The 57264-nt window shown below is 70.0% G+C and carries 46 protein-coding genes and 8 pseudogenes (2 of these 54 running past the window's edge); 22 read left to right on the top strand and 32 right to left on the bottom strand.

The genetic code is table 11. From position 1 onward, the window contains the following. The 9 genes and pseudogenes from ACSHXC_RS35705 to ACSHXC_RS35745 all read right to left on the bottom strand — a co-directional run. On the bottom strand, positions 1 to 433 hold the 5' portion of the coding sequence (locus ACSHXC_RS35705; protein ID WP_438295485.1) for a response regulator. Its footprint begins 260 nt before the window's first position; 433 of the gene's 693 nt are visible here — the first part of the coding sequence; it begins with the start codon at positions 431 to 433; its stop codon lies off the left edge, out of view. A 276-nt stretch (positions 434 to 709) separates the two neighbouring features. Then, a pseudogene (locus ACSHXC_RS35710) lies at positions 710 to 1064 on the bottom strand (hydrogenase formation protein HypD); the annotation flags it as partial. Next, positions 1063 to 1483: pseudogene (locus tag ACSHXC_RS35715) on the bottom strand (CBS domain-containing protein); the annotation flags it as partial. The pseudogenes ACSHXC_RS35710 and ACSHXC_RS35715, both read right to left, overlap by 2 nt. A gap of 19 nt (positions 1484 to 1502) precedes the next feature. Continuing rightward, positions 1503 to 3119 (bottom strand): nickel-dependent hydrogenase large subunit, encoded by a 1617-nt coding sequence (locus tag ACSHXC_RS35720; RefSeq protein WP_438295486.1) that lies wholly within the window; start codon positions 3117 to 3119, stop codon positions 1503 to 1505. A 103-nt stretch (positions 3120 to 3222) separates the two neighbouring features. Beyond that, on the bottom strand, positions 3223 to 3825 hold the full coding sequence (locus ACSHXC_RS35725; protein ID WP_438295487.1) for an Rv1733c family protein: 603 nt from the start codon (positions 3823 to 3825) through the stop codon (positions 3223 to 3225). Beyond that, complete coding sequence (locus ACSHXC_RS35730; protein ID WP_438295488.1) at positions 3809 to 4315, bottom strand: flavodoxin domain-containing protein; 507 nt, start codon at positions 4313 to 4315, stop codon at positions 3809 to 3811. The genes ACSHXC_RS35725 and ACSHXC_RS35730 overlap by 17 nt, the downstream gene beginning before the upstream one ends. A gap of 397 nt (positions 4316 to 4712) precedes the next feature. Further along, positions 4713 to 5247, bottom strand: a pseudogene (locus ACSHXC_RS35735) (hypothetical protein); the annotation flags it as partial. Beyond that, positions 5210 to 6034 (bottom strand): annotated as a pseudogene (locus tag ACSHXC_RS35740) (acylphosphatase); the annotation flags it as partial. The pseudogenes ACSHXC_RS35735 and ACSHXC_RS35740, both read right to left, overlap by 38 nt. A gap of 1 nt (position 6035) precedes the next feature. Then, entirely contained in the window at positions 6036 to 6533 is a 498-nt protein-coding gene (locus ACSHXC_RS35745) for a hydrogenase maturation protease (RefSeq protein ID WP_438295489.1), read from the bottom strand. A 117-nt stretch (positions 6534 to 6650) separates the two neighbouring features. Between ACSHXC_RS35745 and ACSHXC_RS35750 the strand changes: the two genes are divergently transcribed. The 5 genes and pseudogenes from ACSHXC_RS35750 to ACSHXC_RS35770 form a co-directional block, all read left to right on the top strand. After that, a complete protein-coding gene (locus ACSHXC_RS35750) occupies positions 6651 to 7019 on the top strand; it encodes a universal stress protein (RefSeq protein ID WP_438297022.1) in 369 nt (122 codons plus the stop codon). A gap of 263 nt (positions 7020 to 7282) precedes the next feature. Beyond that, positions 7283 to 7513: a hypothetical protein gene (locus ACSHXC_RS35755; RefSeq protein WP_438295490.1), complete on the top strand. Its 231-nt coding sequence runs from the start codon at positions 7283 to 7285 to the stop codon at positions 7511 to 7513. Beyond that, a complete protein-coding gene (locus ACSHXC_RS35760) occupies positions 7510 to 9339 on the top strand; it encodes a caspase family protein (RefSeq protein WP_438295491.1) in 1830 nt (609 codons plus the stop codon). The genes ACSHXC_RS35755 and ACSHXC_RS35760 overlap by 4 nt, the downstream gene beginning before the upstream one ends. 703 nt (positions 9340 to 10042) lie before the next feature. Beyond that, positions 10043 to 11545: a beta strand repeat-containing protein gene (locus tag ACSHXC_RS35765; protein ID WP_438295492.1), complete on the top strand. Its 1503-nt coding sequence runs from the start codon at positions 10043 to 10045 to the stop codon at positions 11543 to 11545. Between the two features lie 233 nt (positions 11546 to 11778). Beyond that, positions 11779 to 12359, top strand: a pseudogene (locus ACSHXC_RS35770) (transposase); the annotation flags it as partial. A 132-nt stretch (positions 12360 to 12491) separates the two neighbouring features. Here ACSHXC_RS35770 and ACSHXC_RS35775 read toward each other — a convergent pair. After that, the gene (locus ACSHXC_RS35775) at positions 12492 to 13142 is read right to left on the bottom strand and encodes a CBS domain-containing protein (protein WP_438295493.1); all 651 of its coding nucleotides are present in this window, start codon (positions 13140 to 13142) and stop codon (positions 12492 to 12494) included. A 114-nt stretch (positions 13143 to 13256) separates the two neighbouring features. Next, positions 13257 to 14690, bottom strand: a complete 1434-nt coding sequence (locus ACSHXC_RS35780; protein ID WP_438295494.1) for an MBL fold metallo-hydrolase RNA specificity domain-containing protein — start codon at positions 14688 to 14690, stop codon at positions 13257 to 13259. Between the two features lie 177 nt (positions 14691 to 14867). Here ACSHXC_RS35780 and ACSHXC_RS35785 point away from each other — a divergent pair. Together ACSHXC_RS35785 and ACSHXC_RS35790 are read left to right on the top strand one after the other, a co-directional pair. Next, positions 14868 to 15008: pseudogene (locus ACSHXC_RS35785) on the top strand (alcohol dehydrogenase); the annotation flags it as partial. Positions 15009 to 15019: 11 nt separating this feature from the next. Further along, positions 15020 to 15445: a pyridoxamine 5'-phosphate oxidase family protein gene (locus ACSHXC_RS35790; protein ID WP_438295495.1), complete on the top strand. Its 426-nt coding sequence runs from the start codon at positions 15020 to 15022 to the stop codon at positions 15443 to 15445. Positions 15446 to 15517: 72 nt separating this feature from the next. On the opposite strand, the gene ACSHXC_RS35795 is transcribed toward ACSHXC_RS35790, so the two are convergent. Further along, positions 15518 to 16507 (bottom strand): Acg family FMN-binding oxidoreductase, encoded by a 990-nt coding sequence (locus ACSHXC_RS35795; protein WP_438295496.1) that lies wholly within the window; start codon positions 16505 to 16507, stop codon positions 15518 to 15520. Positions 16508 to 16868: 361 nt separating this feature from the next. Between ACSHXC_RS35795 and ACSHXC_RS35800 the strand changes: the two genes are divergently transcribed. The 4 genes and pseudogenes from ACSHXC_RS35800 to ACSHXC_RS35815 all read left to right on the top strand — a co-directional run. Then, positions 16869 to 17774, top strand: a complete 906-nt coding sequence (locus ACSHXC_RS35800) for a universal stress protein (RefSeq protein ID WP_438295497.1) — start codon at positions 16869 to 16871, stop codon at positions 17772 to 17774. Continuing rightward, a complete protein-coding gene (locus tag ACSHXC_RS35805; protein ID WP_438295498.1) occupies positions 17771 to 18631 on the top strand; it encodes a universal stress protein in 861 nt (286 codons plus the stop codon). The genes ACSHXC_RS35800 and ACSHXC_RS35805 overlap by 4 nt, the downstream gene beginning before the upstream one ends. A gap of 92 nt (positions 18632 to 18723) precedes the next feature. After that, positions 18724 to 18993, top strand: coding sequence for a hypothetical protein (locus ACSHXC_RS35810; protein ID WP_438295499.1), 270 nt, complete (start codon positions 18724 to 18726; stop codon positions 18991 to 18993). After that, positions 18972 to 19535, top strand: a pseudogene (locus tag ACSHXC_RS35815) (sensor histidine kinase); the annotation flags it as partial. The gene ACSHXC_RS35810 and the pseudogene ACSHXC_RS35815, both read left to right, overlap by 22 nt. A 10-nt stretch (positions 19536 to 19545) precedes the next feature. Here the strand turns inward: ACSHXC_RS35815 and ACSHXC_RS35820 are convergent. From ACSHXC_RS35820 to ACSHXC_RS35830, 3 genes are all read right to left on the bottom strand, one after another. Beyond that, positions 19546 to 20196, bottom strand: coding sequence for a response regulator (locus tag ACSHXC_RS35820; RefSeq protein WP_438295500.1), 651 nt, complete (start codon positions 20194 to 20196; stop codon positions 19546 to 19548). A 146-nt stretch (positions 20197 to 20342) separates the two neighbouring features. Continuing rightward, entirely contained in the window at positions 20343 to 20993 is a 651-nt protein-coding gene (locus ACSHXC_RS35825; RefSeq protein WP_438295501.1) for a CBS domain-containing protein, read from the bottom strand. A 37-nt stretch (positions 20994 to 21030) separates the two neighbouring features. After that, positions 21031 to 21495 carry a cyclic nucleotide-binding domain-containing protein gene (locus ACSHXC_RS35830; RefSeq protein WP_438295502.1) on the bottom strand — a complete coding sequence of 155 codons (465 nt, stop codon included), beginning with the start codon at positions 21493 to 21495 and terminating at the stop codon, positions 21031 to 21033. Between the two features lie 179 nt (positions 21496 to 21674). Here ACSHXC_RS35830 and ACSHXC_RS35835 point away from each other — a divergent pair, with 179 nt between their 5' ends. Both ACSHXC_RS35835 and ACSHXC_RS35840 read left to right on the top strand, forming a co-directional pair. Further along, positions 21675 to 23381 carry a SulP family inorganic anion transporter gene (locus ACSHXC_RS35835; protein WP_438295503.1) on the top strand — a complete coding sequence of 569 codons (1707 nt, stop codon included), beginning with the start codon at positions 21675 to 21677 and terminating at the stop codon, positions 23379 to 23381. A gap of 256 nt (positions 23382 to 23637) precedes the next feature. Beyond that, positions 23638 to 24620 (top strand): annotated as a pseudogene (locus tag ACSHXC_RS35840) (APC family permease). Positions 24621 to 25305: 685 nt separating this feature from the next. Here the strand turns inward: ACSHXC_RS35840 and ACSHXC_RS35845 are convergent. The 12 genes from ACSHXC_RS35845 to ACSHXC_RS35900 form a co-directional block, all read right to left on the bottom strand. Then, positions 25306 to 27645 (bottom strand): heavy metal translocating P-type ATPase, encoded by a 2340-nt coding sequence (locus tag ACSHXC_RS35845; protein ID WP_438295504.1) that lies wholly within the window; start codon positions 27643 to 27645, stop codon positions 25306 to 25308. A gap of 595 nt (positions 27646 to 28240) precedes the next feature. Next, positions 28241 to 28456, bottom strand: coding sequence for a hypothetical protein (locus ACSHXC_RS35850; protein ID WP_438295505.1), 216 nt, complete (start codon positions 28454 to 28456; stop codon positions 28241 to 28243). Between the two features lie 233 nt (positions 28457 to 28689). Beyond that, positions 28690 to 29178: a hypothetical protein gene (locus tag ACSHXC_RS35855; protein WP_438295506.1), complete on the bottom strand. Its 489-nt coding sequence runs from the start codon at positions 29176 to 29178 to the stop codon at positions 28690 to 28692. A gap of 127 nt (positions 29179 to 29305) precedes the next feature. Beyond that, a complete protein-coding gene (locus tag ACSHXC_RS35860; RefSeq protein WP_438295507.1) occupies positions 29306 to 29548 on the bottom strand; it encodes an acyl carrier protein in 243 nt (80 codons plus the stop codon). Beyond that, on the bottom strand, positions 29545 to 31038 hold the full coding sequence (locus tag ACSHXC_RS35865) for a dihydrolipoamide acetyltransferase family protein (protein WP_438295508.1): 1494 nt from the start codon (positions 31036 to 31038) through the stop codon (positions 29545 to 29547). Before ACSHXC_RS35865 ends, ACSHXC_RS35860 begins: the two co-directional genes overlap by 4 nt. After that, positions 31031 to 32029, bottom strand: coding sequence for an alpha-ketoacid dehydrogenase subunit beta (locus ACSHXC_RS35870; RefSeq protein ID WP_438295509.1), 999 nt, complete (start codon positions 32027 to 32029; stop codon positions 31031 to 31033). Before ACSHXC_RS35870 ends, ACSHXC_RS35865 begins: the two co-directional genes overlap by 8 nt. Next, positions 32026 to 33057 carry a pyruvate dehydrogenase (acetyl-transferring) E1 component subunit alpha gene (gene pdhA / locus ACSHXC_RS35875; protein WP_438295510.1) on the bottom strand — a complete coding sequence of 344 codons (1032 nt, stop codon included), beginning with the start codon at positions 33055 to 33057 and terminating at the stop codon, positions 32026 to 32028. Before pdhA ends, ACSHXC_RS35870 begins: the two co-directional genes overlap by 4 nt. Next, positions 33054 to 34865, bottom strand: a complete 1812-nt coding sequence (gene acsA, locus ACSHXC_RS35880) for an acetate--CoA ligase (protein ID WP_438295511.1) — start codon at positions 34863 to 34865, stop codon at positions 33054 to 33056. The genes pdhA and acsA overlap by 4 nt, the downstream gene beginning before the upstream one ends. A gap of 120 nt (positions 34866 to 34985) precedes the next feature. Beyond that, positions 34986 to 35495: a universal stress protein gene (locus ACSHXC_RS35885; protein ID WP_438295512.1), complete on the bottom strand. Its 510-nt coding sequence runs from the start codon at positions 35493 to 35495 to the stop codon at positions 34986 to 34988. A gap of 97 nt (positions 35496 to 35592) precedes the next feature. Continuing rightward, entirely contained in the window at positions 35593 to 35928 is a 336-nt protein-coding gene (locus ACSHXC_RS35890; protein ID WP_438295513.1) for a hypothetical protein, read from the bottom strand. Positions 35929 to 36058: 130 nt separating this feature from the next. Continuing rightward, positions 36059 to 36514, bottom strand: a complete 456-nt coding sequence (locus tag ACSHXC_RS35895; RefSeq protein WP_438295514.1) for an OsmC family protein — start codon at positions 36512 to 36514, stop codon at positions 36059 to 36061. Positions 36515 to 36753: 239 nt separating this feature from the next. After that, on the bottom strand, positions 36754 to 38892 hold the full coding sequence (locus tag ACSHXC_RS35900) for a universal stress protein (protein WP_438295515.1): 2139 nt from the start codon (positions 38890 to 38892) through the stop codon (positions 36754 to 36756). A 304-nt stretch (positions 38893 to 39196) separates the two neighbouring features. On the opposite strand from ACSHXC_RS35900, the gene ACSHXC_RS35905 reads away from it, so the two are divergent. Beyond that, positions 39197 to 39616, top strand: coding sequence for a CBS domain-containing protein (locus ACSHXC_RS35905; protein ID WP_438295516.1), 420 nt, complete (start codon positions 39197 to 39199; stop codon positions 39614 to 39616). Positions 39617 to 39994: 378 nt separating this feature from the next. Here ACSHXC_RS35905 and ACSHXC_RS35910 read toward each other — a convergent pair whose 3' ends face one another. Next, a complete protein-coding gene (locus tag ACSHXC_RS35910) occupies positions 39995 to 40330 on the bottom strand; it encodes a hypothetical protein (RefSeq protein ID WP_438295517.1) in 336 nt (111 codons plus the stop codon). Between the two features lie 310 nt (positions 40331 to 40640). On the opposite strand from ACSHXC_RS35910, the gene ACSHXC_RS35915 reads away from it, so the two are divergent. The 3 genes from ACSHXC_RS35915 to ACSHXC_RS35925 all read left to right on the top strand — a co-directional run bounded on the left by ACSHXC_RS35915 (position 40641) and on the right by ACSHXC_RS35925 (position 42320). Next, positions 40641 to 40877, top strand: a complete 237-nt coding sequence (locus tag ACSHXC_RS35915; RefSeq protein ID WP_438295518.1) for a DUF6328 family protein — start codon at positions 40641 to 40643, stop codon at positions 40875 to 40877. A gap of 146 nt (positions 40878 to 41023) precedes the next feature. Beyond that, positions 41024 to 41743 carry a response regulator gene (locus tag ACSHXC_RS35920; RefSeq protein ID WP_438295519.1) on the top strand — a complete coding sequence of 240 codons (720 nt, stop codon included), beginning with the start codon at positions 41024 to 41026 and terminating at the stop codon, positions 41741 to 41743. A gap of 103 nt (positions 41744 to 41846) precedes the next feature. Beyond that, positions 41847 to 42320 (top strand): pyridoxamine 5'-phosphate oxidase family protein, encoded by a 474-nt coding sequence (locus ACSHXC_RS35925; RefSeq protein WP_438295520.1) that lies wholly within the window; start codon positions 41847 to 41849, stop codon positions 42318 to 42320. A 1254-nt stretch (positions 42321 to 43574) separates the two neighbouring features. Here the strand turns inward: ACSHXC_RS35925 and ACSHXC_RS35930 are convergent. The 3 genes from ACSHXC_RS35930 to ACSHXC_RS35940 all read right to left on the bottom strand — a co-directional run bounded on the left by ACSHXC_RS35930 (position 43575) and on the right by ACSHXC_RS35940 (position 47419). Beyond that, positions 43575 to 45290 carry a GAF domain-containing protein gene (locus tag ACSHXC_RS35930; RefSeq protein WP_438295521.1) on the bottom strand — a complete coding sequence of 572 codons (1716 nt, stop codon included), beginning with the start codon at positions 45288 to 45290 and terminating at the stop codon, positions 43575 to 43577. A 146-nt stretch (positions 45291 to 45436) separates the two neighbouring features. Further along, on the bottom strand, positions 45437 to 46141 hold the full coding sequence (locus ACSHXC_RS35935; RefSeq protein ID WP_438295522.1) for a universal stress protein: 705 nt from the start codon (positions 46139 to 46141) through the stop codon (positions 45437 to 45439). Positions 46142 to 46567: 426 nt separating this feature from the next. Further along, a complete protein-coding gene (locus ACSHXC_RS35940) occupies positions 46568 to 47419 on the bottom strand; it encodes a universal stress protein (protein ID WP_438295523.1) in 852 nt (283 codons plus the stop codon). A 330-nt stretch (positions 47420 to 47749) separates the two neighbouring features. On the opposite strand from ACSHXC_RS35940, the gene adhE reads away from it, so the two are divergent. The 3 genes from adhE (at position 47750) to pflA (ending at position 53684) form a co-directional block, all read left to right on the top strand. Continuing rightward, positions 47750 to 50410, top strand: coding sequence for a bifunctional acetaldehyde-CoA/alcohol dehydrogenase (gene adhE, locus ACSHXC_RS35945; protein ID WP_438295524.1), 2661 nt, complete (start codon positions 47750 to 47752; stop codon positions 50408 to 50410). Between the two features lie 86 nt (positions 50411 to 50496). Then, positions 50497 to 52749 (top strand): formate C-acetyltransferase, encoded by a 2253-nt coding sequence (gene pflB, locus ACSHXC_RS35950; protein WP_438295525.1) that lies wholly within the window; start codon positions 50497 to 50499, stop codon positions 52747 to 52749. A gap of 194 nt (positions 52750 to 52943) precedes the next feature. After that, complete coding sequence (gene pflA, locus ACSHXC_RS35955) at positions 52944 to 53684, top strand: pyruvate formate-lyase-activating protein (protein WP_438297024.1); 741 nt, start codon at positions 52944 to 52946, stop codon at positions 53682 to 53684. Positions 53685 to 53773: 89 nt separating this feature from the next. On the opposite strand, the gene ACSHXC_RS35960 is transcribed toward pflA, so the two are convergent. Then, positions 53774 to 54562: a ribosome hibernation promotion factor gene (locus ACSHXC_RS35960; protein ID WP_438295526.1), complete on the bottom strand. Its 789-nt coding sequence runs from the start codon at positions 54560 to 54562 to the stop codon at positions 53774 to 53776. A gap of 463 nt (positions 54563 to 55025) precedes the next feature. Here ACSHXC_RS35960 and ACSHXC_RS35965 point away from each other — a divergent pair, with 463 nt between their 5' ends. Next, the gene (locus ACSHXC_RS35965; protein WP_438295527.1) at positions 55026 to 56249 is read left to right on the top strand and encodes an arginine deiminase; all 1224 of its coding nucleotides are present in this window, start codon (positions 55026 to 55028) and stop codon (positions 56247 to 56249) included. 65 nt (positions 56250 to 56314) lie between these two features. Continuing rightward, positions 56315 to 57264, top strand: the 5' portion of a protein-coding gene (gene argF / locus ACSHXC_RS35970) for an ornithine carbamoyltransferase (protein WP_438295528.1). The gene runs 52 nt beyond the window's last position; only the first 950 of its 1002 coding nucleotides appear in the window; it begins with the start codon at positions 56315 to 56317; its stop codon lies beyond the right edge, outside the window.

The raw sequence follows: 57264 nt of genomic DNA on the forward strand, positions 1-57264 counted from the left end.
TCAGGCGGGCGGTGGTGGCCGGGTCGAGCATGGACTGGCCGGACGCCACTGTCCGTACGGCCTCGATCAGGTCCGAGCCTTTGATCAGTTTGAGGACGTAGCCGGCTGCCCCCGCCATGATGGCGTCGAGCAGGGCGTCGTCGTCATCGAACGACGTCAGCATCAGACAGGCCAGTTCCGGCACCCTGGAGCGCAGCTCGCGGCAGACGGTGATGCCGTCGCCGTCGGGCAGGCGGATGTCGAGGATGGCGACGTCCGGGCGTAGCGCGGGGCCGCGGACCAGTGCCTGTTCGCTCGTGCCGGCCTCGCCGACCACTTCGATGTCGGGCTCGGCGTCGAGCAGGTCGTGCACTCCGCGGCGCACGACCTCGTGGTCGTCGAGCAGGAAGACCCGGATCGGGTGCTGCGGAGAGAAGGCCCGTGCGTCGCTCACGTCGATGTCCCCTGACTGTCGGTAGCCCCGGCTTGAGAGTGCCCGTTGTACGGGCCGGCGCGACAGGGGCCGAACGGCCCCATTGATCGCCCCTCAGCAGATGCGTGGCAGTTGCTCACCCTGCGGCATGTCCACCACTGGCCGGGCCCCGACCAGCGTGCGCAGGACGACCCGGCCCGCCGGGCTGTCGAGGGCGGTTCCGATCCGTAGGGCCCCCGAGCCCTCGGGCAGCGAGCGCATCGCAATGAGCGCCCCCTCGGATGACCAGCATCTGGAGTTCGCGAGACCCAGGTGCGCGGCGTGCCGTGCCGCCAGGGCGTTGGCGGGGGCGGTGGTCTCGAACCCCACGGCGAGGAACACCACTTCGTGATCGGGGTGCGCCTCGGTGATGCGAAGCGCGTCCATGGGGGAGTAGACGACCCGCGCGTCGCAGCCCCGGGCCCGCAGCGCGAGGAGGTCGGTCTCGGTTGCCGGGGACGTGGAGCAGGTCGCCGAAGCTGGTCGGGATCACACCGGGACGCGCAGCGGTGGCCATGGCCCGGTTGCGGGTCTCCAGCGGGGTGATGCACACGGGGCAGCCGGGGCCGTGGATCATGCGGATTCCGGCGGGCAGGAGTTCGTCGATGCCCCTTGAGCAGGTCGCTGCGGCTCACCACGCCCTCAAGGATGCCGACCCGGTCGACGACGGGCAGCCGCTTCACCTTGCGCAGGGCCATGATACGGGCGGCTTGGGCGAGCATGGTGTCGGCATGGACCGTGATGGCCGGAGTGGACATCAACTCGCCCGCTGTCACGGCTCCGGCCTTGGCCACATCGGACAGCCGGTGCAGTGGCAGGTGGCTCGGATCGCTGTCGCGGAACTCCTCCTTGGGCAGCAGGTCGGCCTCGGACACGACGCCGATCCCCCCGGCCCTCGCCTTCGAGTACCGGCAGGGAGCTGACCCTCCACTGCCTCATCAGCTCGACGATCTCCTTGAACGCGGCATCGCGGCCGACGGAGACGACGGTATGGGTCATCACGTCGCTCACGGTGTGCGGAGAACTGATCATGACGGGTCTCCTCGTGGACTCAGGTGCTGTGAGTGCGCTCGACGGTGAGGTCGAGGAAGTGGGTGGAACAGGAGATGCACGGGTCGTGATTGCGGATCGCGCGTTCGCACAGTGCGGTCAACTCGGCGTCGTCCGGGTCGAGTTGAGTGATCGCCTCCTGTGCTATGCGCCGGATGTCAGCCTCGATGGCACCCTGGTTCTGCGCGGTGGGCGGGACGAGCCGGGCGTCGGTCACCGTGCCGTGGGCGTCGAGGGTGTACCGGTGGTAGAGGAGTCCGCGCGGGGCCTCCGTCGCACCGTGGCCCGTGTCCGCCGTCGGAGGGACATTCGTGTACGGGTGCTCCGGTGGCTGGTACGTCCCGATGATCCGCAGTGCCTCGTCCACCGCGTACACGACCTCGACGGCCCGGACGAGGACCGAGCGGTACGGATTGCGGCAGACGGCTCCCTCGTACGGATCGCCGAGCCCGGCCGCGCGGGCGCCCTCCACCGCCGTGCGCGAGAGCCATCGGCCACTGATCGCGAACCGGGCCAGGGAGCCGATGAGACGGCAGCGGCCGTCCAGCGTGGAGTACAGGGCCGTCGAGTGCGGCAGGTGGTCCTCACGGACCCGGTCTAGGAAGGTGTGGAGCGGGAAGGCGCTCAGCGTTCCGTCCAGCCGCAGGACGGCCGGGGTGCCGGTCTCGATGGCGTACGTCCCAGGCCACCGCTCGGCGTGGTCACCGGTGAGGTCAGTGATCTCCTCTGCGGTGCAGAAGCAGGTGGGGCACACCATCGTGCAGTTGCCGCACGTCAGGCAGCGGGAGGCGACGTCGTCCCAGCGCTCGGCCGTCAGGCTCGCGCCCATTAGCGCGTGCAGGTCCACCGGAGGCATGAAACGCCCCATCTTGTCGACCGCCCCGGCCACGGCATCCCGGGCGGCACAGACGGTGGCGGCGTCGGCCTCCCGCCTCGGCAGCGCGTCCAGGAGAGTGGCGCCCTCCTCGCTGCCGACCCGGACGAAGAACCGGTGTCCCTCTTCGTCGACCACTTCCGTCAGGGCGAGATCGAAGCCGGAATCCGCTCCGGGGCCGGTGCCCATGGAGACGCAGAAGCAGGTGGCCCCGGGTTCGGTGCACTCGACGGCTATGAGGAACGCCCCCCTTCGGCGTTCCGCATAGCCGGTGTCCTGGGATGGGGTATCCCCTGTTCGAGCGGAGCCGAGAGCTTGGGGAGGGCCGCCGGCCAGCACCCGGTCCTGGATCGCGATGGCTCGCAGATCGCAGGGCCGGACCCCCAGGAACGCGTAGGAGGGTGGGACCGGACGCTCGACCTGTACGGTCACCTCTCCTTCCGGGGAGCGGTCGGCGCTCCACAGTTTCTCCCGCTGGGGATGCAGGAAGTTCTTCCATGACTGGGGGCCCGCGGAGTGCGCGAAGGCGGCCCCGTCCTCGCGGCGGGGCAGCCGGTAGCGTCCGGCCGCCGGCTCCACGCCCCACCCGTAGGGGAGTTGCTCGGCGGAATCGAGTTCGGCAAGCGCGATCGCGCCGTCGCGGACGGTGGGGCCGACCACGGTGCGGCCGCCCGCCCTCAGGGCCGCGACCAGCGCCTCCAGGCCCAGCCGGTCGAGGACTGCCGTGGCTCCGATGGCGGTCATGCGCGGCCTCCTGTCGTCGAGGTGTCAGCTGCGTCCAGCTTCGAAGAGAAGTGGGCGCCGGGGCAGGGGCCGACCGGCCCTGTCAGAGGCCGGGCGGGCCGGCTCAGTGGCTGCGCAGACCCCATCGGGGGCCGGTCACGGCCCAGTCCCGCTCCCACTCGGCCATGCGGCGACGCCAGACAACGGCTCGTACGGTCAGCCAAATGCCCCCGACTACCAGACCGGCCACAGTCGTTGTGACGCCCCCGACCCCCATGGCCCGTCCCCGGCTGTCACTGCTGCTGCGTGGTGCGGTGGTGGTCCTGTCGTGGGTGTCCACCCAGATGTCGGTGGGGCTGCCGCTCCTGGTGCCCTCCGGCATCTTCACATTGCCCGTCACGGTGCGGCCGTCCGAGGTCGTCCAGCGCACGGCCACGGGGGAGACCTGGCGGGTTGCGGCTCCGTCGGTCGAGGCCGGGGAGGTGGGAACGTCCTCCAATACGGTGGCCCGGACGAGGTGGCGCGAAGCACGCTGCTGGGCGGCTGTCGCCTGCGCCTGGTCATACATGGTCAGCCCGGCCAGCGAACCGGCCAGTGGAGCGCCGAGGAACAGCGCGGTGCCCAGCACTACTCGGGTCCATGCCTCGATGGTGTCCGACCTGCGGCGCAGCGGGTTGTGGCGCCACCGCCACCGTCGCACTTTCGTCCTGCTATTCGCGCGTTTCACGGTGCCGCACCTCCTCGCCCGCGAGTGCGGCGGCGATCCCCGATGCCCACGCGGCGATCTGCTCGAAGTCGCGGAAGTCCCCGCCCTTGCCGGACTTGACGATCATCCGGGCGAGCCGGCCGTTCGCGGTGCCGTCCAGCCGGCCGCCGAAGGTCGCGTGCCCCCTGGCGCCCAGGCGGTCCGCGATGCGGCGTACCCCGGGCACGGGAGGAATCTCGCGTTCGGCGGCCGACGGGTCCAGGGGCCCGCTGCTGAACAGCCAGAGCGGGTGCTCCTTCAGCGCGCGGCGGTGGCGACGCGTGAAGCGACGCGCGTCCCGGTGCCAGCGGTTCGCGTACAGTCCGCCGCCGACGACCACCGCACCGTACGGGCTGATGTCCCTCACATCGGCCGCCAACCCCTCCTTGCGGAAGACATCGCCGATCGACTGGGCGATCTCCTGGGTGGAGCCGTACTTCGTGCCGTACACGACGAGCACGCGCTCGATCATCGCAGGTCACCTGTCTTTTCCTGAAGGCTTGGTGTCGTGCAGGACCGCGAGCCGCCTGCGGTACTCCTCGTCGTCGATCTCGCCGCGATCGCAGGCGCAGATTCTCGGGCGACATCTACTCGAACATCCGCAGTACCCGGGCGTGGTCGCCGGGCTGCGCCGGCCGTATCCGTACCGTCGTGCCGTCGGCCAGCAGCGCGTGCAACGGCCGTCCGCCGGGCTCGTTGGCGGTCATCTTGGCTCCCTCTTCCACCAGTTGACATAGGCAGCATCCGCCGGGTGCCTGCCCGGCCCCAGAGGTCGCCGGGGGCAAGGACAGGGGCCGACCGGCCCCCTTTTTTTGGGAGTCAGCCGGCCCCAGCAGCGGCGCCCTCGTGAAACGGCCCGCGCGCCGGTAGTCCGTCAGATCGCCGACGAGGATCTCCCCGCCCCACAAAGTGCCGTCGTCGCCGAGGCCGAGACCGTCATACGCGACTCCTGTGAAAGGGGTGCGCAGTCCGTGCTCTGCGGCGCAGGCGGCGAGGTGGGCGTGATGGTGCTGGACCGGGACACAGGGCAGCGGTTGAGACCGGGCCCACTGGGTGGAGAGGTAGCCGGGGTGCAGATTGTGCGCGACGGCCTGAGGCTCCAGACCGGTGAGGCGCTTGAGGTCGCGGTAGGCGTCCGTGAGCGTCCAGGGTGCGCGCGTCCGCCAAGTCGCCGGTGTGAGGGCCGAGATGGGCCCGGTGGCCGTCGGCGAGCGCGAAGGTGTGCTTGAGCTGGGCGCCGACCGCGACGAGCGGAACGACCGCCGGCCGGGGCAGTGGCATCGGTGCGGGTGCAAGGCCGCGGGGGCGAGGGGGTATTGGCGTTGAGCAGCACCACGGGACGCGTGGGGGAGCCCAGCAACTGCTGCTCCGTCTTCCACGCAGCGGCCAACTGCCGGACTGCATTGATGTCCTGGACCATGACGGCGAACGGCTTGGACGGGCGGACCTTGCGGCGGCGCAGCTCGGCCACGCAGTCCTGGTCGGTGGCGTCGCACACGAGTTGGTAGCCGCCGAGTCCTTTGACGGCGATGATGCCGCCGCTTCGGATCGCCGTTACCGCTGCCCTCAGTGAGGCCTCCGCGACGAGCCCGTTCCAGGAGAGCTGCGGCCCGCAGGCGGGGCAGGCGAGCGGCTCGGCGTGGAAACGCCGGTCGGTGGGGTCGCCGTACTCCTTGGCGCAGGCCTGGCAGAGCGGGAAGCCCTGCATGGTGGTGCGGGCCCGGTCGTAGGGGAGGTCCTCGATCACCGTCGCGCGGGGGCCGCAGTTGGTGCAGTTGATGAACGGGTAGCGGTGGCGGCGGTCGCCGGGGCTGCACAGTTCGTGGAGGCAGTCGGCGCAGATCGCGGCGTCGGGCGGGATCTCGCGCGGCACCGTGCCGCCTCGGCCGGGGGCGCTGGGGCGGACGGCGAAGCCGGAGCCCGGGGCGGGCGGGCGCGCGGGGGCCGGGGAGAGCAGCACTTGTCGCACCCGGGCGAGCGCGGGCGCATCGGCGCCGAGCCGTCGGCCGAACCGTTCGACGGCGTCCGCATGGCCGGCCACCGCGCCCTCGACGTGCCCGCCGGTGTTGGCCACCCAGCCGTCCAGACCGAGTCCGGTGGCGAGCCGGTGCACATAGGGCCGGAAGCCGACGCCCTGGACCGTCCCGAGCACGGTGAACCGAAGCGCCGACCGCTCCGGCACGGATCTCACCTCAACCTCGGGCGGCGGCGTGACGGTGCCGGGTGATCTCGGCCTCGACGTCCTCGGCCAGCGGTCCGACCACGGACTTGACCGCTTCCGAGAGCCCGGTGCCGAGGGAGCTGTCGGCGCCCTCCACCGCGTAGATCACGAGCCGTCCCGGCAGCCTGCCCAGCACGCGGGCGAGTTCGACCGCTTCCCCGAGGCCGAGGCCGTGCGAGCTGGTCGCGGGGTGCTGCAGCAGCCCGGCGTCGAGGTCGAGCCGGTGCACGAGGCCGGGGTGTGCCGGATGGGCGTGCGCGGCGTCCACGACGATCGCGAGGTCCGCGCCCTCCCACAGGCCGATCAGCCGCACGGGGTCGCCGTCACACGTGGCCAGGACGGTGCCCGGGGGGAGCGGGCGGCCCACGGCGCGCTGCCGCAGCCGGTCGATCACGGTCCAGCCCACTGCGTCGTCGCGCCGCAAGTCGTTGCCGACCCCGATGACGGCAATGCGCGTACGAGTGGTCATCGCTTCCCCTTCCGCCGGCTCTGCTCCCATCCTGCGGAACCCGCACGGTGGGCGGCAGAGGCCGAATGGCCCCGGCTGGGGCCGGTTCGCCCCTACCTGGTTGCGCGCGACGGTGACCTGGACCACCCGTGCGACGAGCTCATCGAGTACGCCTTCGACGCCGCGGCGGCACGCCGGGCGCCCCTGCACGTCCTGCACACCTGGGCGATGCCCCTGGCCCCGTCCGGATCGGCGGTCGACCCGGAAGAGGAGAAGACGCACGGCCTGGCCGCCGCACTGACCCCCTGGCGGAACAAGTTCCACGACACGCAAGTGACGGAGAGGACGGTCCACGGCCGGGCGGCCCACCACCTGCTCATGGCCTCCACCAAGGCGAGCCTGCTGATCGTCGGCCGCCGCATCCCAAGTGGCGCCCGCTTGGGGCCGGTTGCCCACTCGGTGATCCACCACAGCCTGTGCCCCGTGGCAGTGGTGGCACACGAATAGGGTGCCGCCCGTTTCTTCCCCACACGGGCGGTTACGGCCATTGTTCCGTTCTGCCTCAGGGTGCATGCTGACGGGTAGGGACTTGAGGGGACGGGAGCGAGCTGATGGGTCAACTACGGCTTCTCCTGGCTGAGGAAGGCGCGGACGCCGAGCGCCTCGATGTGCTGACCGGATTCCTGCGCGAGGAAATCCTTCGGTGCCATGTCGAGAACGTGTCCGCGCTACGGTCCGGTGCGGCTCCACCTGGTGCGCGCTCCCTCGACATGGCTGTGATCGGCGGGCTGCTCGTCAGCCTTGGGCACACCACGGACGGCCTGGCGACGGTGATCGCAGCTGTCAGGTCCTGGCTGAACAGGGCCGGTGGCACCCGTCGTGCCGTGCGTTTGGAGCTCGATGGCGATGTGCTGGAGATCGCCGATGCGACGACCACCGAGCAGGACCGGCTGGTGGACGTGTTCATCGGCCGGCACAGCGCGGGAGCCAACCGCCAGTGACCGGTCGGCGCAGGGCCCTGATCATTACGTGCGAGGAATACCAGCACGAGGGTCTACGGCGCCTCCGGGCCCCCGCTGCCGACGCGGAAGCGCTGAGCCGGGTGTTGGGTGATCCGCAGATCGGCGCCTTCGACGTACGTGTGATGCACAACGAAGCGGCACACATTGTGCAGGGCGAGATCGAAGACATCTTCTCGGAGAGCCGCGCGGACGACGTGGTCCTGCTGCATTTCTCCTGTCATGGGCTCAAGAGCGATGCGGGGGAGCTGTTCTTCGCCGCCCATGACACACGCCCGAATCGGCTCGGTTCCACTGCGGTATCCGCTGACTTCGTACAGCGCTGCATGCGCCAAAGCCGGGCGCGCAGCATCGTGTTGTTGCTCGACTGCTGCTATGGCGGCGCTTTCGGCCGAGGCGTGAACGTCCGTGCATCCGGAAACGCGCACGTGCTGGACAGCTTCCCCAGCGGGAAGCTCCCCGGAGGTCGCGGGCGGGCGGTGATCACGGCCTCCAGCGCGCTGGAGTACGCCTTCGAGGAAGGCGAGCTGACCGACGACCAGAGCCGTCGGCCGTCGGTGTTCACCTCGGCTGTGGTCGAGGGACTCGCCACGGGAGAAGCGGACCGCGACGAGGACGGGTGGGTCTCTCTGAACGAGCTCTACGACTACGTTTTCGACCGGGTCCAGGAACGCAATCCGCACCAAACGCCCGGCCGTGACGTCGAGATGCAGGGAGAGCTGTATCTGGCCCGGAGCCAGCGTCGGCGCATCCGTCCGCTCCTTCCCCCGCCCGAACTGGAGGCTGCGCGTGCGAATCCGAACATGTACGCCCGCCTCGGCGCCGTCAATGAGCTGCGTGCACGATTGATCGGCAACGACCTACCGGCGGCGCTAGGAGCCCATGGCGCGCTGATGGACACGGCCCGCACTGACACCCGGCCCGTTGCCAGCCCCGCCGAACAAGCCATCCGTGAGGTCGCTGTACGTCCCGCGGTCACCGAACTGCACTTCGGACGGATAGCGCAGGGCTCGCCGCCGCCTCACCGCGGGGTTCAGCTCCTCGGCCCGCCGCTCGCCCGAGCCTGCGTTCCGCAAGCGTCACAGGAATGGATCCACGCCAGTCGGACCGACGAGGGACTCGACATTGCCGTCGACACGATCCAGATCGGAAACCTGCACGGAAGCGTCAAGGTCACGGGGCCGACCGGCGAAGCGATCATCAGCGTGGACGTCGATGTCGTTGCCCAGCCGAGTCTGCTGCCGGACGAGAACTTGATGACGGACACGCAAGGGCATGGATCCAGGGAAGCCAGCAGTCCCCTCGCCTCTCCATCCGGAGCCATCGGATCGATTCCGCCGGGCGCTCCCCGCAAGCCGAGGAGTGGTGGACGAGTAAGCGCTTTGATCGCGGCGCTGTGGGATCCAACCCCAGCTGTGAATGGACCAGTTGATCCTGTAAGGGAGCCCAGCCAGTCGCTTCAAGGCGATGGAAAGCGGCCGTCCACGCGCGGTAAACGATGGGGCTTGGCCGTACGTTCAACGTTATGGGCGCTGATGCCTACGCTATCGGTCGGTCTTCTCCTGCCAGTTCCGTTTGTGCAAGCCGCATTACGACTCCACGAGCGGAGGTTGCGGACGATCGCATCGTGCTACACCATCACGTGGCTGGGTCTCTGGATATCGTCGATCGTCATAGGTACTTCTCCGGTAGGCGAAGCTCCCATACCGTTCGACATCCTGATGGTGATCTCCTGGATCAGTACGGTGCATGCGTTCAAGTTGCGGCGCCGCGTTTTCGAGCGGGGAACATCTCCTATCGGTTCCTAGTGCCGCATCAGAACGTTCGCCCTGTTGTCCGCGTATAAGTGAACGCGCACCACCTCGTACAGGCTCGCAGACGGTGATTCCGCTTCCGAAGCACGTCCTTGTGATACGGGGCCGCTGGACCTGCAAGAACGTGTCATGTGCTGCGGAGGTTCGGAGAGGTGAGTGGCGCGCCTTGTCGCCCAACACAGCAGGTCAACGCTCGCTACCACGGTGTTTCAACCAACCGCCGAAATCGGCTTGTTGATCCTCTGCGAGCCCTACGTTGAGAGTGCACGGTTGTTGATGTGGCGGCAGGCGGTGCTGGACGGTGGGGGTGAGCGGTCACGGTCGGCCCGGTAGTACTCGCCGCAGTGCCGGAACGGCAGGCGTCGCGGCCCGGCGTTGCGGAAACACCCTGCCGAACGCCAGTCGAGCCCCGTGGGTCACTTCCGTTCTTCATAGGCCGCAGTGGCAGGCAGTGGGTGATGCGAGCGCCCCTACCTCGCGCTCTGCCCGGTGCTCTGTGGCCTGCGTCACCGTTTGAGGTGACCTGGGCGGATGCCACGAAGTGGCCCGACACCTCGGCATGTTGATCCGTACGCGCGCTCTGGGCTTCGGCTCATATGCCGGCGGTGGGCCTGCCGCGCGGGCCGGCGAGGAAAGGGAAGGTCGCCTGATGAGACCATCACCAGCTCACCCACTCCAAGACCGCTGCACACGCCTCGTGCGTGTCCTGCGGAAAGTAGCCGCCGGGCTCGGCGCCGGTGTGCTGGCCCTGGCCGGTCTGGTCGCGGCGGGCTCGCAGGCTCACGCGGCCGACCCGTGCACTGTGGCTGCCGGCACCTGGACCTGTCCGAACGGGATCCCCGCCAACACGACCGTGACCGCCGACGGATGCATCGCCGTCAACGTGACCGGGACCGTGGCCGGGACCTTGAACGCCACCACCAGCGGGGTGTGCAACGTCAACATCACGCCCCCCGCCACCCCGGCGCTGCCCGCCGTCTCCTCGGGCGGCACCGTCAACCTGAACGGGTCAAAGATCGTCCTGGAGGCCACAGGGTCCCCCGGCACCCCTGGCCAGCCCGGTAACGCCGGAACGGTCAACCTCACCGGCGCCGGCGGCACCATCACCGGCGGCACCGGCATCGGCAGCAACAGCATCGGCGGCGCCGGTTCGAGCGGAACCCTCACCCTCAACGGCGGAACCCTCGCCCTCAACGGCGGCTCCAATACCAGCTCCAGCGGCAGCGCCAACAGCGGCGCCACCGCCAACCGCGGCACCGCCACCATCAGCAACGGCGGGACGCTCAACGCCACCGGCGGCAACGCCGGCACCAGCGCATTCGGCTCCCCCGGCGGTTTCGGCAACAACGGCACCATCACAATCAGCGACAGCGGGACACTCAACGCCACCGGCGGCAAGGGCGGCACCAGCGGTATCGGCGGGGTCGGCGGCACCGGCAACACCGGCACCATCAACGCACCCGGCTCCGGACCGGCCACCATCGCGGTCACCGGCGGCGCCGGGGGAATCTCCACCTCCGGTCCCGGAAACAGCGGCGGCAATGGTAACGGCGTGACAGGCACTATCACCGGCGCCAGCGCGGCCGTCACCGCTGTCGGCGGCACCGGAGGCACAGGAGGCCGCGGAGGGCCCAATAACATCCCCACGGGTGGCACCGGCGGTGACGGCAACTCTTCCCCCGTGCCTCACACCTCCCCGTCCATCACCGCCCGCACTGTCACGGCCACCGGCGGCAACGGCGGCACCGGAGGCCGAGGCTCCCGCGGCGGTACAGGCGGCAACGGCAACGGCGCACAAGGCACTATCACCAGCGCAACCGTCGGTGCCAACGGCGGCGACGGCGGCCCCGGCCCCGGTGGTAACGGCAAGGGCGGCGTCGGCAATGGTGGCGGCGCCAACGCCACCATCACCGGTGTCAACAGCGTGAACAACAGCCTCGTCGTCAACGGCGGCATTGGCCGCACTTCCCCCAACGCCAACACCGGCAGAGTCACCGCCGGCGGCAACGCCCCTACCGGCAACACCATCACCGCCAACGGCAACAACAGCGGCACCCTGCAAGGCGGCGCCAACAGCAAAGACACCATCACCGTCCTGGGCAACAACTCCGGCACCATCAACGGCGGCGCCGACACCCCCAGCGGCCAGGACACATGCACCGTCACCGGCACCAACACCGGCACCATCAACTGCCCCTGACCAACCACCACACCAACCCATCAGGTGACCTCAAAGACAGCCCCTGACCCCGCCACCCCGGCAGCCCCTGGCGAGGGCCCTCGCCAGGGCGGCACAAGGCAGGCCCACCGCCGAAGCCAGGACGAATAGCGCCCCAGGATCACGACGCTCCCAGTGACCTGATGGGGGCCAATGCCGCGTCAGAGAACCTGTGCTCGTTGCGACGTGACGCGCCGTTGGGATGCGGCCTGCAAGGCGAGCCCGAAGTCATCTCGTGCCTGGACAAGTTCGGCCCGCTCAACCTTGAGCCCCACCCCGGACGGCAGTGGGCCGAGCGCGGCGAACGGCACAAGAACCCCGCCCGGGAACCCCGGCTCCGACGCCGGGCGACCTACATCCGCCCGCACGGGGTCCGGCACCTGTTCGCCGCCTTTGACCTGGGCAAAGACAAGCTATACGGGCACATCGAGCCGAAGAAGAACGCACGAGATTCCTGGAGTTCTGTCGCTACCTCCGCAGCCTTTACCCGCCCGAGAACCGTATAGCGATCGTGCTTGACAACTACTCCCCGCACCTGACCACGAAGAAGGACACCCGAGTCGGCGACTGGGCCGCAGTCAACAACGTCGAGTTCGCCTACACGCCGACCAATAGCTCCTGGCTGAACCGCACCGAAGCCCAGTTCACCGCCCTGCGCCACTTCGTGCTGGACGGCACCGACCACGCCAGCCACAAGGAACAGGGCAGCATGATCCGCCGCTACATAATCTGGCGAAACCGCCACGCCACCGACGAACGCCTACGCCAAGTCGTCGACAGGGCGAACGTCGCCTGATGCGGCACTAGCTGTGCCAGGCTGTCCGATGGATCGCGTGACGCCGTGATACAGGACGGAACGACCTCTAACCTTTTGGCTCGGGCTCGGCCCCGGCGAATTGCCGATGCGATATCGCGCGCTCTGTCAGTTCTACGAAACCGGGCCCGTGAGGGCGCAGTTCACGTCCACTACTCCTTCGACGGCGTGGGTGAGACGTTCGGCCACCGGGATGAGGCTGCTGTCGCGGACGGTCCCGGAGAGGGTGACGACGCCGTGTTCGACGACGACCTGGATGCCGTGGCGCGAGACGGGAAACAGGCTGTCGACGACCTCGCGCCGAACCTCGGAGGCGAGTTCGTCGTCCGACCGCAGGAACACCTTGAGCAGGTCGGCCCGGCTGACGATGCCTCTGAGTACGCCGCTGTTGTCCACGACGGGCAGCCGCTTGACATGCCGGCCGACCATGAGGCGAGCCGCCTGTGGAAGGGCGGCGCCGGCGTGGATGGTGACGGCCGGGGACGTCATCAGTTCCCTGGCGTGCGTCGAGCCGGCTTTCGCGGTGTCGTCGAGCCGCCGCATCTGCTCCATCATGCCGGGGCGGTGCCGGTGGAATTCCTCTTTGGCGAGCAGGTCGGCCTCCGAGATCACACCCACGACCCTGCCCTCGCCCTCGATCACGGGCACGGCCGCAACTCTCCACCGCTCCATGGCGGCGACGATCTCCTTGAACCCGGCGTCGGGTGTGACGGTGACGACGGTGGTGGTCATCACGTCGGCGACGGTGTACCGGCTGTGGGTCATGGCGCTTTCCTCACTGGGCGCGTCGGGCGGTCCCCGCCCGTTATCAGCATGCTCCCGGCCGCGCCGTCCGCAAGGGGCCATAGGGGCAGGTTCGAGGGCCCGAGCGGGTACCCGTCAGCGAACCAGCACGGCCTCGCCCGAGCGGGGCACGACGGCTGTCCAGCCGAGTTCGCGGTCGATCCGGTCCCGGAGTGCGAAGGCCGAGCTTTCCTCTCCGTGGACCAAGTAGGTCGTGTGCGGTGCCGGAGCGCCACGCAGCCAGTCGAGGATCTGGTCGGCATCCGCATGCGCCGAGAAGTGGGGTACGTCCGCCACCTCGGCGCGCACTGGCACGTACTCGCCGAACATCTTGAGCGTGCGGGCGCCGTCCACCAGGTCACGGGCCCGGGTGCCGGCCGCCGCGAATCCGACGATGACGACGGCGTTGCGGGGATCGGGCAGCAGTCGCCGGAGGTGGTGAAGGACGCGCCCGCCGGTGGCCATGCCCGCGGAGGAGACGATGACGGCGGGGCCGGTGCTGCTGTTGATGTCGATGGACTCCTGGACGGTGCGGGCGGCCAGGAACGGTTCCGGACTCAGCGTGCCCGCCCCCTGCACAAGGATCTCGGGCCGCAGCTCCGGGGAGCGGGCCGCGATGGCGTCGCGGTAGACGTCCAGGGCGGCGAGCGCCATGGGGCTGTCGACGTACACGGGTACGGACCTCGGGATGACCCCGTCGCGGCGCAGACCGGCGAGCTCGTGGAGGACCACCTCCGTGCGGTCGATCGCGAAGGCTGGAATGACCACCGTGCCGCCGCGCGCCAACGTCCTCTTGACGACGGCCGTGAACTCGGCCCGCCCGCTCTCCGGGTCGTGTCGGCGGTCGCCGTACGTCGACTCCATGAGCAGCACATCTGCGCCGGAGAACGGTTCGGGCGGCAGCAGCAGGGCGTGTCCGGGGCGACCGAGATCGCCGCTGAAGGCAAGAGTGTGGCCGTCTTCGAGGGTGAGATGGGCCCAGGCCGAACCGAGGATGTGTCCGCCGTGGTGGAGTCGTAGGCGGGTGCCCGTCATGATCTCGACGTCGGCGCTCATGGGTACCGGATCGAAGTACTTGAGGGTCGTGTCGACATCGGTGTCGTCGTAGAGGGGCTTCGCGGGCCGGTGCTTGGACCAGCGGCTTTCGTTGGCGTGCCGTGCCGCCTCCATCTGGAGACGCGCGCTGTCCCGCAGCACGATCCCGGCGAGCCGGGCCGTGTGTGCGCTGGTCAGGATCGGCCCCCGGAAGCCGTGCCGGACCAGTCGCGGCAGATAGCCGCAGTGGTCCAGGTGGGCGTGGGTGACGACCACCGCGTGGATGTCGGACGCGTCGCAGGGCAGCGGTTGCCAGTTGCGGCGCCGCAGGTCCGCGAGGCCCTGGAAGAGACCGCAGTCGACGAGGATGCGGGCATGGTCGCTCTCGACGAGGAACTTGCTGCCCGTCACCGTGCGCACGCCGCCCAGGAACCTCAGCAGGGCCGGTCTGGGCGTCACGGTACGCGGGCCGGGGCTCGGGTCAGTGTCGGACATGTCCGGCCTTCCTTCGGTCGACGGGGGGCACGATTCACCGTCGCACTCCTGAGACCTGCGGCGGATGGGCCCGTCAGGTCCCGGCCGGGGACCGTCCGGCCCATGCACGTGAGCCGATCATCGCGACAGCCTGAGGCTGTCGCATACCGGAGCACAGCCAGGAAGAAGGCCGATGTCATGAAGGCACTCGTCTACCAGGGACCTGGGCGGACCTCATGACAGGACGTGCCGGACCCCGGGATCAAGGACGCCGCGGACGTGATCGTCCGTGTCGACGCGGTGACCATCTGCGGTACCGGCCTGCACACCGTCAAGGGGACGTAACCGAGGTGGTCGAACTCCCGCTGGGCAGGGCGGCCGCTGCCAGAGACGCCGAGTCGCTGTCACTGGACGAGACGGAGTGCCGCCAACTGCTCTCGACGCACGGTGGAGGCAGGGTGGCGACGTACAACGCCGAGGGGCCGGCCGTCGTGCCGGTGAACTACGTGGTGACCGGGAGCGGGATAGCCTTTCGCACCTCGGAGTACCGAGCGCACGCTGCTGCCACCGAAACCGAGGTGGCCTTCGAGGGCGACCACATCGACGAGGCCATGCGCGAGGGCTGGGGTGTGCTTGCCGTTGGACGGGCCGAGAGCGTCACGGAGGGGGCCGCCGTCCACCGGCTGGACGACCTGGCTCGCTCCCTCCCGTGGGTGGGAGGCGATCGTTCCCTGTGGATGACGGTCACACCGCAGAGGATCACCGGACCGCATTGAGCGCGGCTGAGGTGGGGGTATCCGGCCAATCTGCCGACATGAGTCGCGCCCTGACCTGGGAAGGACGTTCCTTCACACAATGTCGAGCACCTCACGTACCGGCCGACGGGGGGTGGCTGGTCCCTGGGGTCCGTAGCCGAGGCGGATGATCATGTGGACATGGCCCATCGCAGAGCTCGGGTCGCGTACGGCCCAGCGAAGTTCGGGCCATTCGAGGGGCTGCGAGGTCATGGACGTGACGAGGCCGTCAAGAGTGGCCTGGAGCAGAACGCGCTGCATCGCCTGCCCGGCGCGGAGCCAGTCCATCGGTGTGTCCTGTGATGTGCCCAGAATGGCGATCCGGGGATGCCGTTCGAAGGGGGCCGACTCGCGGTCGAGCTCGGGCCGCCAGCTGCCGAAGTCCCTGACCGGCGCGCTTGATCCGTACTGGCGCGGGCCGAATGCGTAAGCCGGGATCCCTTCGGTACGTGGGCCGTCGTTCACGCCGCCCGGGTCCGTCCAGCGTGCCGTCTCCTCCCGGACCGCAGGGTCCTCGGCCTCGTAGTGCTCGGAGTCGTGGACCAGGCCGAGCACGACCTCGGTGTGCCAGGCGTCGGGTACGAGCAGTTTGGCGCCTTCGAGGAGGGCGGCCGCTTGGAGTCCGTCTAGGACGACAGTGGGGATCTTCTCGTCGGTGTAGGGGAAGCGGCTGGTGTGACGTCGCCGGAGGGCGGGATACAGGGCCGTCATGCCGTCACCGGGCCGGGCCGGTTCCCGGAGTTCTACGTCGGCCAGGTACCAGGGATCGTCGGCGGAGGGGAGGAGCCGGGTGACCGGATCCCAGCCGGCCTTTGCGGCGCTGACCCGCAGGTTGAAGAGCGCGGCCGCGCAGCCCATACGCAGCGATCGGCCGTCCGGGTCGCTGTGGGGCATGGCCCGTGTGGGGTCGCCGTGCAGCTCGATCGTGTGCTTGCCGGGCCGGTACAGGAACTTCCACGGCTGGGCATTGTGCATGGAGGGTGCCGTGACGGCGTCCTCGACGAGGGAGATCACGGACGTCGTGTCGAGCTGTCGTGGGAACACGGGACGGTCCTGTCTGTGCGAAGCGGCCGAGCACGGCAGCAGCAGGTGAGCAACGCTCGGGCCGCCGTCGGGTTCGGCGGCCGGACCGGGCGATTGTCGGCCTGCGGCCGGCGATCCGATGGGGGGCCTCTCGCTCAGCGCCCCTCATGAGTCATCATCCGTCGGGGATCCGGCGCCCGGCGAGGGCCGAACGGTCCTTCGCGGGGACCGACCAGGCCGGGGACCGGCGGGAGCAATCAGGCTTCCGGCCGCCGGACAGGGACCTTTGGTCCCAGGCCCGACCCCTGCGGCCCTCTCCGCGACGTGGATCCCGGTGCCAGAGTGAGAACTGACCCCCGCTGGCACTCGGTGAGGAGGAACCATGGAAGGCAGCATCACCGGTGGATCGGAAGCCGCTTTGGTCGTCGTAGGCGTCGACGGCTCCGAGCAGGCCCGCGCGGCGGCGCTGTGGGCGGCGGACGAGGCTGTATGGCGTGGGCTTCCCCTGCACCTCGTCCACGCGACGGACACCGACGGCCGGGCCGCGTTTCTCTCGGCGGACAGCGTTCTGCGCATCTGCGCCGCGGGTCGCGAGCTCCTTGAGGACACCGCCGCGGCAGTGTCCGAGTGCCATCCCGAACTGCCCGTCACCACGGAGCTCAGCCGCAGCGGACCTGTCGTCAGCCTGCACAGTGCGGCGGCGAGGGACGGCATCCTGGTGGTCGGCAACCGCGGCCTCGGCGGGTTCAACTCGCTGTTGCTCGGGTCGGTCGGGCTGAAGGTCGCGGCAGGTGCCAAGTCACCCGTGATCGTGGTGCGGGGCGCTGCGGACAGGGCCGAAACCGGCACCGTGCTGGTAGCCGTCCGCGACGAGCACGACCTCGTCTGCGCCCACCATGCTGCGCGCGAGGCCGTGTTGCGCAAGGCGTCGCTGCGTATCCTCCACGTGTGGAACGTTCTGCAGTCCGTGGGGCACGTCGCGACCATGCTTGACGACGTGGGCGAGGTGGCCCGGGGGCGCATGGGTAGCGTGACGGCGGTGGCTGACCGGATCCGTGACAAGTTCCCGACCCTGACCGTCGACGTCGATGCCGAAGAGAGTGTGTCGGTGGCGGCCGTCCTCGTTGAAGCCTCGCACCACGCGGACCTGCTGGTCATGGGAGGCAGGCGGTCGCCCGGATACATCGGACCGACCCTCGGACGGGCGACGCACAGCCTTCTCCATCACGCGCACTGCCCGGTGGAACTCATCCCCCGGCATGAGAAGGGCCAGGGGAGCACGGCATGACGGACATCTCGGAGGGGCGTGACATCGCCGTCGGCATCGACCCGTGCGGCACGGGCCGGCTGGCTCTCGCCTGGGCGGTGGACGAAGCCCACCGACGCAAGGTCCGTCTCCGGCTCGTACTCGGCGTGCCGCCTCGGCACGACACCCAGCACATCGACGACGGCCCGCGCCATGACGCCCTTCGCCAAACGGGATCGGAGGCCCTGAGGGACGCCGCTGGCTGGGCCGGAGAGCGCCACGGGGATGTGGAACTGGCGATGGATCTCCTCGACGGCGCTCCGGCCCCCGTGCTGTGCCGACTGTCCCGCCATGCCCGCATGGTGGTTCTCGGCTCCCGTCATCTCGACCGTGCGCAGGAGATCTTCGATGCCGGCTCCGTGGTGCTGCCCGTCACGGCACGGGCACACTGCCCGGTCGTGGTGGTCGGCGACGCCGAGCACGTCACGCAGCAGCCGGCGTATCTCGTAGTGGGCGTCGACGGCAGCGAGTCCTCGAACGCAGCGGTAGCCCTGGCCTTCCGCGAAGCGAGCCTGCGCCGATGTGCGCTGCGCGCCATTTCGGTGTGGTCGCCTCCTGTCTTCTCGTTCCAGGACGACGCCGGTGCCGTGAATGCCCAGCGGCGCATGCTGTCGGAGATCGTTGCGGGCTGGTCGGAGCAGTACCCGGACGTCGCGCTCACCCATGAGGTGCCCGTCGGGCACCCGGTCGAGAGGCTGGCCGAGGCCGCCGAGCACGCCTTGGCCCTCATCGTGGGACGCAGAGGCCGGGGCGGATACACAGGCATGCACCTCGGGTCGGTCGTCCACGGGCTGCTGCACCGCGCGCACTGCCCCGTGATCACTGTTCCGGTCGCGTGACCACGCGGGCTCCGAGGTGAACTGAGAGCAAACGGGGACTACGTTGAGGGTGGCAGTGTGTACTGCCACCCTCAACGCTGCCGGAGGTATCGATGGCCGGGGAGGGGCGTGATGCCGCGCGGAGCAGAGTTCCGCACCTGAGGCTCGACGAGCTCCTTGACGAGCTTCAGGCCCGCATCGACGACGTGAGAAGTACCCGTGACCGGCTGAACGGTCTGCTGGAAGCCGTCATGTCGGTGGGCCGGGAACTCGACCTGCCGCAGGTGTTGTGCGGAATCACGGAGGCGGCCGTCGTCCTGGTGGACGCGGAGTACGGGGCCCTGGGCGTCAGGCCATCTAGCGGCTGTTCGCGACCGGCATGACTCTCCAGAGCATGCAGAGGCTCGTGGAGCATCCACTGGCCGCGGAGCGGCTGACGCGGGCGATCGACGACTTGGACGCAACCATCAAAATCATCCGCTCGACCATCTTCGGACTCCGCGAACACGAGGTTCCAGGCACGGAGGACAAGCTCCGCCTCCGTGCCGCGCGGGCTGTCGGCGCAGCAGCCGCGGTACTCGGATTCACTCCTGCCCTGCGCATCGAAGGGCTGATCGACACGGATGTTCCCCGGGAGATCGCGGATGATGCCGTCGCGGTGATCGGCGAGGCGCTCACCAATGTGGCGCGGCACGCCCGGGCCAATCGCGCAGAGGTGTCGATCGCCCTCGCCAAGGGTGTGCTGACCGTGATGGTGGGCGACGACGGTGTCGGCCTCCGAGAGACCGGCCGATGCAGCGGGCTGCGCAACCTCGCCGAACGCGCCGAGAGGCTGGGGGGAGAGCTGTCCCTATCGCCGTGCTCGGAAGGTGGCGGCACCCGGTTGGAGTGGCGCATCCCAGTGCCTGTCGGGCATCCGGAGTGATCTCACGGCGTCAATGCGGGGTTTTGTCGTGCTCGCGAACTTGGGCCGCGATCACGGCCGCCTGAACGCGGCGTTCGACGCCCAACTTGGCGAGCAGCCGCGAGATGTGGTTCTTGACCGTCTTTTCGGACAGATAGAGCTGCCCCGCGATCTGGCTATTGGTCAGCCCCTCACCGATGAGTTCGAGAACGGCGCGCTCGCGCTCGGACAGCGCGGCCAGCCGTTCGTCCTCGGGCGGCTTTCCAGCCTCGGGGGCACGGAGCGAGTGCATCAGCCGGGCAGTCGTCGCCGGATCGAGCATCGACTGCCCCGTCGCCACCGCCCGCACCGCGGAGACGAGGTCGGATCCCTTGATCTGTTTGAGTACGTACCCCGCTGCACCCGCCATGATCGCGTCGAGCAGGGCATCCTCGTCGTCGAAGGACGTCAGCATGAGACAGGCGAGCTCCGGCATGCGCGAGCGCAGCTCACGGCACACAGTGATGCCGTCGCTGTCGGGCAGCCGGACGTCCAGCACCGCGACGTGCGGCCGCAGGGCGGGCCCCCGGGCGAGTGCCTGCTCGGCCGTCGACGCCTCGCCCACCACCTCGATCCCGGGTTCGGCATCCAGGAGGTCGTGCAGGCCCCGTCGGACGACCTCGTGGTCGTCGAGGAGGAACACCCGAATGGGAACCTCCGCAGATCCGCTGGTGTCTCGGACATTCCTGCCCCAGGGGTCGGCGTACGCCTCACCAGCATTGTCCCAGCACCGTGGGCAAAGCACTTGTGGAGCCGCCCCCCCCGGGAACAGACCGCTACGAGGAGCCTTCAGGCAGCCGCCGGGTCGGCCGTGCCTTCCAGTTGCGTGCGTACGTCGACGACACCCTCGACGGCACGGACGGCCCGCGCCAGCAGAGGTACCAGGGCACGGTTGCCCCGGCGGCCGATCCGGAGGGTTGCGATGCCTTCCTTGACCGAACATGCGATGTGTGCCGGTGGAGTCAGCTCACCGAGGACGGCGGTGCGGATCTCGTCCTCGATCTCCTCGTCCGGCCGGAGGAACACCTTGAGCAGGTCACTGCGGCTGACGACGCCCTCCAACATCCCGATGTCGTTGACCACCGGCAGCCGCTTCACGCCCTTGCGGGCCATGATGCGGGCGGCTTCGGAGACCGTGGCGGCCGGGTGCACGGTGACGGCAGGGCTGGACATGAGGTCTTCGGCGAGGACTGCCGCGGCCTTGGCGGCTTCCTCCGCCCGCTCCAGCGGGACCGGATCCGCACGCCGGAACTGCTCCTTCACCAGCAGGTCGGCCTCCGACACCACGCCCACGACACGGCCCTCGCCCTCCAGCACCGGCAGGGCGCTCACCTTCCACTCGTGCATCACCTCGACGATCTCCTTGTAGGAGGCCTTGCGGCCCACGGCCACAGCCGTGTGGGTCATGACGTCGCTGACGGTGTACTGGGACGCAGGCATCATGCACTCCTTGTGCAGGCCGATCGGGAGGCAGCCGTCACAACGTGCTGCCGCTGCCGTAGGGGGCGTATCGATCGAGCAGCCGGACCCTCGCGGAGGTGAGCCGACGGGCCAGGACCTCTCCCACCCAGTGACCGATCTCAGAACCTATGGCCGGGTCGGCGTCCATCAGCATGCGCACGGCCGTCGCGTCGAACTCATGGGCACGTACGAGCGTCTTTGCCTCGGCGCCAAAATGCCAGACGTAGGGGCGGAACAGCCAGGACCAGCCGACCAACTCATCGGGGCCCAGGGTCTCCACCACCGTCGCCTGCCTGCCGGGCACATGAAGGTCCAGTGCCACGGCGCCCGACTTCACTATCCAGAACCGGTCGGCGTGACCGCCCTCGTTGAACAGGCGCGTACCGGCCTCGAAATTCACGTCATGGGCAAGTTCCATCAGGCGGATCCGGTGCTCCGCGGACAGGGCAACAGTGATCCGTGTCGGGGACTGGGTCCTCATGGCAGCCTCCGTTCCGAAGTCCTTTCCCAGTCTCCGGCGTCGACAGCCGAGCCGGGGAGGGCCGATCGGCCCACTCGCGGGTCCGCACGGTCCTCAGGAGCGCTGCCTGGGCCCGCTCGGCCCTCGCGGCGTGGCGGCTGGGAGCGAGATGCTGGGGGACAGCGGCCCGAAGGAGCGCCATGCCCCAGCGTCGAAGACCGAACTTGATGCCGCCCGCACTGGCCGACTATCGGCGTGCGTGGGTGAGCGGCGACGCCCTTGCCGGCGTCACCGTCGCCGCCTATCTGGTGCCTCAGGTCATGGCGTACGCAGGTGTGGCCGGGTTGCCTCCTGTCGCCGGCCTCTGGGCCGCACTTCCCGCCACGGTCCTGTACGCCGCGTGCGGCTCGTCACGGCTGCTGTCGGTCGGCCCCGAATCGACCACAGCGCTGATGACGGCGGCCGCAGTGGGACCTCTCGCGGCAGGGGATCCGGCTCGCTACTTCACCCTGGCGGCGGCTCTCGCGGTCATCGTCGGGCTGCTGAGCCTGCTCGCCTGGGCGATGCGGCTCGGGTTCCTCGCGGATGTGCTGTCCAAGCCTGTGCTGGTCGGCTACCTGGCGGGCGTGGCACTGATCATGATCGTGGACCAGCTGCCACGGCTCACCCGCGTGCGGACGACGGGCTCCCGGTTCTTCCCTCAGCTGGTCTCCTTCTTCCAGCATGTGCCGCAGGCCCACGGGCCGACGCTGGGCCTGGCCGCTGCCATCCTTGTCCTCCTCTTCGCCCTGCCGCACCTGCGGCGCACACTTCCCGGCCCCCTGATTGCCCTGGTCCTCGCCACGACGGCCGCGTCCGTCTTCAGCCTCGACCGATACGGGGTCACCGTGATCGGCAAGGTCCCGTCGGGGCTGCCCGCCCCGACGGCGCCGGACCTGACAGCACTTCCTCAACTGCTGCTGCCCGCGCTCGGTGTGCTGCTGGTCGGCTACTCGGACGTGGTCCTCACGGCCCGGGCCTTCGCGGGGCACGACGATCCGCGCCCGCTCGACGCCAACCGGGAACTCCTCGCGCTGGGCGCAGCCAACCTCGGGGCGGGAGTCCTGCACGGCTTCCCGGTGAGCAGCAGCGCCAGCCGGACGGCCCTCGCCGACTCGGCCGGCGGTCGAAGCCAGGCGTACTCTCTGGTCGCCGCCCTGGCGGTCCTGACCGTACTGCTCTTCCTCGGCCCACTGTTCTCGCACACCCCGAGCGCCGTGCTCGGTGCCATCGTCGTCTACGCCGCCCTCCGCCTGGTCCGAATCGGCGAGTTCCGCCGCCTCGGCGCCTTTCGAAGGCGCGAGCTGCTCTTGGCGATCGGCTGCACACTGGGCGTACTCACCCTCGGCATCCTGTACGGAGTTCTCGTCGCGGTCGCCCTGTCGGTAGCGGAACTCCTGGTGCGGGTGGCCCGCCCCCACGACGCGGTCGAAGGACTCGTACCGGGTGTCGCCGGCATGCACGACGTCGACGACTACCCCCAGGCCCGCACCATCCCCGGGCTGCTGATCTACCGTTACGACTCACCACTCTTCTTCGCCAACGCCGAAGACTTCCGCCGCCGTGCCCTGGCCGCGGTCGACAAACATCACGGGGCGGTGAAGTGGTTCGTCCTGAACACCGAGGCCAACGTCGAGGTCGACATCACCGCGCTCGACGCCGTCGAAGCCCTCCGCCTGGAGCTCCATCGGCGGGGCATCGTCTTCGCCCTGGCCCGGGTCAAGCACGAACTACGAGAAGACCTGGACGCCTACGGGCTCACAGCCTCGGTCGGCGCAAGCCGGATCTTCCCGACCCTACCGACGGCGGTGTCGGCCTACCAAGCATGGCGCCGCGGTCAGCAGGGCCCAGGACCTGGCACCTCGTAGGGACAGGACAAGGATTCTCGTTGCCGCTGTCCTCGCCCCGTGCGGTGCAGGCCCCGCGGGACCGCGGCCCGCGGGGCCGCTGACCACTGCGGTGCGGGCACCCCTGCCTGACACCTTCGTCGGCTGCCGTGCGCCGAGATCAACAGCTGGTGTGGTGGAGGGGGGACGGGATGAGCACAGTGGGGCTTCGACGGGCGCGGGTGAGCTCAAGCGACGCTTGGGGGTATCCGACGCAGTGCTGATCGGCCTGGGATCGATGATCGGGGCCGGGATCTTCGCAGCGTTCGGTCCAGCGGCCGGTCCCGCCGGTTCCGGGCTCCTGCTCGCCCTGGCGCTGGCCGCGGTCGTGGCGTACTGCAACGCGACGTCATCGGCCCGGCTGGCCGCCTGCCATCCCGAGTCCGGGGGGACTTACGTCTACGGCCGTGAGCGTCTGGGTGACTTTTGGGGGTACCTGTGGCGGGCTGGGCGTTCGTGGTCGGCAAGACCGCGTCCTGCGCTGCGACGGCCCTGACCGTCGTTTTCTATGCGTGTCCGGGCCAGGCCCACGCTGTTGCGGTCGCCGCCGTGGTGGCGCTGACCGCACTCAACTACACCGGCGTACAGAAGCCCGCGCTGCTGACCCGTGCCGTCGTGGTTCTGGTTCTCGCGGTCCTGGCTGCCGTGGGGACTCTTGCCTGACCTGCGGCACCGCCGATGTCGCGCGCCCGGACATCGGCGCGGAGGTGACCGTCGGCGGGACGTTCCAGGCGGCCGGCCTGCTGTTCTTCGCCTTCGCCGGTTACGCCCGGATCGCATCGCTCGGCAAAGAGGTTCGCGATCCCGCTCGCACCGTTCTCCGTGCGATCCCTCTGGCGCTCGGTATCGCCCTCGTCGTGTACGCGGCCGTTGCCGTGGGTGTGCTCACGGTACTGGGCCGGACCGCCTCGCTCAGGGTTCGGCGCCCCTGGCCGAGGCGGTGCGCGCCGCTGGCGTCCCGAGCCTGGTTCCTGTCGTGAGTGTCGGCGCGGCCATCGCGGGGCTCGGGTCGCTTCTCGCGCTGGTCCTCGGCCCCTCGCGCACCACCTTCGCACCCCTGACGAAGGCCGGCCGCCCCGCCTCGTGCCCGTGATCGGCCTGGCGGGCTGTGCGGCCCTCGCCCTGCCTCTGACCACCGTAGTCCCGGGCGCCGCCGTTCTCGTACTCGGTGCTGCCGTCTATGGCTTGCGGAAAGCGATGACCAATGGACACCGCCACTGAGCGAAGGACCGGAGGGAGTCTCCAGGCGCGGAATGGGGGAACCGTTCTGATTCGATCGACCGGGATGCCGCTGGGGCAACGACGCGGGCGGCAAGCGCGGCCCGACTCCGGGCGAAATTCCTCGGCAGTCGCCCTGCCGAGCCGATGACCGCCGGTCAGGACCTGGGCGGCGATGCGTACACCCTGCTCGGTGTCGTAGGTGTCGACGAGCAAGGCAACTGGGCCCTTCCTCACCAGTTTGACGACGAACGTGCGGGAGAAGGGGACTTCAGGGACCCGGGCATGGGTTGTTCGGCCTCAGTGAGAGGGAACCGGGCACGCTGCGCTGGAAGTGTCGGCAGACGCCACGAGCGCCGAGAACCAGGGCGACAGCCGCACTTCCACTGCCACACGGGCCGGAGGTTCCAGTTCCCGGAGGCGCCTGACCGGTTCGAGACCATTCCCAGCAAGTTCACGATACCCGCGGTCCCTATCGAGGGGGACGCGGAGGACGACCGCGACGAACTGCTGGGCACGTCTCCCGAGGGCATCGACGTTGTGATCGGCGATGGACTGGTGACGGTTCGGGTCGAACGCACCGTTTCCAGTTCCCGCCAGGCCAAGGGGTGTACCGAGGCCGTCGGCTGGCGTACGAAGCGGCGATGGAAGGACTTCCGGATGCGGTCGCCACAGCCAGGTCGTGTTCTCACGGAGCCAGCGAGAAGTAGTTCTCCTCTTCCTGGGTGAAGTGCAGGCGCAGGACGGTGTTGAGTCCGTACAGGCTTGAGCGCAGGTCGTCGAGTTGGCCGGGGGCGAGGCCGCCGTCGGCGTGGGCCAGGCGTAGGTGGGTGGCGATGCGGCGGGAGAGGCGTTCGATCTCGACATGGGCGCGGCTCATGGTGGCGGTGGTCTCAGGGCCGCCGAGGGTGGGTGCCAGGGCGGGGTAGAGCTGGTGCTCCTCGGCGTACTCGTGGGGAAGCAGCCGTTCGGTGAGCAGCCGGTGGGTCTCTTCGACGGCTGCGAGGGCCTTGGGGCCGGGGTTGTCGGAGAGTCGGTCCGCGGCGTCGCGTACGGCGTCGAGGACGTCCTGGAGGTCGCCGTGCTCTGCCGCGAAGCGGTGGATGAGTGCTTCGGCGGTGGGTGTGAGGGCCGGTCGCGTGGACTGGTCGACACGCAGGGCGCGCAGAGCGTTGAGGATGACGGAGACGTCGATGCCCTCCTGGAGCAGGGCGCCGACGGCCGGCGGGAGCAAGCCGAAAGCGGCTGCGGCCATGGCGGCGAGCGACATCAGCATGCCCCCGAGCGCGCTCTGCACGGCGATGCGCCGGGCTCGTACGGCGATGGCGACCGCGTCGGCCAGACGGTCGACGCGGTCGGTGGTCAGGACGATGTCGGCGGCTTCGGAGGAGGCGGTGGAGCCCCGTGCCCCCATGGCCACGCCGATGTCGGCGGCGGCGAGGGCGGGGGCGTCGTTCACGCCGTCGCCGACCATCACGGTGACCGCGCGTTCGCGTTCGGCGCGTACGACGGCGACCTTGCCGGCCGGGCTGAGCCCGGCGCGCACGTCGTCGAGGCCGAGGATGGCGGCGACCTCCCGGGCGGGTTCGGCGCGGTCGCCGGTGAGCATCATCAGGCGCTCGATGCCCGCCGCCCGCAGGTGGCGCAGGGTGCGGGGCGCGTCGGGCCGGACGGGGTCACGCAGGAGGACGGCGCCGGCCGGGTGTCCGTCGACGGACAGCCAGGCGACGGCCGCGCCGTCGAGGAGGGCGCGGTTGTCGATGGCGCGGGCCCAGGAAGGCTGTACGCCCGAGAGGCTGAGACGGCCGATGGAGACCTGGTGCCCATCGACCGTGCCCGAAGCACCGCGTCCGGGCTCCTCGGTGACGTTTGCCGGAACCGACAGCTCCAGCTTGCGTTCACGGGCCGTGTCGACGATGGCGTGGGCGAGGACGTGTGGCGAGTACTGGTCGAGGGATGCTGCCAGGCGGAGTACCTCCGCGGGCTTGCGGCCGGGAGCGGCGGTCACGTCCAGGACGCGCGGGCGGCCGCCGGTGAGGGTCCCCGTCTTGTCCAGAAGCAGGGTGCGGGCGCGACCGAGGTTCTCCAGGGCACCACCGTCGCGGATGACCACGCCGAGGCGGGAGGCTCGGGAGAGCCCGGAGACGATCGCGACCGGCGCGGCCAGCAGCAGGGGGCACGGGGTGGCGACCACCAGGACCGCGACCGCGCGTACCGCAGATCCGCTGATCAGCCAGGCCAGTCCCGCCACCACGAGGGACAGGGGAAGGAACCAGGCCGCGTAGCAGTCGGCGAGCCGCACTACGGGCGCGGACTCCGCCCCGGCCTGCTGCGCCAGGCGGACGATGCCCGCGTAGGTGCTGTTCTGCTCGGTGGCTGTGGCCCGCAGTTCGAAGGCTCCGCCCGCATTGACCACTCCGCTGCGGACCGGTTCGCCCTGCGGCCGTTCGACCTGGAGGGGCTCACCGGTGAGTACGGATTCGTCGAGGACGGCGGCGGTGCTTTCCACCCGGCCGTCCACGGGGACCACTTCGCCGGGACCCACGACGAGCAGGTCGTTGACACCGACCTCGGCCAGCGGCACCGTGTCGACCCCGGCGTCGGTGCGGCGGCGTGCCGAACGCGGCGCGTGTTCGAGCAGGGCGCGCAGGTCGTGGGAGGCGCGCCGCTGGGCGGCGGCCTCAAGGGTGCGACCGGTGGCCAGCATCAAAGCGATCAGGGACCCGGCGAGGTACTCCCCCACGGCCAGGGTGCCGCCCAGGGCCAGCACGGCGATCAGGTCCACGCCCGCGTGCCCGTGCCGCAGCGCGTTCAGTACCCACCCCACGGCGGGTATGACGGCCGATATCGTGCCCAGGCCCCAGAACAGGTCTGCGAGGCCACCGGCGCCGGCGAGCCAGGCGATGCCGCCGGCCGTCAGAGCCGCCGCTGTGACGGCCAGGAGTGCGGGTTCCAGCCGCGGGGTGACGATCACGCGGGTCAGACGGCGCAGCCGTGCCGTGACGGTGATTCTGGTGGCGTTGTCCATGGCGCACCTCGGTCCGTCCGATGCGGCAATCCTCGCTCCCGTCCCTGTCCAGCACACCGCGTCAACCGGGACTCGCGCCAGGGGACGAACGGCCCCGCCGCGTGGGCCATGGGCCTACGCCTAAGCCCCTGGTTCGTTCGGGTCGCCGTCCCTGTGCAGGGCGAGGACGGGGCGGTCCCTGACCAACTCGACACGCTCCCCCTGCGAGTCCGACGACGGCTGCTACAACGGGCGCCGATGAACGCTAAACCCGGCCACCCCTGTTGGCAGGGGCTGTGGATAACTCCCTCCTTGTGGAAAACCGCCTGCGGCTCTCACGCGCTCGGTGTCTGTCACGGGAGTGACGTTGGGTGAGGATTGCTATTCCTGGGGTTCGGCGCGAGGTTACGCGCGGTGTCTGGCCGACCAGGACATTGGTTCACTGTGATCTGGGAGAGTCCAGCAGGTCTGCAGGACCTTCACGGTTCGCGGCATCGTGGTCAATCGGTCCATGCGGTGCGGCAGCTGTAAGTGGTGGCGAGGCGCCGCGGATCAGCTCGGCTGCTGCCACAAGGCGGTCCGCGAGTGGCTGCACCGGTTCAACGCTCAGGGTCGGTCAGTCCGAGGTGTCCAGGCACTGGGCGGCGAGTTCCTTCAGTCGGGCTTTCTTGGCGCGGAGCTGTTGTCCCTCCGAGCACCAGCGGTGGTAGGCCTTGCAGCGCCAGCGGGCTGGTTCGCGGCGACGCCAGTCCTCGCGGGCGATCCGCGTGCAGGCGTCCTCCACCACCAGCATCATCACCGTCGGCAACCGGAGGGCGGCCTCCACTCCCACGGTGCGCTCCGCGCACGCCAGGTTCAAGACGGTCTTTGGGATTCTGTGCGACCGGCGCCAGGGAACCGCGCTCACGCGACCACCTCCAGGGTGTCCTCCTCAGGGCCCGCTCGGAGTGCCGTGCCCTCGCGCGGTGCGGGCCTGCGGTCAGCATGCGCGTACGGCGCACGAGGCAACAGGGGCCGACTGGTCCGTGACCGGACCGACTGACCGGACCGGTCACGGCGCCATGGCTACTGGTCGGGCTTGATGCCGGAGATGAGCCTGGTCGCCAGGTCGGACTGGACCATCAGGCGCGTGCGGTGGGTGTGGTTCCCGTCTTGCCAGGTGAGGGTGACGAGACTCCAGCAGTGCCCCATGCCGCTGTCGTTGTAGGCGACGGACCACGCGATCGGGATGTCCTTCGCCTGCAGCACGCCGTCCTGGTGGTGAGAGGCCTCCCAGCGGGCCAGACTGCTGCGCAGGTCCGTGGTCAGATAGTGGTCGCGCAGGGAATCGGCGAGCGGGCTGTGGCCGGAGTCGTACAGGACGTCGATGTAGGCGCCGTAGAAGTCGGCGACCCGGTCGAGAGCGGACTGCGGGCTGCCGCCCCGGACCGGCGAGCCGGCCGTGCCGGACGCGGCGCCCGCCCGGCTGCCGGTCGTGGTCGCCGACACAAGCAGCGTGATGGCCAGAACCGAAGCACCGAGCGCGATGCGGCGGAACGTGTGAGAGGTGCCCATGATGTTCTCTTCCCTTTCCTCCGTGCAGAAGAACAGGTACGTACCTCGTCCTCTCCAGTACGTCGCGCTGTGGCAGCTGCCTGTCCCCAGCGCGCCGTCCACGCGCCGGGGCTGCACCCGCAGCCTTTCAAGAGCGGTCGGCCAGGAAACCCGCGCAGTCTGACAGCGTGGTCAGGGCGGGGTAGTCGTCCTCGACGATCCGGATGTCGCTGCGTTCGGAGAGCAGCTCCACCAGGCTCAGGAAGTCGAGCGAGTCGAGTTCCAGTGCGACACGGAACTTATCGTCGGGGCCGACGCTGTTCAGGTCGACGTCCGGGGCGATCTCCAGGATGGAGTCTTTGACGAGGGTGAGGGCTTCGACGCGGTTCATGACAACTCCTCGGGTTTCTGCAGGAGACGGGCGACGGTCGTGAGGTAGCGGGCGCCGGTCGCGCCGTCGCTGGCGCGGTGGTCGCCGGACAGGGTGGCGGTCACGACAGGGCGGACGCCGAGCAGGCCGTCCACGGCCCAGGGCCGTTCGACGACGGCGCCGAAACCGACCAGGGCCACCTGGGGCGGGTAGATGACGCCGAAGACGGATTCCACCCCCTGCTCGCCCAGGCTGGTCACGGTCAGGGTGGCACCGGACACCTCCGAGCCGCGCAGCCGTCCCCTGCGGGCGCGTTGGGCGAGGTCCTTGAGCCTGCCCATGAGTTCCTCGCATGTGAGGGAGTCGGCGTCATGGATGACGGGGGTGAGCAGGCCCCCGTCGCGCAGGGACACGGCCACCCCCAGGTGCACACCGTCCCCGGCTACGAAGCCGTCCTGCCAGAACCCGTTGAGCGCCGGGACCTCGCAGGCGGCAACGGCCGCTGCCTTCAGCAACAGGGCGGCAGGCAGCAGGCGTTCCCCGGGCAGACGGGCACGGTTGATGCCGCGCAGCCAGGCGAGGGCCGTCGCCATGTCGATGGTGGCGGCGAGGTAGTAGTGCGGGATCTCCCGCTTGGACCGGGCCATCAGGTCGGCGATCGCCCGGCGCATCGTGGCCGCCTTCCGGTCCGAGTCGGAGGCAGCGGCTTGGGCGGCGGGAGCTGCCGGGGCGGCGCTGCCGCTCGTGGACGCCGCCCCGGCCTCCCGTCCGGCGCCCGCCCTGCCTAGCGTGGCGCCGGGGTCGTGAACCCCGGTGCTTGACCGCTCGGCGACGGCATGAGCTCGTACGGCCTCGCGTATGTCGGCGGCCCGCACGGCGCCGTTCTCGCCGGTGCCGTGCAGTTGAGCGAGGTCGACATTCATTTCAAGGGCGAGCCGGCGGGCGTACGGGGTGGCCCGGACGCGGGGCGCTCCGGCCTGTCCGGCGTGTTCGACGTCGGCGCGGGTGATCCGCCCGCCGCGGCCCGTTCCGTTGACGGAGGCCAGGTCGATACCGCGCTCGGCGGCCAGGTGCCGCACGAGTGGGCCGGCGTCGGTGTGCGCGACGGCGGGTTTGGCTCGCATCGGTTGACGGGCCGCTACCTCTGGGGGGTTCGCGGGGGAGCGCCGGGGGACAGGGGTGTGGCGCGTCGTAGCCGCAGGCAGGGGCTTCGTCGGACTGGGCTCCGCCCTCGGGACCGGTGGTTCCGGCGCCGGAACCACCGGTCCTTGCGCGGTCGCGCTGTCGATCACTGCCAGCGGTGTGCCGACGGCGACCCGGGTTCCCGGCTCGACGAGCAGCCGCCCCACCGTGCCCGTCTCGAAGCACTCCACCTCGATCGCGGACTTGTCGGTCTCCACGACCGCGACCACATCGCCGCGCTTGACTACGTCGCCCGGTGCGACCAGCCACTCCTGGAGCGTGCCCGCCTCCATGTCGGCGCCGAGTGAGGGCATCATGAACTCACCCATGGTGCCCGACCGCCTTCCGGGCCGCCGCCGCGATGCCCTGCGGCTGCGGTAGCGCGGCCTGTTCCAGCTGCCGGGCGTAGGGAATGGGCACCTCGGCGCTGCACACCCGGCCAACGGGCGCGTCCAGTTCGTAGAAGACCTGCTCGGTGATCCGTGCCGAGACCTCGGCGGCCAGGCTGCCGGTGCGCCACCCCTCGTCGACGATCACCGCACGGTGGGTGCGGGCCACCGAGGCCATGACGGTGGCGTCGTCGAGCGGGCGCAGGGAGCGCAGGTCGATGACGTCGGCGTCGATCCCGTCGGCGGCGAGCAGGTCCGCCGCGGCGAGCGTCTTGGGCAGCGAGCCCCCGTAGGTGATGAGGGTGATGTCGTTCCCGGTGCGACGCACGGCGGCGGTGCCGATGTCCAACTCGTCTTTGGGCGAGCCGAGTTCACTGGAGGCGTTGTAGAGCGAACCGTGCTCGAAGATGACGACCGGGTCGGGGTCGGCGAGCGCCGGTGCCAGCATGGTGCGCGCGTCGCCCACGGTGGCCGGGGCCAGCACCCGGATGCCGGGGATGTGCGCATACCAGCCCTCCAGGCTGTGCGAGTGCTGGGCGGCGAGCTGTCGCCCGGCCCCCGTGGTCATGCGGATCACGACGGGGACGGAGAACTGGCCGCCGGACATGTGCCTCAGGGTGGCGGCGTTGTTGAGGATCTGGTCCAGGGCGAGCAGGCTGAAGTTGACCGTCATGATCTCGACGATCGGCCGCATTCCGGCGATCGCCGCTCCAATGCCCGCCCCGACGAACGCCGACTCCGACAGCGGGGTGTCCCGCACCCGCTCCGGCCCGAATTCCTCCACCAGTCCGAGGCTGACGCCGAAGGCGCCGCCGTACTTGCCCACGTCCTCACCCATGAGGAAGACCCGCTCGTCGGCGGCCAGTGCCTCGCGCAGGGCTTCGCGCAGTGCTTCCCGGTAGGTGAGGGAGGCTGTCGGAGTGGTTGTCATGGCTGTACTGCTTCCGCCGGTTCGGTCATTACGTGGCGCAGGAGGTCGGCGACCGGTTCCACGGGCGCCGACTCGGCTGCTGACTCCGCCCGCGCCACTGCCTGGGCGGCATTGGCATCGAGCTCCGCGTAGGCGGAGTCGTCCAACTCGCCCTTCACGCTCATCCGTTCGGAGAGCAGTTGGATCGGGTCGCGGGTGCGCCACTGCTCGATCTCGGACTTGTCGCGGTAGCGATCCGGGTCGTACATGGAGTGGGCGCGGTAGCGGTACGTACGCAGTTCGAGGAAGTGCGGCCCGTTGCCGGCGCGGATGCCGTCCACGGCGCGCCGGGCGGCCTCTTCGACGGCGAGGACGTCCATGCCGTCGACGGCCCAGGCCGGCATGCCGTACGAGGCGGCGCGCATCGCCAGATCGGTCTGGGCGTGCTCGACGAGGAGCGGGGTGCCCATGGCGTACAGGTTGTTCTCGCAGGCCAGCAGCAGCGGCAGGTTCCACAGCGCGGCCAGGTTGGCGGTCTCGTGGAACTCGCCCTCAGCGAAGGCCCCGTCACCGAAGAAGCAGCACACCACCCCCTGTCCGCCGCGCATCCGCTCTGCCAGGGCGATGCCTGCGGCGAGAGGGATGCCGCCGCCGACGATGGCGTTGCCGCCGTAGAAGCGGCGGTCCACGTCGAACAGGTGCATGGAGCCGCCCCGGCCGTGGCTGCAGCCGGTGGCCTTCCCGTACATTTCGGCCATCACCGCCTCGGCCGGGATCCCCCGGGCAAGGGCATGGCCGTGCTCGCGGTAGGTGGAGACAACCGCGTCGCCCGGGTCGAGTGCCTGGTGCACGCCGACGGCAACGGCCTCCTCGCCGATGTAGAGGTGGACGAAGCCGCGGATCTTCGAGGCGCTGTAAAGCTCGACACACCGCTCCTCGAAGCGGCGGATCAGCAGCATCGCGGCGAGCAGTTCACGATGGTGCTTGGCCGCTGCCTCGGACTTCTGCCCGTGGGCGTCTTTCGTTGTCTTCTTGCGGGCCGTGCTCATGATGAGCCCCCCGTCGTCTCGGGCGTTTCCAGAGTGGAGGTGTCACCTTCGGGCAGGCCGCACGCCCTGGCCCGCAGCAGCCGCCGCATCACCTTGCCGCTGCGGGTGTGCGGCAGGTTCTGATCGAAGGCGATCTCGCGGGGCGCGACGGTGGGGCCCAGCTTGCGGCGGGCGAATGCCAGGAGCTCGCGCCGCAGTTCAGTGCCTGGCTGAATCCCGGGCCGCAGCGAGACGTATGCCTTGACGACCGCCCCCACCGTCGGGTCGGGCCGTCCGATCACCCCGGCCTCGGCCACCGCGGGATGCTCCAGCAGAGCGCTCTCCACCTCGAACGGGCTGATCAGGTGCCCTGCCGACTTGATGACGTCGTCCGCACGGCCCACGAACCAGAAGAACCCCTCGGCGTCCCGGCGCACGACATCGCCGGTCAGATACCAGCCGTCGGCGAAGCTCGCCTCGTAGTGGTCCTTGGCGTGCAGATAGCCCCGGAACATCGACGGCCAGCCCGGCCGTAGCGCCAACTCGCCCTCCTGGTCGGGCTCGTCGAGAATCCAGGCCCTTCCTTCGGGCGAGCGCCAGACCTCACCGTCCGAGCCCCGCATCAGCACCGTGGCCTCCACCCCGGGGAGCGGCCGGCCCATGGAACCGGGCTTGACCGGGCAGGCCGCCAGATTGGAGATCATGATGCAGCCGGTCTCGGTCTGCCACCAGTTGTCATGGATCGGCAGACCGAGCACGTCCTGGCCCCACACCACGGCCTCGGGGTTGAGAGGCTCGCCCACCGAGGCGATGAACCGAAGCGCCGACAGGTCGAAGGAGCGCGGCAGGTCGTACGGACCTTCGCGCGGGGTGGCCCGCATCAGCATCCGAATCGCGGTCGGGGCGGTGTACCAGACGGTGACCCGCTCCCTGGCGAGGATCCGGTACCAGCGCCGGGCGTCGAGGTCGCCCTCGTCCACGACCAGCGTGACGCCGTGGGTGAGTGGGGCGATGATCCCGTATGACATGCCGGTGACCCAGCCCGGGTCGGCCGTGCACCAGTACACGTCATCCGGGTGCAGATCGAGGGCGTATGCCGCGGTGATGTGATGGGCGACTACGGCCTCGTGGACGTGCACCGCCCCCTTGGGCGCGCCCGTCGTGCCGCTGGTGAAGTGCAGCAGCGCCATCTCGTCCGCGTCCGTGTGGGGCACGGTGAACGCCTCGGATGCCCGGCTCATCAGCTCCTCGAAAGACCTTGTTCCGGTCGGGAGCTGATGATGCTCGTCGACGATCAGAACGTGTTCGAGGTCGGGCAGCGTGTCGCGAATCGGGGCGACCTTTCGCTGATACAGCTCCTGAGTGGTCACCAGCACCCGGGCGTTTCCCAGGCGCATCCGCTGGGCGACCGGATCCGGCCCGAACGCCGAGAACAGCGGACACAGCACACTGACGTTCTTGAGCGTGCCGAGCACAGTGGTGAACAGCTCGGGACAGCGACCGAGGAGCGTGAACACGCGGTCGCCCCGCCCCACTCCGAGAGCGCGCAGCACATGCGCGAACTTATTGGTCAGCAGTGTGAGTTGCGTGTACGAGATGGACTCCACGGATCCGTCGCGGCGGACACAGCGCAGTGCGGTGTGCTGTCCCCGGCCCTCGGCGACGTGCCGGTCGACGGCCTCGTATGCGATGTTGATCCCACCTCCTGGCAGTCCGGCCAGCTCTTCGCGAGCCCGCTCCCAGCTGAACTCCGCCCGGGTGCGGGCGTAATCGGTGAGATTCGGCGGAACACGGACGTGTTCCGGCTTGCCGATGATCTCGCGCGTCATGGCGGACCTCCTCGATGGACACCGGGCGCCCGGGAACGTCTGGCTTCTACCGTCACTCCGGCTCAGGCCGCTGCGAAGGGGCCGAACGTCCCTCCCGGAGGCCCGGTCGGGCTGTACCCGTCAGAACCGCCCGGCCCCCGCGGCCACGTGCTCGGCAAGCCACGGAATCCCGGCGCCCGGAGCCGGCGACTCGGGCACGGTGACCACCGGACACATCGCGTGCCGGATACATTCACGGGCCACCGAGCCGAGAGCCGGCAGCGCGACATCCTCCTGGGGCTTTCGCCCCAAGGCGAGCAGACAGGCATGACGGGCATGCCGCAGGAGGACCGTCGCCGGCATGCCCTCGTCCAGGAGGGGGCGCACGTGAGCATCCGGATCGGACGCAAGGAGCCATGCCACCGACGCCTGGAGCAGTTCCGCCGCGCGGCGGCGGTCCTGCTCTACCGACGCCTGGCCGGTGACCGGCGCGTAGGGTGCGCGCAGCGGGGCGGTCGGTGCCCAGGCATGCACCACCGCCAAGGGGGCTCCCAGCAGCCGGGCTTGGGCCGATGCCCAGCGCAGGGCAGCCAGCGAAGCGGCTGAGCCGTCGACCCCGACGATCAGAGCGCCCCGTATCGACCATTCCATGGTCTCTCCTCGGGGTGAGGAAGCGCAGGGGGCGAGAGGCGGGTGTGCGCCCGTCTCCCGCCGCTGCGATGTCAACTGCGTCTTGCTGCTGTGTGGTTCAGGCGACCCGGCGCAGCTCTCCAGTTTTTTCGATGGTCTTGGCCTCGTCGGTGAACTTGCGGGCCGCTCCGGTGAAGAAGTACAGAATCTCCCGCCAGAAGTAGGCCGCGCCCGCCACCAGGAATCCGGTCAGTGTGGTGCCGATGGTGGCATTGCGCACGGTGAGTCCCCAGGCTCCGAACAGGTCGAAGTCGGCGAGCCAGGCCGCGCCCATGCCGAGCGCCACCAGCGCGAACGCCCAGAACTCCTGGGCCACGGACAGATAGCGGTGTGCGATCTTCGCGACGACTAGTACGGCAAGCCCGAGAAGTGCCACCATCCCGAACGCGTACATGAGATCCCCGCCCTCCTGAATCGGACTGTGGGACACGGTCTGACATGACCGCATCCTCCTTCTCCTTCCACCGTGTCGCCCGGGCAGGGGAGAGGCGAGGGGCCTGTCGGCCCTTCCTCGGGCCGGTCGGTCACTCCACAGCGACAGTGATCTCGGGCGGGCAGCGCAGCGAGTTGTGGACCGTGCAGTGGTTCACCACGGCCCGGAGGCCCTCCAGATGCGCTTTGCTCAGCTCTGCCGGCAGCAGGATGCGTATCCGGATCGCCGTGACGCGCGCCGGGCGGTCATCCGCCATCTCGAACTCCGCCCGCACCCGCAGGTGCTCGTACGGCAGGTGATGACGCTGGAGGAACCGGCCCGCGTAGTACGCCACACAAGAGGCCAGAGAGGCGACGAACAGCTCCACCGGGGTGGGGCCGTCATCGTCGCCGCCGGATTCGACCGGCTGGTCGACGGTGAGTTCGTGACCGCGGACGAAGACGGCGTACGACTGGCCGTTGACGTGGGTGACGTCGATACGCCCTGGTGGTGCCGTCACCGGGGGACGCATCACTGGCATCAGACGATGGACGGCTGAATCGTTCATCACTGCCTCCCTCGGCGTGCGGATTTCGGCACGACCCCCTGCCCCGGACGGCGATCGCCGAGGAAGAGTCCTCTTCTTGCCATCCTGCTGCGCAGTGGTTGGCGAGCACCTGGGCCGGACGGTCCAGAGCAGGGGGCGGGTCGGCTCGTTCTGGCCGTGGTTGGTACGGCGGGTGGCCGCGGCCCGCGCGAGTCGGGCAGTGGAGCTCTGCACGGGGTCGGCGAAACGACGGCCCACTCTCACCCGGATTCGTCGGGCATCGCGGGGTTCGCCAGTGCTGCTGACGGCATGCTCACGACGACCGTAAGCCCGCCGGGACGGGCCGTAACGGACAGTGAGCCATCCATCGCCTCGACCAGTTCCCGCGACAGGTGCAGCAAGGGATCGGCGCCTGTGGGAGCCTCGGTCGTCGTGTGACTGATGCGGACTTCGACACGGCCGGACGGTGCGGCCGCGTCGATCATTGGAGGCTGACCGGATGGGCTGTGGCGCAGGGCGTGTGCGGCGAGGCGGGTGAGCACGCGGGTCAGCAAGGCCCCGTCAGCGATGGGATCGGGCAGGTCGTCGGGGAGCGCGATGGCCAGGTCGTGCCCGCCCGGCCCGAGGTCGTCGACGACGGCGGCCAGTACGTCGTCGATGTCGACCGGCCTGAGATACGTCTCCAGTGCGCCGGCGCGCAGCCGGTCCAGGTCGATGAGGTCGGTGACCAGACGCATCGCGTGGTCGAAATCCCGGTGAGCCTGTTCGAGCAGCGCCTGGTGCCCTACGGCGTGCTCGTGGAGCACGTGCAGGGCTGCGCGAGGGGCTTCGAGTGCCTGCTGCAGGGCAAGGCTCGTCCGCATGCGGGCGATGCGCAGCAGGTTGTCCGTGGGCGGTGCGTCCGGCTGTGGTGCGGGCCCGGTTGCACGGTAGCGATCGAGGGCAGCATGCAGGAGGGGCGCGCAGGAGGTCAGGGTGCGCCGGTCGGCCGGGCCAAGGGCACGTCCCGCGGTCGCGATCACAGCCCCGCTGTCCAGTGAGACGTGCGTCTCCGGGTTCCCGGGGCGTTCCGGGGCCGCCTCGCCGCTGCTCGCCGCCACGAACCAGCCCTCTGCATCTTCGTCGGCGGAATGCTGCGGTGCCTTTTCCAGCAGGCTGACGGCGTCCAGCGCGAGCAGTTCGCGTAGTACCTCCAGGAGGGCGGGAGGGGCCTCGTGGCCGCTGAGGACGCTCAGGGCCAGCGCCCTGAGCGCGTAGGTCTCGGCCCGGCTGTCGTCAGGGGCACTGGGGCGGGCACGGTGTGGACGGCGATCTGCGTGCGGGGTGTCGAGTGCCACGAGGTGGACGTCGAGATGGCCGGCCAGCCGTGCGGCTCTGGGCCCGACTCCCTCGCCCTCAACAAGCGAAGCCCACCGGCCCCGGCGGCTGGCGCCCAGCACGAGCTGGGTGGTGTTGTGTGCCCGGGCGAACCGCAGCAGCGACTCGGCAATGTCCGAGCCCATCACCTCGTGGTAGCTGCCGTTCATTTCCTCGACCAGGCGGCGTTGCCCGACGAGCCGTGAGGCCCCGGTGTCGGTGAGGCCGTCGTCGGCGACGACATGCACGGCCAGGAGTTCGGCACCCGGGGTGCGCGCGGCGATCCGGGTGGCGCGCCGGATCAACGCCTCGCCCTCCGCGCCGCCGGTGAGCGCGACGACGATGCGTTCCCTGGTCTCCCACGGCGCCGCGATCCCGTGCTCGGCCCGGTATTTCTGGAGCCCCTCCTCGACCCGGTCGGCCACCCACAACAAGGCCAGTTCGCGCAGAGCGGTCAGGTTGCCCGGCCGGAAGTAGTGGGTGAGCGCCGCCTCGATCCGGTCCGGCGGATACACGTTGCCGTGCACCATCCGCCGACGCAGTGCCTCCGGCGTCATGTCGACCAGCTCCACTTGCTCCGCCTGCCGTACCACCGCGTCGGGTACCCTCTCCCGCTGCCGCACTCCAGTTATCTGCTCCACCACGTCAGCCAGCGAGTCCAGGTGCTGGATGTTGAGCGTGGTCACCACGTCGATCCCGGCGTCCAGGAGTTCGTCGATGTCCTGCCACCGTTTGCCGTTGCGCGAGCCGGGCACGTTGGTGTGCGCCAGCTCGTCGACGAGCGCGACCTGCGGGCGACGGTTCAGCACCGCGTCCACGTCCATCTCGGTGAAGTGGCCGCCCCGGTAGGCGTGTTCACGCCGTGGCACGGTGGCCAGCCCTTCGGCCATCGCGGCGGTCAGCTGCCGCCCGTGCGGCTCGACGAACCCGATGACCACGTCGGTACCGCGGGCCCGGCGCCGCTGCCCCTCAGCGAGCATCGCGTACGTCTTGCCGACCCCCGGGGCGGCCCCCAGGTAAACCCTCAACCGGCCTCGCCCCATCACCGCCTCCCCACCACCCGAGCGGGGCGGCAGCGCAACGTGGCCCGCTCCGTCCGGACCCCGGAACAACCGTATCCACGTGATCAGATGAGCCGTAAGGCCGAGACACAACCTCGCCCGCAGCCCTCTCTGCGACCCGGCCGCGTCGACCGCCTGCGTGCGGCTGCCGAGAATGGTCCGATCGGCCCGGGTCCAAGGCCGGGCCCTGTCGCCTGCGCTGTGCATCTGGATCAGCCCGCCGGACGCGCGGGGCGCCCGGCCGAAGCCCAGACTGGAAACCGGGGGCAGATACGAGGAGGCAGAGATGAGGACCGCAAGAGACATCATGCACAGCGGTGCCAACTGCGTGAAGGAGACCGACTCGCTCATGGAGGCGGCGCGTCTGATGAGCGAACTGGATGTCGGCGCACTGCCGATCTGTGGGCCCGACGACCGCCTGCACGGCATCATCACCGACCGTGACATCGTGCTCAAGTGCGTGGCCAAGGGGAAGGACCCGCACCACATCACCGTCGGCCAGCTCGCGCAGGGCAAGCCCGTTACGGTCGACGCGGACGCCGACGCGAACAAGGTGCTGCGGACGATGGAGCAGCACCGCATCCGGAGAGTCCCGGTGATCGCGGATCACCGCCTGGTCGGCATGATCAGCGAGGCCGATCTCGCCAGACACCTGTCCGACCAGCAGGTGGGCCACTTCGTGGAGGCCGTCTGCGCGGCGCCGTAACCGAAGGCTCAGCCGAAGAGCTGGAAGAATAGGGGAAACGTTCCGAGGACCTCCCAGGGCGATGAGCACCAGGCCGATGACAAAGGCGCGCACCGTCTCGGTCTGCCGCACAGGACGATGTGCAGCACACGCCAGGACAGCGGGCCAGACCGCCACCGACACCGCCATCATGGTCTTGCCGGAGAGCGGGCCCACCGCGTCCTTCACGCCGGGGCTGTCCTCGGCGAGGGGTGGTGAGCAGGCCTGGCGAGGCGGGCCCGGGTACCCGTGGTCCGTGCCCTCGCTCGCCGCGGCCGACGCCAGTGGGCCTACCCGCCCGACGGAGATCGCTCACGGTGACGCCTTCGCCTCGCTGATCGATCGCGAGGCCACGGGGGATCAGGGCTGTTGGAAGGCTACCTCCGGACTGTCCGGTGACGGTCCGTCGAGCAGCGGCTGTGGGATGCCCTTCACATGCAGGTCAAAGAAGGCTGCGACGTAGCTGCGGGTGATCTCTTCGCTGCGTTGCGCAGAGATCGACGCACCGGGGATGGGGAGGCCCACCTGTGCGGCGAGGATGGGCAGGTCGGTGAAGCTCACGTGGTCGCTGCCGGTGACGGTCAGCCAGCGTTTCCAGCTGTCCAGGTTCGCCCAGGCTTGATCCCATGACCGGTCCACGCCCGGGGCGTGGTGCGCCTGGGTGCCGAGAAGAAGGAAGGTCTCCTTGGCCGCCATTGTGGCCAGCAGCCTGGTGCCATCGTCGTGGGTCGTAAGGAAGAGTGATCACCCCCACAACGGGAGTGCCGCAACCGTGAGGAGGAGGACGCTTGGACGCCAGCTAGTCGAAGGCTCCTTTCCCGACGTTGGGCCTCTCGCGCCCTTCTCGGTGGCGGAATAGGCGGTCTGACATAGATTCACCTGACGCCGACTGCTTTGGATGAGACGGCAACTGACATCGGCGAGGGCGGACAGCCAGGCGCGTTTCCAGTCCGACACCCCGCCCTGTGCCGACGCCTGGATCTCACAGGCCGGGACCATGCGGCGCATGCCCATGCAGCCGGACGAGAGCCCGCAGCCGCTTCGTCACGAGACTCCCGATGAGCGGGCCGATCGGAACCTGGTGGGGCTTCTGCAGGAGCTGCGGGTGGTCCAGACCGGCGTGCAGATCGTTTCCGCCCTCCTCCTCGGCCTGGCCTGTATGAGCAGGTTTCCTCAGCTGAACGACTTCGAGCGCGATACGTACACGTCGCCACCCTGCTGCTCAGCGTGGCTGCCTTCGTGATCCTCGCGACCCGGTCGCACCGCATCGCGGCCTGTCCCATCGGGGTGTTAAGCGAGCGTCCGGGATGGGGCCGTTCGGCCCTGGTCGGAAGTCCGTGTAGCAGGCAGGATGCAGGCATTTGCACAGTCCCTAGGTACGGAGTCGTGATGCCGCACACCATCGGAGAGGCCGAAGTCCAGCCTCCGGTCCGGATTTTCCTCTTGGACGATCATGAGGTGGTGCGGCGTGGCGTGCGCGATCTGCTCGACCTGGAGTCCGGTCTGGAGGTCGTCGGGGAGGCGACCACGGCCGAGCAGGCGCTGGCTCGCGTCCCGGCGCTGCGTCCGGATGTCGCGGTGCTGGACGTGCGGCTGCCCGACGGGGATGGTGTCACCGTGTGCCGGGAACTGCGTTCGCGGCTGCCGGGCCTGGTGTGTCTGATGCTGACCTCGTTCGATGACGAGGAGGCTTTGCTGGACGCGATCATGGCGGGGGCGGCCGGGTATGTCCTCAAGCAGATCAGCGGTACTGATCTCGTTCACGCGGTACGCACGGTGGCCACCGGCAAGTCCCTGCTCGACCCGGCGACGACCGCCCGCCTGATGGCCCGGCTGCGGCACGGTGCCGAGGAGGAGCAGCAGCCCGACGAACTGTCCCGGCTGACGGGGCGGGAACGGGAGATTCTGGCCCTGATCGGTGAGGGGCTGACCAACCGGGAGATCGGGCAGCGGCTCTTTCTCGCGGAGAAGACGGTGAAGAACCACATCTCGCGGTTGCTCACCAAGCTGGGGGTCAGTCGCCGGGTCCAGGCGGCGGTCGTCGCTGCCCAGATGCTGGGGGAGCCGGGCCGCGGTGGCGGTGCCGACTCGGCTCACGCCCGGTCGTGAGGCGGCCGGACCGGAAGCCTTCCGGAGCCGGGGCACATCGGGCCCGTCGTAGGGCCCATCGGCCCCTGACCTCGGGGTGCGGTGCCGGGCGACGATGGAGGGCATGAGAGCCGACCGCGACCATCTGGACAGGGAGCAGGCCCTGCGGCTCCTGGCAGGCATGACCACCGGCCGGGTGGTCTACACCGCTGAGGCCCTGCCCGCGGTGCTGCCCGTGCGTTTCCGTTTTGCCGCGGACGGCAGCCTATTGCTGGACACGCGGGCCCCGTCCGATCTGCTGAGGGCCGCCGACAGCGGCGTGATCGCCTTCGAGACCGGCGAGATCGACAGCGCGGACGGCCGGGGCTGGAGCGTCACCGTGGTGGGTCGCGCGAACGTGATCACCGGCCTGGACGGGAACGGGGGAGCGGTCGGTGGGGAAATCGCCGTGTCCGCAGCCGCCGAGCCGCCCAGCCCGACGGTCATACGACTCCGCCCGGAACTGGTCACCGGCCGCAGACTCGGGGAACCGCCCTACCCAAGTCTGATTCAACGTCTGATTGATCTGTCGCGCTGCAGGTCAGGACAGTCCGAGTAGGCCGAGCGGGAGGGTGAACGGTGAATAGGGGGACCTCTCACAGCCCGGTGGCGTTGCTGCGGCAGACGGCCGGCGTCCCGAAGGGGGGCTGATCGCAAGGTTCCGCAGTGTGGCCATGTTCTCCGGCCGGTGTCCGGTCTGGATCTTGGAGGCGTCCTCGGCGAACGTTGCGTCCCTCACGTGGTGCACCGTCGCGATGCGCCACTGCGACCTGGTGAGACGGCCGATCAGCTGCGGCGATGCCTCACGCGCCGTCATATCTGTGATCGCGTAGACGGTCTGCCGGGTGTGACGTGGCCGACCCGTATCCCGGTGCGATACTGAAGGATCTTCACCATCTGGACCACGTGCGGGAAGTTGAGGCCGAGGCCGGTGACGGTGAGAGTGCGCACCGAGCGGGTCTCGTGCCGCCCGTGTCCGCGCTCGCGTCATAGCGGCCGGGCGGTCACTTCCTTCCACTCCTTCCACGGCGGGGTTTTGATCACCGCGTGCAGTTTCGACTGATTGCCTTTGACCCACCAGCAGGTAGTGCGCGTTTTCCACTTCCACCAGCCACTTCGTGTGCTCGCGCTGGGTATGCGGGGCATCGGCGGTCCACCACGGCACCGGCCAGGTCGAGCAGGGCCGGCGGGGCGGTGAATGCGGAGATCTCGTTAGTGTTGTCCGGCACTCGCAGCTGGCTGACGACACGACCACCACCGTGACGGCGGACAGCAGGTGGGCGGCGGGCGCGGCATCCGTGCGCGAGCCGCGAGCACTCCTGCCGTCCACCGTGACCGCCTGCGTGCCGGCCGGGGCGTGGCCGAGCAGGTCAGCGAGCCCGCCGGGCACGCCAGGACGATGGCCGGGAGGAACCGGCGCCGGCCGGACCGCGCAGGCGGCGGTCAGCAGGGCCGAGGCAAGGGTGTGCCGCCGTCCGCGCCGATCACGCGGATCCGGCAGGGCACTCAACCGGGCAGCCCTGTCCGACAGTTCATGCTGCTGACGCGAGGGACGGCTTGATCAGACGAACGGCGACAGACTGACGGCACATCGAGGCTCCGGTGGTCGGGCGACTTGGTAGGTCCCCTTGATCATCGGAGTTTCGATGCATGCGGGGCTGCCGTGGTGAAGGTTCGTTACACCCCCGGGACCTGCTGCTCCTGGTGCCGCCAGGACTACGAAGCAGTACGAAGCAGCCCTGCCCCGCCACCAGCCGCAGCCCTGAACCAATCAGCCGACATGACTATGGGTGGTGCGCGGCCGGGCGTGGTGCTACCGGGTGGCCTGGGCCAGCGGGGCCTGCCAGACCACTATGGTTCCGCCGCCCGGCCGGCCATCGGTGCTGAAGGTGCCGCCCGCCTTGTCCGCGCGTGCGGCGAGGTTGAGCAGGCCGCTGCGTCGGCCGCCCGGCGGGATGCCGACCCCGTCGTCGGCGACCTCCAGCACGACCCGCGAGGCGACGGCTCGCAGCGTCACCTCGACCTGTGTCGCCCGCGCGTGGCGTGCGGTGTTGCTCAATGCCTCGCCGAGCACAGCCATGACGTGTTCGGCGAGATCGCCCGGTACGTCGGTGTCGAGGAGCCCCTCCATGATCAGGCGGGGCGCGAAGCCGAGAGTCCCGTGAGCCTGCCCGATGGTCTGCGACACCCGGGCGCGCAGGCTGGGCCCGGCCTCTTCGCGCACCCGCAGCCCGAAGATGGTCGACCGGATGATGCGGATGGTTTCGTCGAGGTCGTCCACCGCGCGCACGACGCGTTCGGCGGCGGTGTCCTGCTGGATCATGCGGGCGGCGCTCTGCAGCGTCATACCGGTGGCGAACAGCCGCTGGATCGCCAGGTCATGCAGGTCCCGGGCGATCCGGTCGCGGTCCTCCAAAAGTGTCAACTGCTCCGCGTCGCTGCGACGTTCGGCCAGTTCCAGGGCGAGGGCGGCCTGGTCGGCGAAGCCGAGAAGCTGGTCGGTCTCCTCCGGGGTGAAGGGCCGTCTGCCAGCAGGGCGGGCCAGTAGCAGCACCCCGCGGCGGTGCCCGGAGGCGTCGCCCAGCGGCACGGCCACCGCCGGTCCCAGACCCTCGAAGTGGCTCGGTCCGGCGGCATAGCGGTCATCGCCGGCCAGGTCCGCGCAGGCTGCGGGGGAGCCCTCGGTGAAGGCGGCGCCCGACAGGGTGCCGGCGGCCGGGACGCCGAGGCCGAGCCGTGCGGGAGCATCTCCGCCCAGAGCCACCTCGACGCACAGGAGGTCGCCGGACGTCGGCACGGACAGGTCGGCCAGACACGCCTCGGCGATCTCCATGGCCCGCTCGGCGATGAGGGTCAGCGCCTGCTCCCGGGGGATGCCGGACAGCAGGCCTCGGGTGATCTCGGCACTGGCTCGCAGCCAGTTCTGCTGGCGCCGCGCCTCGTCGTAGAGCCGGGCGTTGTCGATGGCCACGCCCGCGGCGACGGCAAGTGTGGCCAGCACGGTTTCGTCCTCGGCGTCGAAGTCCAGGCCGTTGCGCTTGTCGCACAGGTACAGATTGCCGAAGGCCTCCTCGTGCACCCGGATGGGAACGCCGAGGAAACTGTGCATCGGCGGGTGGTTCGGCGGGAAGCCGAAAGAGGAGCAGTGGGCGGACAGGTCGGTCAGGCGCAGCGGTACCGGGCGGTGGATGAGCTCGCCGAGCAGCCCCTGACCGGTCGGGTACGCTCCGATCGCCGCGATCTCCTCCTCGCTCAGGCCCACGGGCAGGAAGTGTGAGAGTGACTCCCCGTCGGGGCCGATCACCCCCAGTGCCGCATACCGGGCGTCGACGAGGGTGGCCGCAGCCTCCACGATCCGGCCGAGTGCCTGGGGAAGATCCAGACCCCGGCCCACCGACAGCACCGACTCCAGCAGTGCGTGCACCCGGTCGCGGGTGCCGCGCACGTCCTCGATACGTGACTGCAGCTCATCCAACAGCTCGTCAAGGCGCAGCTGTGGCAGCCGTCCTGCCGTTTCGTGCCCGCCCACCCATGCACCCCTTTGAGCTGCTCGCGCGTTCCTTGCCGCAACGATACTGGCCGTCTCCGCGCGCCTTCACCGCAGATCAGGCCCGGGTGCCCGGCGCCCCTGCGCGGCCGCTCGGGAGTGGTGCCGCAGCGGCGGTCCGCGCGGGGTCAGGGGTGGGGCACGACCGCGACAGGTGCGCTGGAGTGGTGGAGGACGGCATGGGTGACGGGTCCGGTGCGGACGCCGGCCACCGAGCGGCGGATTCGGCGTCCGACGACCACCAGGCAGGCGTCGGCCGAGGCTTCGGCGAGGTGCTCGGCGGGCAGGCCCACCACGCACTGCTCCTCGACCTCAACGCCCGGGTACTTTCCGCGCCAGGGCCGCAGCACGTCGCCGAGGGCTGTCGCCTCGCTCGCTCCCAGACCGTCGCGGTCGGCGGGGGCGACGATCGCCGGGTCGAAGGCGACGGCGGGCGGCAGGCTCCAGCCGTGGACGACCCGCAAGCCGGCCCCGCGTATGGCGGCGGCGTCGAAGGCGTACTCGATCAGTGCGTCACTCGGCCCGGCGAGATCCAGGCCGAGTACCACTTCGTGGCACTTTCTCTCGGGCCGGGCGGTGCTGTCGGAGCCCGGCCCGTTCGCACCCCCGGCACGTACGAGAACGACCGGCCGTTCGGCGTGGGCCAGCACGCACTGGGAGACGGACCCGAGCAGGAAGCCGCGCAGGGTGCTCAGGCCGCGGGAGCCGAGCACCAGGACCTCGGCCTCCTTCGCGGCTGCTTCCAGCACCTCGACGGGCCGCCCGTCGGCCTGCTCGGCGGCGGCCAGCGACTCGGGTGAACCGTCCAGTCCTGCGATGACTGTGCGTGACATGGGATTCCTTCGTGAGAGTTCGGGGCGGGTCCGGCCCGGCCCGGATGTGGTGGGCCAGCCGGGGCTCGGGTTCACGGGTGGGGCGCCGTGCGGCCGTCCGTGCGACCGGTGGCGTGGGACCCACCCTCCCGGCGGTGGCCGGTTCCGGTCTCGGGTCCAAGAGGCATCCGTAGGGGGCTGAACGGCCCTGTCCCATCGGGGAATTGAGAATGGCTCAGGGCCGGAGGTGCACCGCCGACCAGTGCCGTGCCAGCGGCTCCGGCTGCGCGGTGCTGGGCGGTCTTGTGGAAGTCCGGTGCGCAACCGTGCCCCGTAAGGGGCGCGGGGAACTACGCGATCAGCCACGAACTACCCGCAGATTCCGAACCGGTCTTCCCGCGGAGCGCTTGGCAGCCGTGCGGCGGCCAGGGTGTCCGGGCCGCCTGATCAGCCGATCGGCCGGGTGGTCCGGTCGGGCACGACGGCGACCGGGCAGGGCGCGTGGTGCAGGACCGCGTGGTCGACCGGGCCGAGCTGGCCGAAGGGCCGCCGGGAGCCGACCACCAGCAAGTCAGCGCCGGCGGCCGCGTCCAGCAGGGCGGCGGCCGCACCGCCGGGCGGGCACAGGCGGCGCACCGGCACTCCCGCGCCGTCGTGCTCCAGCTGGTCGGCGACCGTGGTGAGCAGCGTCTCGGCCCGTCGGCGGGCGGGGCTCGGGTCCAGCAGCGCGGACAGGCCGGAGAAGTCCACGTCGGGCTGCCAGGAGTGGAGCACGTCCAGTGCGGCCTTGCGGCAGGCCGCCTCGGCGAGCGCGAACTCGGCGGCGGAGCGGGGGTATCGGCGGCCGCCGATACCGAGGACGATCCGGCCGTCTCCGCGGGGCGCGGCGGTGCGGACCACAACCACCGGGAAGTCGGCCCGCGCGGCCACCCGCAGGCTGACCGAACCGAGCAGCAGGCCTTCGAAGCCGCCGTGGCCGCGCGAGCCCAGGACCAGCATCGCTGCGCCGCGGCCCGCGTCCAGTAGCGCCGGAACGGTCTCCTGTGCCAGCAGTTCCGTGCTGACGGGCACTCCAGGCCGCCGCAGTGACACCCGGGCCGCCTCGGCCGCCAGCAGGCTGTGCACGCTCGCGCGGAGCCTGCCGACGACGTCGTCGGCAGGCTCGGGGTCGCAACGCTCCCACAGCGAGGCGCAGACCAGGCGCAGGGGAACTCCCCGGCGGTCGGCCTCGTCCACCGCCCAGTCCGCGGCCCGTGCTCCGCCGGGCGATCCGTCGACCGCCACCACCACATGTGTCATGCCCGTGCGCCTCCTTGTTCCCGGCCGTCACCCGCTGCGTCCGCAGAGGCTGTTGAGGGGAGTACACCGGCGGGACAGCGCAAGGGGGTAGGGCCGGATGGGCCAGCCGTACGGGCGCAGGGGGCCGTCTGCCCTGCCGCCGTGGCGCGGGGCTGTTGCAGGACGCGGTGGCCGGGACGTCCGGCCTCGGTTGTGGGGACCTTCGGCCCCGTAACCGTGCCCTGTTCGCGCCAGTGCCGCGGGCCTGGGGCCGGTGATGCTGATGACGCAGCACACACACGACCGAGTGTCCGCCGAAAGCGGCGGCGTGAGCGAAAGGTGGGGTGGCAGATGTCTCGCCGTCCGCACAACCGGGAAGCCGCGCAGGACGAGGGGAGCACGCCCGGGGAAGGACCCGGGGCGGCGTCCGGCCCGGCCGCGCTGGTTCGCGCCGCCACCGGCGCGCTGGATGAGTACGCCGCGTACACCCAGGACCGCGTGGACCACATCGTGAAGAAGGCGTCGCTGGCGGCGCTCGCACGCCACACCGCGCTGGCGCTGCTCGCGGTGGAGGAGACCGGCCGCGGGGTCTTCGAGGACAAGGCCGTCAAGAACGTCTTCGCCTGCGAGAACGTCACTCACTCCATGGCCGGGATGAAGACGGCCGGAGTCGTGCGGCGCGACGACATCACGGGCATCGTGGAGATCGCCGAACCGGTCGGCGTCGTCGCCGGGATCACCCCCGTCACCAACCCCACCTCGACCGTGATCTTTAAGTGCCTGCTGGCGCTGAAGACCCGCAACCCGATCGTCTTCGCCTTCCACCCCTCCGCGCAGCGCTGCTCGGCCGAGGCCGCCCGCACCGTGCGGGACGCCGCCGTCGCCGCCGGGGCCCCCGAACACTGCATCCAGTGGATCGACCAGCCGTCCTTGGCCGCCACCGGGGAGCTGATGAACCACCCCGACGTGGCCACCATCTTGGCCACCGGGGGCAACAGCATGGTCCGGGCCGCCTACTCGTGTGGCAAGCCCGCGCTCGGCGTCGGCGCCGGCAACGTACCGGCGTACGTGGAGAAAAGCGCCGATCTGCGGCGCGCGGTCAACGACATCGTGCTGTCCAAGTCGTTCGACAACGGCATGATCTGCGCGTCGGAGCAGGCCGTCATCCTGGATACGGACATCCACGACACGGCACTCGCCGAGTTCCGGCGGCTCAAGGCGCATGTGACGAGCCGTGAGGAGAAGGCCCTCCTCGAACGTCACCTGTTCGGCATCGGTGATGGCCGCGACTGCGCGGGAGCCGTCCTGAACGCGAGTGTGGTGGGCCGCAGTGCGGAGCAGATCGCGCGGGACGCCGGCTTCGAGGTGCCCGCCGGAACGTCGGTCATCCTGGCCGAGGCGGGCTCGGTCGGCGAGGCGGAGCCGCTGACCCGGGAGAAGCTCTGCCCGGTCCTCGCCGTGCTCCGTGCCCGGGACCGCGCCCACGGGGTGCAACTCGCCCAACAGATGGTCGAGTTCAACGGGCTGGGCCACTCGGCCGCCGTGCACACCGAGGACGCCGCCTTCGCCGAGGAGTTCGGGCACGCCGTCAAGGCGTGCCGGGTGCTGTGGAACTCGCCGAGTTCACAAGGCGGCATCGGCGACGTCTACAACGCCTTCCTGCCTTCCCTCACCCTCGGCTGCGGCAGCTACGGCCACAACTCGGTCGCCGGGAACGTCTCCGCCCTCCACCTGGTGAACATCAAGCGGATCGGGCGGCGCAACAACAACATGCAGTGGTTCAAGGTCCCCCCGAAGATCTTCTTCGAGCGCAACTCGACCGCCTACCTGGCCGACATGCGCGGCTGCCGCAGGGTCGTGATCGTGACCGACCGGACCATGGTGGAGATAGGCCACCTGGAGCGCATCCGCCGAATCCTCGACCGCCGCGCCGAGCCGTGCGAGGTACGGGTGCTCGACTTCGTCGAGCCGAACCCGAGCATCGACACGGTGCACCGGGGCGCCGCCCTGATGCGCGACTTCCGGCCCGACACCATCATCGCGCTGGGCGGCGGGTCCCCGATGGACGCCGCCAAGGTGATGTGGCTGATGTACGAGCACCCGGAGGTCGAATTCGCCGATCTGAAGGAGAAGTTCTTCGACATCCGCAAGCGCGCCTTCACCTTCCCCGACCTGGGCGAGCAGGCCAAGCTGGTCTGCATCCCCACCACGTCGGGCACCGGCAGCGAGGTCACCCCGTTCGCAGTCATCACCGATACCGCCACCGGCCAGAAGTACCCGCTCGCGGACTACGCGCTGACCCCGAGCGTCGCGATCTGCGACCCGGCTCTGACCACCCGGCTGCCCCGCGCCGTCACCGCCGACTCCGGCTTCGACGCGCTGACCCACTGCATCGAGACGTACGTCTCCGTCTACGCCAACGACTTCACCGACGGCCTCGCCCTCCAGGGAATCAGGCTGATCTTCGAGAACCTGGAGCGGGCGGTCACCGACGGCCCCGGCAGCCCGGTCGCACGCGAGAAGATGCACAACGCGGGCACCATCGCCGGCATGGCCTTCGGCTCCGCCTTCCTCGGCGTGGTGCACGCGATGGCCCATACCCTGGGCGCGACCTTCCACATCGCGCACGGCCGCACCAACGCCCTGCTGCTGCCCCACGCGGTCCGCTACAACGGCGCGGCTCCCGCCAAGGTGACGAGCTGGCCCAAGTACCAGAGCTATGCGGCGCCCGAGCGCTACCAGGCGATCGCCCGGATGCTGGGCCTGCCCGCCGCCACCCCCGAGCAGGGCGTGGAGTCCCTGGCCGCCGCAGTGGAGCAACTGCGCGCCAAGGCGGGCATCCCCGCCTCGTTCAAGGAGGCGGGCGTGGACGAGGAGGCGTTCATCGCGGCACTGCCCCAGCAGACCCTCAACGCCTACGAGGACCAGTGCGCCCCGGCGAACCCGCGGATGCCGATGCTCGCCGACATGGAGCAGCTGATGCGCCAGGCGTACTACGGCGTCCGCTCCTGATGCCGCGGGGTACGGGCCCGCTCCCTCATCCGGGCCCGTACCCCGCCTCCTCGCCCCCATCCCGTGCCGTCCGAAAGGTCACCGCCATGAGCACACACACCGTCACCGCCTGGAAGGGCTTCAAAGGCGGCCTGTGGCGCGACGCCGTCGACGTCCGCGACTTCATCCAGCGGAACTACACCCCGTACGACGGCGACGGCTCCTTCCTCGCCGGCCCCACCGAGCGCACCGCCGCCGTGTGGAAGGCCATCACGGACCGCTTCCCCGAGGAACGCGCCAAGGGCGTGTACGACATCGCGCACGACATCCCCTCCTCGATCACCGCGCACGCCCCCGGGTACATCGACCGCGGCAAGGAGCTGATCGTCGGCCTCCAGACCGACGCCCCGCTCAAGCGCGCGATCATGCCGTACGGCGGCTGGCGCATGGTCGCCGGAGCGCTGGAGACCTACGGCTACCCGGTCTCGCCGGAGCTGGAGAAGGTCTTCACCGAGTACCGCAAGACCCACAACGCCGGAGTCTTCGACGCGTACACCCCCGAGATCCGCGCCGCCCGCAAGGCCGGCATCGTCACCGGCCTGCCGGACGCCTACGGACGCGGCCGGATCATCGGCGACTACCGGCGGGTCGCGCTCTACGGTGTCAACCGCCTCATCGAGGTGAAGACGCAGGAGAAGGAGGAGCTCAACTCCCTCCCCGTCGGGCGCCGTTCGCTGGAGGAGACCATCCGCCTGCGTGAGGAGCTCGCCGAGCAGATCCGCGCGCTGGGCGAGCTGAAGACGATGGGGGCCTCCTACGGCTTCGACATCTCGGCTCCGGCCACCACCGGCCGCGAGGCGGTCCAGTGGCTGTACTTCGGCTACCTCGCCGCCGTGAAGGAGCAGAACGGCGCCGCCATGTCACTGGGCCGCACCTCCACCTTCCTCGATGTCTATCTCCAGCGCGACATCGAGGCCGGGCTGATCACCGAGGAACAGGCCCAGGAACTGGTCGACGACTTCGTCATCAAGCTGCGGATCGTCCGCTTCCTGCGTACGCCGGAGTACGACGAGCTGTTCTCCGGCGACCCGACCTGGGTCACCGAGTCGATCGGCGGCATGGGTGAGGACGGCCGCCCGCTGGTCACCAGGACGTCCTTCCGCTACCTCCAGACCCTCTACAACCTGGGCCCCGCTCCCGAACCGAACATGACCGTCCTCTGGTCGCCCGAACTCCCGCAGGGCTTCAAGGAGTTCTGCGCGAAGGTGTCGGTCGACACCTCCTCCGTGCAGTACGAGTCCGACGAGCTGATGCGTCCGCGCTTCGGCGACGACACGGCCATCGCCTGCTGCGTGTCGGCGATGCCGGTCGGCAAGCAGATGCAGTTCTTCGGTGCCCGGGTCAACCTCGCCAAGGCCCTCCTGTACGCCATCAACGGTGGCCGCGACGAGAAGTCCGGCGCCCAGGTCGGCCCCGACACCGGCGCCATCGGCACCGAGGTGCTCGACTACGACGAGGTCCTGGCCAAGTTCGACCAGCAGCTGGATTGGCTCGCCGACGTCTACGTCCACGCGCTCAACGTCATCCACTACATGCACGACAAGTACGCTTACGAGCGCATAGAAATGGCGCTCCAGGACCGGGACGTCCACCGCACCATGGCGTGCGGCATCGCGGGCCTCGCCGTTGCCGCCGACTCGCTGTCCGCCATCAAGCACGCCAAGGTCAAGGCCATCCGCGACGAGAGCGGCCTCGCCGTCGACTACGAGACCGAGGGCGAGTACCCGGCGTACGGCAACAACGACGAGCGCGCCGACGAGCTCGCCGTGCAGCTCGTCGAGGAGTTCATGAAGAAGCTGCGCAAGCACCCCACCTACCGTGACGCCGAGCACACCCAGTCGGTCCTGACCATCACCTCCAACGTCGTGTACGGCAAGAAGACCGGCAACACCCCCGACGGACGTCGCGCCGGCGAACCGTTCTCGCCGGGTGCCAACCCGATGAACGGCCGCGACACACACGGCTACGTCGCCTCGGCCCTGTCGGTCGCCAAGCTGCCCTACCGTGCCGCCGAGGACGGCATCTCGCTGACCAACACCGTCACCCCCGACGCCCTGGGCCGCACCCCCGAGGACCGGATCAGGAACCTGGCCGGTGTCCTCGACGGCTATGTGGCCGCCGACGGCTTCCACATGAACGTCAACGTGCTCGACAGGGCGACCCTGGAAGACGCGATGGAACACCCGGAGAACTACCCCCAGCTCACCATCCGGGTCTCCGGCTACGCGGTCAACTTCGTGCGGCTCACCCGGGAACAGCAGCTCGACGTGGTCAACCGCACCTTCCACGGCTCACTGTGACGACCCGATAGGGGCACCCTGCCCCTTCCACGATCCGCGGCGCCGGTATCGCACCCCGACCAGCTTGCGGCGTCGGCGCCGCACAACACCTCATCCCTCTGCGGAGACCCGTCATGGCCCCTCACCCAGCCCACCCGCACCACGTCCCCCGCAGCACCCCGGCTGCCGCCGCGGTCACCGCGGCCGCGGCCTCCATGCGGCGGACGGCCAGCGGCATGGTCCACTCCTGGGACCTGTCCACCGGTGTCGACGGACCCGGCACCCGCTTCGTCACCTTCCTGGCCGGCTGCCCGCTGCGCTGCCTGTACTGCCACAACCCGGACACCATGCGGATGCGGAGCGGTAGGCGCACCTCCGCCGACCACGTCGTCACCGAGGCCCGCAAGTACACGAAGTTCATCGCCGCCGCGGGCGGCGGCGCCACCCTCTCCGGTGGCGAACCACTGCTTCAGCCGGTGTTCGCCGGCGAACTGCTGCACCGTTTCAAGCACGAACTCGGACTGCACACGGCCCTGGACACCTCGGGCTTCCTCGGCGCACGGGCCACCGACGCACTCCTGGCCGACACCGACCTCGTACTCCTGGACATCAAGTCCTGGAACCGGTCCCTGTACCGGCGAGTCACCGGGCAGGAGCTCGCGCCGACCCTGCTGTTCGCCCGTCGGCTGGCCGACCGGGGCATCGACGTGTGGGTACGCTTCGTCCTCGTCCCGGGCCTGACCGACGACCCGGCGAACATCGAGGGCATCGCCTCCTTCGCCGCGACGCTGGGCAACGTCAGCCGCGTCGACGTCCTGCCGTTCCACAACCTCGGCGCCGCCAAGTGGCAGGCCCTGGGCAGCGAGTTCCCGCTGTGCGACACCCCCTCGCCCACCGCGGAGCAACTCGCCGCCGCCCGCGGCATCTTCACGGCGCACGGGCTGCGTGCGGTCTGAGAGAACCGGGCCCCGCCCGGGTGCCGGCGCCCGTCGGCAGACGTCCGGCCCGGCCGTGCGTCGCGCACGGCCGGGCCGGACGTGGTTGCCTAGGCAGCGGGAGTGATCAGCCCGTAGTGGCCGTCGTACCGGTGGTAGAGGACGCTGCCCCGGCCGGTGGCGCTGTCGCTGAAGAAGACGAACGGCAGTCCGGTGAGGTCAAGACGCTCGACGGCCTCGGCCACACCGATCGACGGCACCGGGACCGTGCTGAGGGTCAGCCCCGGCGCGCCGTGGTGTGCCAGGGCGGGGCCGCCGGCCGTCGCCAGGCGATGGGCGCCGGCCCCGGTGTCGCGGTACACGACGCCGTCGCGGCCCGAGCCTGCGTCGGTGAACAGGTAGAAGTCGTAGTCCATGGCCTCCAGGTCGAAGACGGCCTCTGTGGGCGTCTGGCGGGGCAGACTGAACGACTTGTGGCGTACGATCCTGCGCTCCTCGGGCGGAAGCTGGTGGCGCTGCGGGCGGTGTTCCGGCCCCGCGTCGTCCCGCCAGGGCTGCGGTGCGCACGCCGGGTCGTTGCGGTGTCCGGCCCGGGCATGGCGCCGTACCTTGGCCAGCCGGACGGTCAGCCGGTCGCGCAGCAGGTCGACGGCCTCGAACATGGTGCTCGCGGCCACATGGGCCCGCACCGGACGCCCGTTGACGTCCACGACGGCCTGAGCGGCGGCGGGCCGGCCCTCCGTCTGCGTGAGCTTGACCCGGGCCGCGAGGATCGGCTCGCTGACGTGGTCCAGGGCTGCCAGCGTCTTCTCGCGTGCGTAGCGGGCCGATCCCCGGGGTACCTGGCCACGGGTCTCCACCTGGATGTGCACGGTTGGGCCGGTCGTGAGACGGGTCATCAGAGATCCTCCTTGATCGCTTCCAGGCTGGCCCCTCGCCGGCGGGCAGGCGAGGGGCCGAACGGCCCGTGCGGGAGTGCCCACGGTCCCCATCCCGCCGTCCCTCGGCCGGGCCGGCCGGACCGCGGGCGGGGATCTTCGGCCCCCAACTGTCCGCAGTCGCCCGCACGTCCGGAACGCCGACGGCCGGCGAGGGGCCGGGCAGGTCCGCGCCCCATGCCTCCGGCGGGCGAGTGCGCGCGAGGGCCGAAAGGCCCCGTTGGGTGTGGCGCACCGGGCCACGGCGGACGGTGCCGGGCGGGCCCACAGCGGGGACCTTCGCGGTCCGCCCGCGTCAACGGCCCGTGACAGGGTTCAATCGATCTCCCCGCCGCACTGCCGGACCGATGGCACCACGACTTCAAGTCCCCAGAGGGCCAAGGGAGTTCACCCAATCCACTGTGCACCCTTCCTTGGGAGAGCCATGTCGTTCCACGTCGATTCCGAGACCGGTCGGCTCAAGCAGGTCATCCTGCACCGCCCCGACCTGGAGCTGAAGCGCCTGACCCCCACGAACAAGGACGCGCTGCTCTTCGACGACGTGCTGTGGGTCAAGCGGGCGCGCGAGGAGCACGACGCCTTCGCCGACGCCCTGCGCGACCGCGGCGTCCGCGTTCACCTCTTCTCCGACCTGCTCACCGAGGCACTGGCGGTCCCGGCCGCCCGGACGCTCGTCCACGACCGGGTCTTCGACGAGCGGGAGTACGGGCCGCTGGCCACCGACCGCATCCGGGACTTCTTCGACTCGCTGGACCCGGCCGAGCTGGCGGCCTGCCTGGTGGGTGGCATCACCCGGCGCGAACTCCTGGGCCGCCTGGGCCCGGTCGCGAGCGTACGGCTGCACGCCATGGCCCCCGACGACTTCGTCCTCGCGCCCCTGCCCAACCACCTGTTCACCCGCGACACCTCCTGCTGGATCTACGACGGGGTGAGCGTGAACCCGATGACGAAGCGGGCACGGCGCCGCGAGACCGTCCACTTCGAGGCCGTCTACGGGCATCACCCCCTGTTCGAGAAACAGGAGTTCCACCGCTGGGCCGACGGGCAGTCCGGCTACCCCTCCACCATCGAGGGCGGCGACGTCCTGGTCATCGGCAACGGGGCGGTCCTGGTCGGCATGGGGGAGCGCACCACGCCCCAGGCCGTCGAGACGCTCGCCCTGCGCATGTTCGCTGCGGGTTCGGCCCGCCGCGTCGTCGCGGTCGACCTGCCCAAGTCCCGCAGCTTCATGCACCTGGACACCGTGATGACCATGGTGAGCGGCGACACCTTCACCCAGTACGCCGGCCTCGGCATGCTGGCGTCCTGCACCATCGAGCCCGGCGCCGACGAGCACACCTTGAAGATCACCGATCACGCGCCGGAGCACATGCACCAGGCGATCGCCGACGCCCTGGGCCTGGACTCCATCACCGTGCTCACGGCCACCCAGGACGTACGCTCCGCGGAGCGGGAGCAGTGGGACGACGGCTGCAACGTGCTGGCCGTCGAGCCCGGCGTCGTCCTCGCCTACGAGCGCAACGTCACGACCAACACGCATCTGCGCCGCAACGGCATCGAGGTCATCACCGTCCGGGGCAGCGAGCTGGGCCGGGGCCGCGGCGGCCCGCGCTGCATGAGCTGCCCCGTCGAACGCGACTCCCTGTGACCGGCGCCGCCCACCGGCGGCACACCACCCCCTCTTTCACCCTTCGCTCAAAGGAGAGCCCCGTCATGGCCGTCCAACTGCGCAACCGCTCGCTGCTGAAGGAACTCGACCTCACCTGCGAGGAGTTCCGCCACCTCCTGGAGCTGTCCGCCCAGCTCAAGGCCGCCCGCGGCGCGGGCACCGAAGAGCAGCGCCTGCGGGGCAGGAACATAGCCCTGATCTTCGAGAAGACCTCCACCCGCACCCGCTGCGCCTTCGAGGTGGCTGCCCGCCAGCAGGGCGCCCATGTCACGTACCTGGAACCCACGGGATCCCAGATCGGCCACAAGGAGTCCATCAAGGACACCGCGCGGGTCCTGGGCTGCCTCTACGACGGCATCGAATACCGGGGCAGCGGCCAGCACATCGTCGAAGAACTGGCCGAATACGCCGGCGTCCCGGTGTGGAACGGCCTGACCGACCAGTGGCACCCCACCCAGTCCCTGGCCGACGCCCTGACCATGTGGGAGCACACGGCCAAGCCGCTGCACGAGATCTCCTTCGCCTACCTCGGCGACGCCCGCAACAACGTGGGTAACTCCCTGCTGGTCATGGCCGCGATGCTCGGCATGGACGTCCGCATGGTCGGCCCCGAGAGCCTGCGCAACGCACCCGATGTGGTGGCCGAGGCCGAGCGGATCGCGAAGTCCACCGGCGCGCGCATCACCCTCACCGAGGACGTCACCGAGGGCGTGGCCGGCGTCGACTTCGTCTACACCGACGTCTGGGTCTCCATGGGCGAGCCGAAAGAGATCTGGGACGAGCGCATCGCCCTGCTCAAGCCGTACCAGGTCACCTCGGACGTTCTGAAGGCAACGGGCAACCCCCGCGTGATGTTTCTGCACTGCCTGCCGGCCTTCCACGACAGCGGCACCGGCGTCGGAGCGGAGATTCTGCGCCGGACCGGCATGAGCGCCCTCGAAGTCACCGACGACGTCTTCGAGTCCTCCCACTCCATCGTCTTCGACCAGGCGGA

The organism is Streptomyces sp. HUAS TT7 (assembly GCF_051550175.1).
Taxonomy (GTDB): Bacteria; Actinomycetota; Actinomycetes; order Streptomycetales; family Streptomycetaceae; genus Streptomyces.

Bases quoted from the DNA above. Each gene is read 5' to 3' on its own strand.
- ACSHXC_RS35830 (WP_438295502.1), bottom strand. From the start codon at position 21,495: ATGAGGACCCAGTCCCCGACACGGATCACTGTTGCCCTGTCCGCGGAG.
- ACSHXC_RS35940 (WP_438295523.1), bottom strand. From the start codon at position 47,419: ATGACACATGTGGTGGTGGCGGTCGACGGATCGCCCGGCGGAGCACGG.
- ACSHXC_RS35890 (WP_438295513.1), bottom strand. From the start codon at position 35,928: ATGTACGCGTTCGGGATGGTGGCACTTCTCGGGCTTGCCGTACTAGTC.
- ACSHXC_RS35910 (WP_438295517.1), bottom strand. From the start codon at position 40,330: ATGGCGGCCAAGGAGACCTTCCTTCTTCTCGGCACCCAGGCGCACCAC.
- ACSHXC_RS35745 (WP_438295489.1), bottom strand. From the start codon at position 6,533: ATGACCACTCGTACGCGCATTGCCGTCATCGGGGTCGGCAACGACTTG.
- ACSHXC_RS35800 (WP_438295497.1), top strand. From the start codon at position 16,869: ATGGAAGGCAGCATCACCGGTGGATCGGAAGCCGCTTTGGTCGTCGTA.
- ACSHXC_RS35730 (WP_438295488.1), bottom strand. From the start codon at position 4,315: ATGATCGAGCGCGTGCTCGTCGTGTACGGCACGAAGTACGGCTCCACC.
- ACSHXC_RS35755 (WP_438295490.1), top strand. From the start codon at position 7,283: ATGGCTGTGATCGGCGGGCTGCTCGTCAGCCTTGGGCACACCACGGAC.
- ACSHXC_RS35895 (WP_438295514.1), bottom strand. From the start codon at position 36,514: ATGAACGATTCAGCCGTCCATCGTCTGATGCCAGTGATGCGTCCCCCG.
- adhE (WP_438295524.1), top strand. From the start codon at position 47,750: ATGTCTCGCCGTCCGCACAACCGGGAAGCCGCGCAGGACGAGGGGAGC.
- ACSHXC_RS35935 (WP_438295522.1), bottom strand. From the start codon at position 46,141: ATGTCACGCACAGTCATCGCAGGACTGGACGGTTCACCCGAGTCGCTG.
- ACSHXC_RS35915 (WP_438295518.1), top strand. From the start codon at position 40,641: ATGCCCATGCAGCCGGACGAGAGCCCGCAGCCGCTTCGTCACGAGACT.
- ACSHXC_RS35870 (WP_438295509.1), bottom strand. From the start codon at position 32,029: ATGACAACCACTCCGACAGCCTCCCTCACCTACCGGGAAGCACTGCGC.
- ACSHXC_RS35845 (WP_438295504.1), bottom strand. From the start codon at position 27,645: ATGGACAACGCCACCAGAATCACCGTCACGGCACGGCTGCGCCGTCTG.
- pdhA (WP_438295510.1), bottom strand. From the start codon at position 33,057: ATGAGCACGGCCCGCAAGAAGACAACGAAAGACGCCCACGGGCAGAAG.
- ACSHXC_RS35720 (WP_438295486.1), bottom strand. From the start codon at position 3,119: ATGACCGCCATCGGAGCCACGGCAGTCCTCGACCGGCTGGGCCTGGAG.
- ACSHXC_RS35960 (WP_438295526.1), bottom strand. From the start codon at position 54,562: ATGACCCGTCTCACGACCGGCCCAACCGTGCACATCCAGGTGGAGACC.
- ACSHXC_RS35900 (WP_438295515.1), bottom strand. From the start codon at position 38,892: ATGGGGCGAGGCCGGTTGAGGGTTTACCTGGGGGCCGCCCCGGGGGTC.
- ACSHXC_RS35865 (WP_438295508.1), bottom strand. From the start codon at position 31,038: ATGGGTGAGTTCATGATGCCCTCACTCGGCGCCGACATGGAGGCGGGC.
- ACSHXC_RS35965 (WP_438295527.1), top strand. From the start codon at position 55,026: ATGTCGTTCCACGTCGATTCCGAGACCGGTCGGCTCAAGCAGGTCATC.
- ACSHXC_RS35825 (WP_438295501.1), bottom strand. From the start codon at position 20,993: ATGCCTGCGTCCCAGTACACCGTCAGCGACGTCATGACCCACACGGCT.
- ACSHXC_RS35805 (WP_438295498.1), top strand. From the start codon at position 17,771: ATGACGGACATCTCGGAGGGGCGTGACATCGCCGTCGGCATCGACCCG.
- pflA (WP_438297024.1), top strand. From the start codon at position 52,944: ATGCGGCGGACGGCCAGCGGCATGGTCCACTCCTGGGACCTGTCCACC.
- ACSHXC_RS35905 (WP_438295516.1), top strand. From the start codon at position 39,197: ATGAGGACCGCAAGAGACATCATGCACAGCGGTGCCAACTGCGTGAAG.
- pflB (WP_438295525.1), top strand. From the start codon at position 50,497: ATGAGCACACACACCGTCACCGCCTGGAAGGGCTTCAAAGGCGGCCTG.
- ACSHXC_RS35885 (WP_438295512.1), bottom strand. From the start codon at position 35,495: ATGGAATGGTCGATACGGGGCGCTCTGATCGTCGGGGTCGACGGCTCA.
- ACSHXC_RS35780 (WP_438295494.1), bottom strand. From the start codon at position 14,690: ATGTCCGACACTGACCCGAGCCCCGGCCCGCGTACCGTGACGCCCAGA.
- ACSHXC_RS35860 (WP_438295507.1), bottom strand. From the start codon at position 29,548: ATGAACCGCGTCGAAGCCCTCACCCTCGTCAAAGACTCCATCCTGGAG.
- ACSHXC_RS35775 (WP_438295493.1), bottom strand. From the start codon at position 13,142: ATGACCCACAGCCGGTACACCGTCGCCGACGTGATGACCACCACCGTC.
- ACSHXC_RS35810 (WP_438295499.1), top strand. From the start codon at position 18,724: ATGGCCGGGGAGGGGCGTGATGCCGCGCGGAGCAGAGTTCCGCACCTG.
- ACSHXC_RS35855 (WP_438295506.1), bottom strand. From the start codon at position 29,178: ATGGGCACCTCTCACACGTTCCGCCGCATCGCGCTCGGTGCTTCGGTT.
- acsA (WP_438295511.1), bottom strand. From the start codon at position 34,865: ATGACGCGCGAGATCATCGGCAAGCCGGAACACGTCCGTGTTCCGCCG.
- ACSHXC_RS35835 (WP_438295503.1), top strand. From the start codon at position 21,675: ATGCCCCAGCGTCGAAGACCGAACTTGATGCCGCCCGCACTGGCCGAC.
- ACSHXC_RS35925 (WP_438295520.1), top strand. From the start codon at position 41,847: ATGAGAGCCGACCGCGACCATCTGGACAGGGAGCAGGCCCTGCGGCTC.
- ACSHXC_RS35920 (WP_438295519.1), top strand. From the start codon at position 41,024: ATGCCGCACACCATCGGAGAGGCCGAAGTCCAGCCTCCGGTCCGGATT.